Source organism: Novosphingobium sp., from assembly GCF_027486195.1.
Classification (GTDB): domain Bacteria; phylum Pseudomonadota; class Alphaproteobacteria; order Sphingomonadales; family Sphingomonadaceae; genus Novosphingobium.
This window is the reverse complement of the sequence record NZ_JAIXPP010000003.1, coordinates 1-57,671: the sequence shown is the minus strand read 5'-3', so window position 1 is coordinate 57,671 and position 57,671 is coordinate 1. Positions and strand designations below refer to the sequence as shown.

49 protein-coding genes and 1 tRNA gene are annotated in these 57,671 nt (G+C 66.6%); 21 read left to right on the top strand and 29 right to left on the bottom strand.

Going from position 1 to position 57,671, the window contains the following annotated elements:
* The first annotated feature begins 107 nt into the window (after positions 1-107).
* A complete protein-coding gene (locus Q0071_RS00845; protein WP_298164200.1) occupies positions 108-1,151 on the top strand; it encodes an ACP S-malonyltransferase in 1,044 nt (347 codons plus the stop codon).
* Between the two features lie 3 nt (positions 1,152-1,154).
* The gene (locus tag Q0071_RS00840; protein ID WP_298164198.1) at positions 1,155-1,643 is read left to right on the top strand and encodes a low molecular weight protein-tyrosine-phosphatase; all 489 of its coding nucleotides are present in this window, start codon (positions 1,155-1,157) and stop codon (positions 1,641-1,643) included.
* Positions 1,644-1,654: 11 nt separating this feature from the next.
* Here Q0071_RS00840 and Q0071_RS00835 read toward each other — a convergent pair whose 3' ends face one another.
* Both Q0071_RS00835 and putA read right to left on the bottom strand, forming a co-directional pair.
* Entirely contained in the window at positions 1,655-2,773 is a 1,119-nt protein-coding gene (locus Q0071_RS00835) for a bifunctional transcriptional activator/DNA repair enzyme AdaA (protein WP_298164196.1), read from the bottom strand.
* Positions 2,774-2,853: 80 nt separating this feature from the next.
* On the bottom strand, positions 2,854-6,471 hold the full coding sequence (gene putA / locus Q0071_RS00830; RefSeq protein ID WP_298164193.1) for a bifunctional proline dehydrogenase/L-glutamate gamma-semialdehyde dehydrogenase PutA: 3,618 nt from the start codon (positions 6,469-6,471) through the stop codon (positions 2,854-2,856).
* A gap of 95 nt (positions 6,472-6,566) precedes the next feature.
* Here putA and Q0071_RS00825 point away from each other — a divergent pair, with 95 nt between their 5' ends.
* From Q0071_RS00825 to Q0071_RS00815, 3 genes are all read left to right on the top strand, one after another.
* Positions 6,567-7,040, top strand: a complete 474-nt coding sequence (locus Q0071_RS00825) for an Lrp/AsnC family transcriptional regulator (RefSeq protein ID WP_298164191.1) — start codon at positions 6,567-6,569, stop codon at positions 7,038-7,040.
* A 296-nt stretch (positions 7,041-7,336) separates the two neighbouring features.
* Positions 7,337-9,043 (top strand): AAA family ATPase, encoded by a 1,707-nt coding sequence (locus Q0071_RS00820; RefSeq protein ID WP_298164222.1) that lies wholly within the window; start codon positions 7,337-7,339, stop codon positions 9,041-9,043.
* Between the two features lie 165 nt (positions 9,044-9,208).
* Positions 9,209-10,561 (top strand): FAD-binding oxidoreductase, encoded by a 1,353-nt coding sequence (locus Q0071_RS00815; RefSeq protein ID WP_298164189.1) that lies wholly within the window; start codon positions 9,209-9,211, stop codon positions 10,559-10,561.
* 282 nt (positions 10,562-10,843) lie between these two features.
* Here the strand turns inward: Q0071_RS00815 and Q0071_RS00810 are convergent, their stop codons facing one another.
* Genes Q0071_RS00810 through Q0071_RS00800 form a run of 3 tightly spaced genes read right to left on the bottom strand, consistent with a single transcriptional unit; the run spans position 10,844 to position 14,463 of the window.
* A complete protein-coding gene (locus Q0071_RS00810; protein WP_298164188.1) occupies positions 10,844-11,812 on the bottom strand; it encodes a phosphotransferase in 969 nt (322 codons plus the stop codon).
* Positions 11,805-13,097, bottom strand: a complete 1,293-nt coding sequence (locus Q0071_RS00805; RefSeq protein WP_298164186.1) for an aminotransferase class III-fold pyridoxal phosphate-dependent enzyme — start codon at positions 13,095-13,097, stop codon at positions 11,805-11,807. Before Q0071_RS00805 ends, Q0071_RS00810 begins: the two co-directional genes overlap by 8 nt.
* On the bottom strand, positions 13,072-14,463 hold the full coding sequence (locus Q0071_RS00800) for a glutamine synthetase family protein (protein ID WP_298164184.1): 1,392 nt from the start codon (positions 14,461-14,463) through the stop codon (positions 13,072-13,074). Before Q0071_RS00800 ends, Q0071_RS00805 begins: the two co-directional genes overlap by 26 nt.
* Positions 14,464-14,567: 104 nt before the next feature.
* Between Q0071_RS00800 and Q0071_RS00795 the strand changes: the two genes are divergently transcribed.
* The 5 genes from Q0071_RS00795 to Q0071_RS00775 all read left to right on the top strand — a co-directional run bounded on the left by Q0071_RS00795 (position 14,568) and on the right by Q0071_RS00775 (position 19,783).
* On the top strand, positions 14,568-15,302 hold the full coding sequence (locus tag Q0071_RS00795; protein ID WP_298164181.1) for a GntR family transcriptional regulator: 735 nt from the start codon (positions 14,568-14,570) through the stop codon (positions 15,300-15,302).
* A gap of 45 nt (positions 15,303-15,347) precedes the next feature.
* Positions 15,348-16,718, top strand: a complete 1,371-nt coding sequence (locus Q0071_RS00790) for an APC family permease (RefSeq protein ID WP_298164179.1) — start codon at positions 15,348-15,350, stop codon at positions 16,716-16,718.
* 86 nt (positions 16,719-16,804) lie between these two features.
* The gene (locus Q0071_RS00785) at positions 16,805-17,971 is read left to right on the top strand and encodes a GNAT family N-acetyltransferase (RefSeq protein WP_298164177.1); all 1,167 of its coding nucleotides are present in this window, start codon (positions 16,805-16,807) and stop codon (positions 17,969-17,971) included.
* The gene (locus Q0071_RS00780) at positions 17,968-18,816 is read left to right on the top strand and encodes a transcriptional regulator (RefSeq protein WP_298164175.1); all 849 of its coding nucleotides are present in this window, start codon (positions 17,968-17,970) and stop codon (positions 18,814-18,816) included. The genes Q0071_RS00785 and Q0071_RS00780 overlap by 4 nt, the downstream gene beginning before the upstream one ends.
* Positions 18,817-18,865: 49 nt before the next feature.
* Complete coding sequence (locus Q0071_RS00775; RefSeq protein ID WP_298164173.1) at positions 18,866-19,783, top strand: acyl-CoA thioesterase II; 918 nt, start codon at positions 18,866-18,868, stop codon at positions 19,781-19,783.
* A 1-nt stretch (position 19,784) separates the two neighbouring features.
* On the opposite strand, the gene Q0071_RS00770 is transcribed toward Q0071_RS00775, so the two are convergent.
* The 3 genes from Q0071_RS00770 to uvrC form a co-directional block, all read right to left on the bottom strand.
* Positions 19,785-20,567: a hypothetical protein gene (locus Q0071_RS00770; RefSeq protein ID WP_298164171.1), complete on the bottom strand. Its 783-nt coding sequence runs from the start codon at positions 20,565-20,567 to the stop codon at positions 19,785-19,787.
* Positions 20,564-21,739 (bottom strand): hypothetical protein, encoded by a 1,176-nt coding sequence (locus Q0071_RS00765; protein WP_298164170.1) that lies wholly within the window; start codon positions 21,737-21,739, stop codon positions 20,564-20,566. Before Q0071_RS00765 ends, Q0071_RS00770 begins: the two co-directional genes overlap by 4 nt.
* A 186-nt stretch (positions 21,740-21,925) precedes the next feature.
* A complete protein-coding gene (uvrC, locus tag Q0071_RS00760; protein ID WP_298164168.1) occupies positions 21,926-23,905 on the bottom strand; it encodes an excinuclease ABC subunit UvrC in 1,980 nt (659 codons plus the stop codon).
* A gap of 144 nt (positions 23,906-24,049) precedes the next feature.
* On the opposite strand from uvrC, the gene Q0071_RS00755 reads away from it, so the two are divergent.
* Positions 24,050-24,463, top strand: a complete 414-nt coding sequence (locus Q0071_RS00755; RefSeq protein ID WP_298164166.1) for a PilZ domain-containing protein — start codon at positions 24,050-24,052, stop codon at positions 24,461-24,463.
* On the opposite strand, the gene Q0071_RS00750 is transcribed toward Q0071_RS00755, so the two are convergent.
* On the bottom strand, positions 24,464-27,004 hold the full coding sequence (locus tag Q0071_RS00750; RefSeq protein WP_298164164.1) for a TonB-dependent receptor: 2,541 nt from the start codon (positions 27,002-27,004) through the stop codon (positions 24,464-24,466).
* Between the two features lie 246 nt (positions 27,005-27,250).
* Between Q0071_RS00750 and infA the strand changes: the two genes are divergently transcribed.
* The 5 genes from infA to Q0071_RS00725 all read left to right on the top strand — a co-directional run bounded on the left by infA (position 27,251) and on the right by Q0071_RS00725 (position 29,486).
* Positions 27,251-27,496: a translation initiation factor IF-1 gene (infA, locus tag Q0071_RS00745; RefSeq protein ID WP_292940983.1), complete on the top strand. Its 246-nt coding sequence runs from the start codon at positions 27,251-27,253 to the stop codon at positions 27,494-27,496.
* A 40-nt stretch (positions 27,497-27,536) separates the two neighbouring features.
* Positions 27,537-28,136 carry a nucleoside triphosphate pyrophosphatase gene (locus Q0071_RS00740; protein ID WP_298164159.1) on the top strand — a complete coding sequence of 200 codons (600 nt, stop codon included), beginning with the start codon at positions 27,537-27,539 and terminating at the stop codon, positions 28,134-28,136.
* Between the two features lie 16 nt (positions 28,137-28,152).
* Positions 28,153-29,139 (top strand): ribonuclease E/G, encoded by a 987-nt coding sequence (locus Q0071_RS00735; RefSeq protein ID WP_298164157.1) that lies wholly within the window; start codon positions 28,153-28,155, stop codon positions 29,137-29,139.
* Positions 29,136-29,306, top strand: a complete 171-nt coding sequence (yacG, locus tag Q0071_RS00730) for a DNA gyrase inhibitor YacG (RefSeq protein ID WP_298164155.1) — start codon at positions 29,136-29,138, stop codon at positions 29,304-29,306. The genes Q0071_RS00735 and yacG overlap by 4 nt, the downstream gene beginning before the upstream one ends.
* 104 nt (positions 29,307-29,410) lie before the next feature.
* Positions 29,411-29,486: transfer RNA gene (locus Q0071_RS00725), tRNA-Phe, on the top strand.
* Positions 29,487-29,859: 373 nt separating this feature from the next.
* On the opposite strand, the gene Q0071_RS00720 is transcribed toward Q0071_RS00725, so the two are convergent.
* The 12 genes from Q0071_RS00720 to Q0071_RS00665 form a co-directional block, all read right to left on the bottom strand.
* Complete coding sequence (locus Q0071_RS00720) at positions 29,860-31,206, bottom strand: HAMP domain-containing sensor histidine kinase (protein ID WP_298164153.1); 1,347 nt, start codon at positions 31,204-31,206, stop codon at positions 29,860-29,862.
* Positions 31,203-31,931, bottom strand: coding sequence for a response regulator (locus Q0071_RS00715; protein ID WP_298164151.1), 729 nt, complete (start codon positions 31,929-31,931; stop codon positions 31,203-31,205). Before Q0071_RS00715 ends, Q0071_RS00720 begins: the two co-directional genes overlap by 4 nt.
* Positions 31,924-33,135 (bottom strand): ABC transporter permease, encoded by a 1,212-nt coding sequence (locus Q0071_RS00710; RefSeq protein ID WP_298164149.1) that lies wholly within the window; start codon positions 33,133-33,135, stop codon positions 31,924-31,926. The genes Q0071_RS00715 and Q0071_RS00710 overlap by 8 nt, the downstream gene beginning before the upstream one ends.
* The gene (locus Q0071_RS00705) at positions 33,135-33,827 is read right to left on the bottom strand and encodes an ABC transporter ATP-binding protein (RefSeq protein WP_298164147.1); all 693 of its coding nucleotides are present in this window, start codon (positions 33,825-33,827) and stop codon (positions 33,135-33,137) included. The genes Q0071_RS00710 and Q0071_RS00705 overlap by 1 nt, the downstream gene beginning before the upstream one ends.
* Complete coding sequence (locus Q0071_RS00700) at positions 33,820-35,142, bottom strand: efflux RND transporter periplasmic adaptor subunit (protein ID WP_298164145.1); 1,323 nt, start codon at positions 35,140-35,142, stop codon at positions 33,820-33,822. The genes Q0071_RS00705 and Q0071_RS00700 overlap by 8 nt, the downstream gene beginning before the upstream one ends.
* Positions 35,139-36,524 (bottom strand): efflux transporter outer membrane subunit, encoded by a 1,386-nt coding sequence (locus Q0071_RS00695; protein WP_298164143.1) that lies wholly within the window; start codon positions 36,522-36,524, stop codon positions 35,139-35,141. The genes Q0071_RS00700 and Q0071_RS00695 overlap by 4 nt, the downstream gene beginning before the upstream one ends.
* Before the next feature lie 17 nt (positions 36,525-36,541).
* On the bottom strand, positions 36,542-36,967 hold the full coding sequence (locus tag Q0071_RS00690) for a DUF3617 family protein (protein WP_298164141.1): 426 nt from the start codon (positions 36,965-36,967) through the stop codon (positions 36,542-36,544).
* A 261-nt stretch (positions 36,968-37,228) separates the two neighbouring features.
* Positions 37,229-37,915 carry an SDR family NAD(P)-dependent oxidoreductase gene (locus tag Q0071_RS00685; RefSeq protein ID WP_366885843.1) on the bottom strand — a complete coding sequence of 229 codons (687 nt, stop codon included), beginning with the start codon at positions 37,913-37,915 and terminating at the stop codon, positions 37,229-37,231.
* Complete coding sequence (locus Q0071_RS00680) at positions 37,852-38,283, bottom strand: hypothetical protein (RefSeq protein ID WP_298164220.1); 432 nt, start codon at positions 38,281-38,283, stop codon at positions 37,852-37,854. Before Q0071_RS00680 ends, Q0071_RS00685 begins: the two co-directional genes overlap by 64 nt.
* A 46-nt stretch (positions 38,284-38,329) precedes the next feature.
* Entirely contained in the window at positions 38,330-39,028 is a 699-nt protein-coding gene (locus Q0071_RS00675; protein ID WP_298164138.1) for an SDR family NAD(P)-dependent oxidoreductase, read from the bottom strand.
* Positions 39,025-39,618, bottom strand: a complete 594-nt coding sequence (locus Q0071_RS00670; RefSeq protein ID WP_298164136.1) for a 2-hydroxychromene-2-carboxylate isomerase — start codon at positions 39,616-39,618, stop codon at positions 39,025-39,027. Before Q0071_RS00670 ends, Q0071_RS00675 begins: the two co-directional genes overlap by 4 nt.
* A gap of 75 nt (positions 39,619-39,693) precedes the next feature.
* On the bottom strand, positions 39,694-40,284 hold the full coding sequence (locus tag Q0071_RS00665; RefSeq protein ID WP_298164134.1) for a TetR/AcrR family transcriptional regulator: 591 nt from the start codon (positions 40,282-40,284) through the stop codon (positions 39,694-39,696).
* 249 nt (positions 40,285-40,533) lie between these two features.
* Between Q0071_RS00665 and Q0071_RS00660 the strand changes: the two genes are divergently transcribed.
* From Q0071_RS00660 to Q0071_RS00650, 3 genes are all read left to right on the top strand, one after another.
* On the top strand, positions 40,534-41,307 hold the full coding sequence (locus tag Q0071_RS00660; protein ID WP_366885840.1) for an SDR family NAD(P)-dependent oxidoreductase: 774 nt from the start codon (positions 40,534-40,536) through the stop codon (positions 41,305-41,307).
* A gap of 26 nt (positions 41,308-41,333) precedes the next feature.
* Positions 41,334-41,954, top strand: coding sequence for a 2-hydroxychromene-2-carboxylate isomerase (locus tag Q0071_RS00655; protein WP_298164130.1), 621 nt, complete (start codon positions 41,334-41,336; stop codon positions 41,952-41,954).
* Between the two features lie 96 nt (positions 41,955-42,050).
* Positions 42,051-42,935, top strand: coding sequence for a crotonase/enoyl-CoA hydratase family protein (locus Q0071_RS00650; protein ID WP_298164128.1), 885 nt, complete (start codon positions 42,051-42,053; stop codon positions 42,933-42,935).
* Here Q0071_RS00650 and Q0071_RS00645 read toward each other — a convergent pair.
* Both Q0071_RS00645 and Q0071_RS00640 read right to left on the bottom strand, forming a co-directional pair.
* A complete protein-coding gene (locus Q0071_RS00645; protein WP_298164126.1) occupies positions 42,882-46,106 on the bottom strand; it encodes a hypothetical protein in 3,225 nt (1,074 codons plus the stop codon). The genes Q0071_RS00650 and Q0071_RS00645 overlap by 54 nt on opposite strands.
* 160 nt (positions 46,107-46,266) lie before the next feature.
* Complete coding sequence (locus tag Q0071_RS00640) at positions 46,267-47,232, bottom strand: helix-turn-helix domain-containing protein (RefSeq protein ID WP_298164124.1); 966 nt, start codon at positions 47,230-47,232, stop codon at positions 46,267-46,269.
* Positions 47,233-47,911: 679 nt separating this feature from the next.
* On the opposite strand from Q0071_RS00640, the gene Q0071_RS00635 reads away from it, so the two are divergent.
* Positions 47,912-49,027 carry an OmpA family protein gene (locus Q0071_RS00635; protein WP_298164122.1) on the top strand — a complete coding sequence of 372 codons (1,116 nt, stop codon included), beginning with the start codon at positions 47,912-47,914 and terminating at the stop codon, positions 49,025-49,027.
* A 67-nt stretch (positions 49,028-49,094) separates the two neighbouring features.
* Here the strand turns inward: Q0071_RS00635 and Q0071_RS00630 are convergent, their stop codons facing one another.
* From Q0071_RS00630 to bdcA, 5 genes are all read right to left on the bottom strand, one after another.
* Positions 49,095-53,372 carry a chemotaxis protein CheB gene (locus tag Q0071_RS00630; protein WP_298164120.1) on the bottom strand — a complete coding sequence of 1,426 codons (4,278 nt, stop codon included), beginning with the start codon at positions 53,370-53,372 and terminating at the stop codon, positions 49,095-49,097.
* 245 nt (positions 53,373-53,617) lie between these two features.
* The gene (locus tag Q0071_RS00625; protein ID WP_298164118.1) at positions 53,618-53,809 is read right to left on the bottom strand and encodes a Thivi_2564 family membrane protein; all 192 of its coding nucleotides are present in this window, start codon (positions 53,807-53,809) and stop codon (positions 53,618-53,620) included.
* A 152-nt stretch (positions 53,810-53,961) separates the two neighbouring features.
* Positions 53,962-54,702, bottom strand: a complete 741-nt coding sequence (locus Q0071_RS00620; protein WP_298164116.1) for an SH3 domain-containing protein — start codon at positions 54,700-54,702, stop codon at positions 53,962-53,964.
* Positions 54,703-54,765: 63 nt separating this feature from the next.
* Entirely contained in the window at positions 54,766-55,173 is a 408-nt protein-coding gene (locus Q0071_RS00615; protein ID WP_298164114.1) for a glycine zipper 2TM domain-containing protein, read from the bottom strand.
* A 262-nt stretch (positions 55,174-55,435) separates the two neighbouring features.
* Positions 55,436-56,149 carry an SDR family oxidoreductase gene (gene bdcA, locus Q0071_RS00610; RefSeq protein WP_298164112.1) on the bottom strand — a complete coding sequence of 238 codons (714 nt, stop codon included), beginning with the start codon at positions 56,147-56,149 and terminating at the stop codon, positions 55,436-55,438.
* Between the two features lie 140 nt (positions 56,150-56,289).
* Here bdcA and Q0071_RS00605 point away from each other — a divergent pair, with 140 nt between their 5' ends.
* Entirely contained in the window at positions 56,290-57,189 is a 900-nt protein-coding gene (locus Q0071_RS00605) for a LysR family transcriptional regulator (RefSeq protein ID WP_298164110.1), read from the top strand.
* A 59-nt stretch (positions 57,190-57,248) separates the two neighbouring features.
* Here the strand turns inward: Q0071_RS00605 and Q0071_RS00600 are convergent.
* The coding region (locus Q0071_RS00600; protein ID WP_298164108.1) for a sodium/proton-translocating pyrophosphatase at positions 57,249-57,671 on the bottom strand (423 nt) is incomplete at its 5' end.

Below are 57,671 nucleotides of genomic sequence, written 5' to 3'. Positions count from 1 at the left end.
TGCTGAACTTGTTTCAGCCTCCATGGTGCTGCCTTGCGCTGAACCCGCAGGCTCTGCGCTGGCTGAGGGATGGACCCTGAAACAAGTTCAGGGTGACGCGGTTTTGAGTGGAGACCTTGCGCGTGGTTGTTGAGGGTCGGAAGGAAACCGTCGTTGTCGTCTGCCCGGGGCGGGGGACGTATAATGCGCCCGAGCTGGGCTATCTGGCGCGGCATCATGCGGGATCACCGTGGCTGGCGCATTTCGATGCTGTGCGGGACGCGGCGGGCAAGCCTGCGCTGACGGCGCTGGATGGGGCGGCGAAGTTTGATCCCAAGCTGCACCCGCGCGGCGATGTGGCGGCGCCGCTGATCCATGCCTGTGCCTATCTGGATTTCCTGGCGCTCGACCGCGAGCGGTTCGAGGTTCTTGCCGTCACCGGCAATTCGATGGGCTGGTATACCGCGCTGGCCTGCGCGGGCGCGGTATCGTGCGAGCACGGGTTTGCCATTGCCGATGCGATGGGGCTGAATTCGCAGAAGCACGAGAGCGGCGGGCAGGCGGTGATCGTGATGGCGGGCGAGGACTGGCGCGTCGACCCGGCAACCGAGCGCGCGGTCGAGGCGGCCTGCGCGCGTGTGGGCGTGCTGCCTTCGATCCGGTTGGGCGGAATGCTGGTAGTGGCGGGGCCGGAAGCGGCGCTCGATGCGCTGAATGCGCAATTGCCGCCGCTGCCGCGCCCGCCGCTGCGGCTGCCGGGGCATGGGCCGTTTCACACCCCCCTGATGCAGGCGAGCGCCGATGCGGCGCGCGCTTCGCTGCCGGCGGCGTGGTTTGGCGCGCCGCAAGTGCCGCTGATCGACGGGCGCGGTAAGGTGTGGCGGCGCTTCGAGACCGACCCGCAAGAGCTGTGGGACTATACTTTCGGGCACCAGATCCTCGCGCCTTACGATTTTACTGCGGCGATGACGGTGGCGCTGAGGGAGTTCGCGCCCGACCGCGTGGTGCTGCTGGGACCGGGGGAAACGCTGGGTGGCGCCATCGGGCAAACCATGATTGCGCAGCGATGGCTGGACATTGACAGCAAATACGTGTTTTCCCTTAGGCAGGAAGAGGATCCGTTTCTCGTCGCAATGGGCCGGGAAGCCCAGCGGCGGCTCATCACCATCTGAGCTATGGGGCAGCTTGTGAGCCAGCCGTCGGTTCTGTTCGTATGCCTGGGTAATATCTGCCGCTCTCCGCTGGCCGAGGCCGCGCTGCGCGCCGAGGCGGTTGCGGCGGGGCTGGCGATCACCATCGATTCTGCCGGGACCGGCGGATGGCATGCGGGTGAGCCGCCCGACCACGGCGCGATCACCGAAGCGGCGCGCCACGGGATCGACATTACAGGCTACCGCGCGCGGCAGGTGCGCCGCGAGGATTTCCAGCGCTTCGGCTATATCTTTGCGTTGGATCAGCAGAACCTGCGCGATTTGCGGCGGATCGAGCCGGGCGGGCTGCTCGGCCGATCCACGGCGCGGCTGAGCCTGCTGATGGACATGGTGCCGGGGCGCGAGGGGACGGCGGTGATCGATCCCTTCGGCGGGAGCGCCGAAGATTTCGCGCAGACCTGGACCGATGTGCGCGAGGCGGCGCGGTATATCGTGACGCGGCTGGGCGGTTAGGTTCTGGGCGGTTAGGTGCCGGCCCGCTCGCGCCGCTCCGCATCGAGCAGGGCGCGCTTGCGTTCGAGCCCCCAGCGGTAGCCACCGAGGCTGCCGTCCGCGCGCAAGGCGCGGTGGCAGGGGATGAGGAGCGCGATGCGGTTCGCTGCGCAGGCGCTGGCGGCGGCGCGGACGGCACGCGGCCTTTCGGCGCCGGCGGCGACTTCGGAGTAGCTCACCACATCGCCCGGCTTCACCGAGAGGAGGAAGCGCCAGACGCGGATCTGGAAGGCGGTGCCGCGCAGATCGAGCGGGAGATCGGGGCGGGGGGCAGCCTGTTCGAAATGGGCGGCGAGCGCGGCCATCCAGTCATCCAGCGGGGCTGCCGCCGCCAGCGCGGCGGGGAGCAGTGCAGCCTTGGGAAACTCGGCGGCGAGCTGGGCAAGCAGTGCTTCTGCGCTTTCGCCGAACTGGACGAAGCAGACGCCGCGCCGGGTGGCGGCCATCATCAGCGGGCCGAGCATGGTTTCGCGGGTGGCATGGACGATATGCTCGCCCGCGCCGCCCGCGCGGTAGGCGCTCGGGGTCATGCCGAGGCTGCCGTCGGCCATGTCATAGATGCGGCTGGTCGAGCCGAAGCCCGCATCGAGGCCAGCTTCGAGTACCCCTTCGCCTTCGCGCAAGGCCAGCTTGAAGCGGGCGAGGCGGCGGGCGGCCTGATATTCGCGCGGGGAGACGCCGAGCGCGGCCTTGAACGCGCGCTGGAAATGGCTGGGGCTCATCCCGGCCTGATCGGCAAGGTGGGCGAGGGGGAGCGCATCCTCCGCATGATCGGCAATGTAGCGGGCCATGGCCTGCATCAGCGCGGCGGCAGGTTCCTGCGCTGCGGCGGGGTGGCAGCGGCGGCAGGCGCGGAAACCGGCGGCTTCAGCCTCGGCCGGGGCGGCGAAGAAGCGCACGTTCTCGCGCTTGGCGAGGCGCGAAGGGCAGGAGGGGCGGCAATAGACGCCGGTGGTCTTGACGGCATAGACGAAAGTGCCGTCCGCCGCCTTTGCGCGCGCAGTGACATGGTGCCAGCGGGCTTCGTCAAGGGCTTCGGGGCTTGCCACGGGCTGGCCGTAGCGTGCGGGGGAGGGAATTGCCAAGGACATCTGGGGGCTCCTGCCGGGGTTAGCAGCGGGATAGCGGGCAGGGCGTGACGATGCCCTCCGAAGCTTGCGGTGCAATCCCGCTAGGCGAGGGCCATCAGGCTGGCGTTGCCGCCGGCGGCGGTGGTGTTGACCGAGAGGGTGACTTCCTCGAGCAGGAGGTGGAGCGGGGTCCCCCCGGGAGCAGATATGTGCAAGGGGACGATGGCGCCTTCGCGCTGCGCGAGCTGGCGGCTGGCTTCGGCGATGCGCGCGGGCGAGCCTTCGATCAGCATGGCGGCGAGATCCGGGATCTGGCTGAGGTCTGTTTCCTCCCACAGCACACGGGCGGCGAGCGCGGCCGGGAAACCGGCGGGGCGAGTTGCGATCGGGCTGGGGGCGGTGATCACCGCGGTGTTGCCCGTTGCCAGCACGGCGGCGACCTGCTGCCACAGCGCCTCGACGCTGGCGGCGCTGCAGGCGATCCGGCCGCGCGGGGCGAGGCGGTACGCGTTGCGTTCGCCGACCGGGCCGGGAAGTTCTGCGGTGAAGCCGAGGAGCGAGGCCTTGGCGGCGTCCCATGCCGCGCTGGCGGCGGCGGCGAGGCCCTGCGCGGAGGCCCACAGGGCGAAGGCGGCAAGGGCGGTGTCCGGCTCGGCGGGGCGTTCGCCTGCGGGCAGGCTGGGCAAGGCGCCGGGGGCGAAGCGGGTGAGATAGAGCGGGCCGCCCGCCTTGGGGCCGGTGCCCGAAAGGCCGCGTCCGCCGAAGGGCTGCACGCCAACGACCGCGCCGATCATGTTGCGGTTTACGTAGAGGTTGCCCGCGTGGATGCGGTTCGTCACGCACTCGACGGTCTGATCGATGCGAGTGTGGAGACCGAAGGTGAGGCCGTAGCCCGAGGCGTTGATGGCCTCGATGAGGCTGTCCATGTCCTCGGCGCGGAAGCGGACGACGTGGAGGACGGGGCCGAAGACTTCGGCCTTGAGATCGCGCGGACCCGCCAGTTCGATCAGCGTGGGGGCGATGAAGGTGCCTTCTGCCGTTTCGGGGGCGAGGGGCATTTCGGTGATCGGGAAACCGGCGGCGCGCATGGCGGTGACATGTGCGGCGATGCCGGCGCGGGCGCGCTCGGAGATGACCGGGCCGACATCGGTGGCGAGGGCTGCGGGGTTGCCGACCGCGAGTTCGGCCATCGCCGCTTTCAGCATGGTGAGGGTGCGGTCTGCGATATCCTCCTGCAGGCAAAGCAGGCGCAAGGCAGAGCAGCGCTGGCCCGCGCTGTCGAACGCGGAAGCGAGGACATCGGCCACGACTTGTTCGGCGAGGGCGGAGCTATCGACGACCATGGCGTTGAGCCCGCCGGTTTCGGCGATGAACGGGATGGGGGCGCCGTGAGCGGTCAGGCGACCGGCGAGCGATTGCTGGATGGCGCGGGCGGTGGCGGTGGAGCCGGTGAAGACGACGCCTTGCGTTTCCGGCGCGGCAACGAGGGCGGCGCCGACCTCTCCGCCGCCGGGGAGAAAATGGAGCGCATCTGCGGGAATGCCGGCGGCGTGCAGCATGCGGACGGCCTGCGCGGCGACGAGCGGGGTTTCGGGCGCGGGCTTGGCCAGCACCGGATTGCCGGTGGCGAGTGCGGCGGCGATCTGGCCGGTGAAGATCGCCAGCGGGAAGTTCCACGGGCTGATGCAGACGACAGGGCCGAGCGAGTGCGCCTCGGCGGGCAGGCGGCGGGCTTCGGCGGCGTAGTAGCGCAGGAAATCGACTGCTTCGCGCACTTCGGCGAGGGCATTGGCGGCGCTCTTGCCAGCCTCGCGGATAAGGAGCGCGATGAGGGAGAGCGCTGCTGCTTCCATCGCATCGGCGGCGCGTTCGAGCGCGGCGGCGCGGGTTGCGGCGGGGGTGATGGTCCAGCTTGATGCGGCGGCTTGGGCGGCGGCGCGGGCGGCGTCTTCAGGGGTTGCGGAGTGGACGTGGCCGACGATGTCGCGGTGGTCGGCGGGGTTCAGCACGACTTGCGCGGGGCGGGCGGGATCGCCGGCGCGGTGGTTTTGCGCGGCACTGGCGATCAGGGCTTCGGCGAGCGCGGCAAGGGTGGGTTCGTCGGCGAGATCGAGGCCCTTGGCGTTCTGGCGGTCGGCGAAAAGGGCCTGCGGGAGCGCGATGGCACCATGCGGCGCGCCGGGCTGGGGTTCGGCGGCGACCACGGCGGCGGGGTCTTCGATCAGGGCTTCGACGGGCACGTCAGGATCGGCGATGCGGTTGACGAAGGAAGAGTTCGCGCCGTTTTCGAGGAGGCGGCGAACGAGATAGGCGAGCAGCGTCTCGTGCGTGCCGACGGGGGCATAGACGCGGCAGGGGCGGGCGAGCTTTTCGGGGCCGACGACCTCTTCGTAGAGCGGTTCGCCCATGCCGTGGAGGCACTGGAACTCGTAGTCGCCGAGTGTGAAGTCCGGTCCGGCGAGGTGGAGTACGCTGGCGAGCGTTTGCGCGTTGTGCGTGGCGAACTGCGGGAACACGGCATCGCGCGCGGCGAGGAGCTTTTGCGCGCAGGCCTGATAGGCGAGATCGGTGTGGACCTTGCGGGTGTAGACCGGGAACTCGCTGAGGCCGGCTTCCTGCGCGCGCTTGATCTCGGCATCCCAATACGCCCCTTTGACAAGGCGGACCATGATGCGGCGCTGGCTGGCGCGGGCGAGATCGACGATCCAGTCGATCACCATGGGGCAGCGCTTCTGATAAGCTTGGATGACGAAGCCGAGGCCGTTCCAGCCCGCGAGGCTGTCTTCGTGGGCAAGCCCTTCGAGAATGTCGAGCGAGAGCTCGAGACGGTCGGTCTCCTCGGCGTCGATATTGAAGCCGATGTCGTAGTTTTTGGCGAGCTCGGCGAGGGCGAGCACGCGGGGGGCGAGTTCGGCCATGACGCGGTGCGCCTGCGCGCGGGCATAGCGGGGGTGGAGTGCGGAGAGCTTGATCGAGATGCCGGGGCCGGAGAGGATGCCGCGCCCGGCGCTGGCGGCACCGATGGCGTGGATCGCAGCTGTATAGGATTCGAAGTAGCGCGCGGCGTCCTCGGCTGTGGCGGCGGCTTCGCCCAGCATGTCGTAGCTGAAGGCAAAGCCTTGCGCCTCGCGGCGGCGGGCGCGGGTGAGCGCGTCCTCGATTGTTTCGCCCATCACGAACTGTTCGCCCATCATGCGCATGGCGACATCGACGCCGCGGCGGATGACCGGCTCGCCCAGACGGTGGACCATGCGAGTGAGCGCCTGGCCGAGGCCGGTGGCATCGACGCTTGCCGCGAGCTTGCCGGTGATGACGAGGCCCCAGGTGGCGGCGTTGACGAAGAGCGGCTTGTCACCGCCGAGGTGCGCGGCCCAGTTGCCGGTGGCGAGCTTGTCGCGGATCAGCGCGTCGCGGGTGGCATCATCGGGGATGCGCAGCAGCGCTTCGGCGAGGCACATCAGCGCGACGCCTTCGTGGCTGGAGAGCGCGAATTCCTGCACCAGCGCCTGCACCCCGCCGGGGCGGGCCTTGGCGCGAAGGCGTTCGATGAGGGTGCGGGCGGTCTGCGCAATGGCGGCGCGGTCCGCTGCGGGGAGCGTGGCGGCGGCGAGCAGGGGGCGCACCGCATCGGGCTCCGGAATGCGCGTTGCGGCGGTGATCGCGCTGCGCAGCGCGGTTTTGGGCGATAGGCGGGGGGCGAAGAGGGGGAGCGCGTTCATGGGGTGCAGAATACGCGATTCCTTGAAGGCCTTTTTCCCTATTTGAGTTGTGATGGTGCCCACATCGCCCTAAGTTTGCAGATATGGCGGGCGATATGGATACAGATGGAGCGAATGGCGGGCAGTTGGACCGGTTTGACCGCGCCATCCTCGACATTCTGGCGGTGGATGGGCGGCTGCCGATCACGGAGCTGGCGCAGCGCATCGGCCTTTCCAAATCGCCGACTCAGGCGCGGCTCAAGCGGCTGGTGGCGGAGGGCTACATCCGCGGCTTTCGGGCGATCCTCGATCCGCGCAAGCTGGGGATGGACCATGTCGCCTTCACCGAAGTGAAGCTTTCCGACACGCGCGAGGCGGCGCTGGAGGCGTTCCGGCTGGCGGTGCTGCGCATTCCCGAGATCGAGGAATGCCACATGATCGCGTCGAGCTTCGACTATCTGCTCAAGGTGCGCACCGCCGATATCCGCCGTTACCGCGAGGTGCTGGGCGAGAAGATATCGAGCCTGCCGCATGTGGCGAACACCTCAACCTTCGTCGCGATGGAGACAGTGCGCGATCCGCATGATTGAAGTTGCATTTGCAACCGGATGTGCCTATCGGCGCGCACCGGTCGGCGAATCGTGCGACCGAAGGAGACGTGCATTGCTGGAATTTCTAAACCGAGTGGGCACCGCGCCCCGGTTCTTCCAGCCCTTCGCCTAACGCGCTTTCGCGCGCCGCGAGAGGGCCTGAGGGCCTTCGTGCGCGGCAATCCCACTTCGATCTGAAACACTGGGAACGTCCCCGTGGGCGCGCTTGCGTCCGGGGCGCGAAGCGAGACTTTATGGACGAGATTACGATTGCCCGGAGGATGCTCCTGCGGGCCATGCAGGGTGTGACGGCGGCTTCTCCGCCGGGCAAGACGCTGCTGGAATTCGGCCGAAGCAATGCCGATGTACTGCTGGGCTTGCGTCCGGCGGTGGCGAAGAAACTGACCTGGACGGCGCTGAAGCGCGCGGCGGCGGGCAAGGCGTTGCCGCCGCGCGCGCCTTCCGGGGCGGTGCGGCTGGCGGGTGAGGTTGCGGCGCTGTTGCGGCTCGATCCCATCGATGCAGGGATCGTGACGGTGGTCTTCGCGCTGGACCGGGTGCGCATGGTGCGCGATCTCGGCGATATTCTGCGCGGACAAGGCGACAGCCTGCCTGCGATGATCGGCGAGATCGCGGGGGCTGATCCGCAGGATGCCGAGCGGCGCGTGCGGCTGAACCCGCTGTTCCGCATGGGGCTGGCCGTGTTCCGCGCGGACTGGCGCGGCCAGATCGAGCTGGAGACGCGCTGGGCACTCGACAACCTGCTCGACCGCATGCCGGAGAGCGAAGACGGGATCATCGCGCAGCTGGTCGGCCCCCGCCAGACCGGAGCATTGCCGCTGGATGCCTTCGCCCACGTGGCGGAGGCCGATTTCCTGCGGCGGCTGCTCGAAGGCACCAAGGCCGAGCGCGCGGCCGGCATCAACGTGCTTATCCACGGGCCGCCGGGCACGGGCAAGACCGAGTTCGCACGCGCTTTGGCCGAAGCGGCGGGCCTGACGCTGCACAGCGCGGGCGAGGCCGACGACGACGGGCGCGAGCCCGACCGGGCGGATCGGCTCGCCGCGTTCCAGATGGGGCAGCGGCTGCTGGCAGGGCGCGGCGATGCGGCGCTGCTGTTCGATGAGATGGAGGACCTGATCGGCGATGCGACGCCGGTGCAGGGTGACTTCATGCGCGGGCGGCAGGGCAGCAAGGTCTTCGTCAACCGGCTGCTCGAGACCAACCCGGTGCCGGTGATCTGGACGACCAACGCGATTCGCAACATCGATCCGGCGATCCTCAGGCGGATGAGCTTCGTGCTGAAGCTGGGCCATCCCTCGCGCGCGACGGCGCTGCGCATGCTGGAGCATGTGGCGGCCGAGGAGTGCGTGGAACCGGGTGCGGGCTGGGCGGGGTTGGTCGATGCTGCGCCCGAGGCGGCCTCGGTCCTGCGCGTGGCGGCGCGCGGCGGGCGGCTTGCGGGTGAGGCGGATGGCGGGCTGCGCGCGGCGCAGTCGCTGGTCAAGGCGCTGCGCGGGACGAGTGATCTGCCGCAGGGCCACGACGGGACGATCGACTTCGACTTGTTCGAGACCGATCGCCCGCTGCAGCCGCTGTTCGACGAGGTGGACTCGCTGCTGTTTGACCGCACCACGGCGCAGGCGAGCTGGGAAGTGAGCCAGGTCAACGAACTGCTTACCTGGCTGGACCGGCATCCGCTGCCGGTGGTGGCGGCGACCAACCATGTCGGCAAGCTCGATCCGGCGACGATGCGGCGCTTTGTGTTCAAGCTGGAACTGCGCGCGCTTTCGCCGGGGCGGGCGGGGCGGGCGTTCACGCGCTTCTTCGGCATGGCGCCGCCGCCGGGGCTGGCCGATGTGCGGGGGCTGACACCGGGCGACATGGCCGTGGTCAAGCGGCAGCTGCGCTTTGCCGACAAGGCCGATGCGGGAGAGATCCTTGCGCGGCTGAAGGACGAGGTGGCGGCCAAGCCGCAGACCGGGGGGAGGATCGGGTTCTAGGACCCGGTCCTTCCTTCCGGGAGCTGAAGATGATCACAAATCGGCGGTGTATGGAGCATTTTGCAGCTTAACGGCGCCGGAACGTGCAAAAATGTGATCACATTATTGTTGACATTGCGGGGGCGGAAATCTAGGCGAAAAAGGTACTTTTGCGAGCACTTTGCCATGAACGCCACCACGACTGCCCCCTCCTCTGCGCCGAACTCCGATCGCGAGATCGAGACCTTTTCGCCCGCTTCGCCCTATGCCGGCATGCCGACGTACTATGCCGCGAGCGCCAACCCCACGCCGCGGCGGCCGGAGCTGCTGGGTGAAGAGCGCGCGGATATCTGCGTGGTGGGCGCAGGCTTCACCGGCATGGGCGCGGCGCTGGAACTGGCGGAGCGCGGGTACAAGGTGATCGTGGTCGAGGGCGAGCGTGTGGGCTGGGGCGCTTCGGGGCGCAACGGCGGGCAGCTGGTCAATGGCTATAGCCGGCGGATGCAGGAAGTGCGGCAGCACTACGGAGCGGAGGCGGAGAAGGCGTTCGGTGCGATGGCGCTGGAAGGCCAGGGCATCATCCGCGAGCGCGTGGCGAAGTATGGCATCCAGTGCGACTTGCGTGCGGGCAATGCGATCATGGCAATGAGCAAGCCGCAGCTTAAGGTGCTGGCGGAGCGAACCGAGGAATGGCACCGCCACGGCCATACGCAGATGTTCCTGGCGGAAGGCGCGGCGGCGCGCGAGCATATCAATTCGGATCGCTATATCGGCGGCATGTTCGATCCCATCGGCGGGCACATGCATTCGCTGAACTATGTGCTGGGCGAGGCGGCGGCGTTCGAGGGGCTGGGCGGACGGATTTTCGAGAATTCGCGCGTGACCCATGTCGACCGGGGCGCGGAGCCGGTGGTGCACACCGCCAAGGGCAAGGTGCGCGCGAACAAGGTGCTGGTCTGCGGCAATGCCTATCTTGGCGATGCGGCGCCCGATCTTTCGGGGCGCGTGCTGCCGGTTTCGAGCCAGGTGATTGCGACCGAAGTGCTGGGCGATGAGCTGCTCGAGACGCTCTTCCCGACCAACTACTGCATCGAGGATATCCGCTATATCCCGGACTACTATCGGCGCACGGCGGATGGCCGGCTGCTCTATGGCGGCGGCACGATCTATGGCGGGTTCGATCCGGCCTCGATCGAGGGCAAGATCCTGCCGCAGATGTTCCAGACCTTCCCGCAGCTCAAGGGCACCAAGGTCGAGTTCCAATGGAGCGGCAATTTCGCGCTGACGATGACGCGCTATCCGCAGATGGGGCGCGTTTCCGACAGTGTGTACTTCTCGCAAGGCGACAGCGGGCACGGCGTGACCACGACGCAGATGCTGGGGCGCCGTCTGGCCGAGGCCATCGACGGGCAGATGACCAAATTCGACGTGTTTGCCTCGCTGCCGTACATCCCGTTTGTGGGCGGAAAGCTGTTTCGCGTGCCCTATTGCGTGGTGGGCGCGTGGTACTACGGGCTGAGGGATCGCCTTGGAATCTAGGGATGAATCCTGAATCTCAAGTTAGCTTGAGGTGTGATTCCGGTTCCTGATTCCTTTCAATGCTTTGCTGGTTTGTTGGGCGGGTCTTTGCCGGGCCTGCGGGCCTATGCATGTGGCTCTGGATTCCCACCTTCGCGGGAATGACGAGGGGGTGGGAGAACACCTTTCCGTCACCCCGTGCTTGCCACGGGGTTGGGCTTTTCTTCAGGCGCGGCGCTTGAAAAGAAAAGCCAAGGCCCGGATCAAGTCCGGGCCGACGATTACATCTGATGCTTTCTGGTTCTAGCGGTGTCGCTCAAGAGCGGCATTGGCCCTCGCGATCAAATCGGCCTTCCAGTCATCGCGGGCAATGTCCGGGCGGTTCGCGCTCCAGCCGATGAGCATCAGCGAGCGTGTGAGAAGGAACAAGTTGAGCTGCGCGAGCGTATCTTCCGGGAGCGCGCGGCGGCTGATGTAGCCGGTGAGGAAGCGGTCCCGCAGCTGTTCGAATTGCGGCTCGCTGGAGGCGCTCCAAAGGCTGACGGCCATGTCGAAGACAGGCCAGCCCCACGCGCAATCATCGAAATCGATGAGGCCCAGCCGGTCACCGCTGACGAGGACGTTTGCGGGGTGGGCATCAGCGTGGATGAGGATCAGAGGATCGGTGAGGTCAGCGAAGTGGGCGGCGACGAGGCTGCGGGCTTCGGTGAGGAACTGGCGCTCTTCGGCGGTGAGGCAAGGCAGATCCCAGAAGCGGCCCCAGAAGGGGGTTTCGCCGACAAGGCCGTCCGCATCGAGGCGGTGGCGGCTGAAGGCGGAGGGCGGGGACCAGCCTGCGGTGGCGTTGTGCAGATCGGCGAGGAGCGCGCCGGTGCGCTCGAACCAGGACCACGTGGCGGGGCCGCGATCCTTGCCGATCAGGCTTTCGAGCGTCTGGCCGGGGTGCCAGAGCGTCATTCCGGCGAGGCGGGTGCCTTCGGGATCGGGGGTGGCGACTTCGGTATACCATGCGCCATTGCGCGTGCGGCGGCCGGTGGGGACGATCAGCCCTTGCTCTGCGAGGTGCGCGGTGAACTGGCGTTCGGATTCGAGTTCCGCGAGCGCGAGGTAGCCGGGGCGGTGGAGGCGCAGGGCCCATGTCGTGCCGCTGGGATCGGTGGCGCGGAAGACGACGTTTTCGCTTTTGCCGACGGGGTGGGGTTCGGTTTCGGGGAGGCCGAACTGGACGAGCGCTTCGCTGGCGGCGGGGAGGTACGCTTCGATCTCAGGCATGCGTGACGCGGTCGAAGGCTTCGAGGAAGGCCATGGCGTCTTCGCGGGGGAGGACGAGCGGGGGGCGAATCTTGACGCAATTGTTGAAGGCGCCGTCGACTGAGGTGAGGAAGCCTTCGCGGCGGAGCGCACAGACGAGGGCGAAGGCGTGGGCGGTATCGGGTTCGCCTGCGCCGTCGACGAATTCGGCGGCGAGGAAGAGGCCCTTGCCGCGCACATCGAGGAGGCCGGGCGTGTGGCCGAGGCGCTGTTTCAGGGCGGCCTTGAGTTCGGCGCCGAGGGTGCGGGCGTGATCGACGAGGCCTTCCTCCTCGATCACATCGAGCACCGCGAGGCCGACTGCGCCTTGCAGGGGGCTGGCGGCGAACGTGTTGAAATAGCGGGTCTCGGCGCGGAACTGTTCGACCACTTCGCGGCGGGCAGTGGTGGCGGCGAGGGGGAGGCCGGCGCCCATGGGTTTGCCGGTGACGATGATGTCCGGCGTGAGGCCGACGTGATCGTAGCCCCACCATGTGCCGCTGCGGCCGTAGCCGGCCTGCACTTCATCGGCGATGATGAGGCCGCCCTCGGCGCGGACCAGCGCGGCGGCTTTGGCCATGAAGGTGGCGGGGATATCGGGCAGGCCCTCGTTGGCGAGGATCGGGCAGAGAATGAGGGCGGCAAAGCCCTGGCCGGTGGCCTTGAGGTCGTCGATCGCGGCCTTGAGGCAAGCGACGTAGGCGTCTGCCAGCGCTTCTTCGCTGAGTCCGGGGGTGAGAGGGCGTAGCGTTTCGGGGAAGGGGATCGAGCGGACTTCGGGGTGACGGGTATCGCCTGCTGCGAGGTTCGTCAGCGCGCCGACGACGGTGTTGTTGCCGTGGTAGGTGTGGTCGGTGCAGACGATCCCGCGCGCGCCGGTGGCCATGCGGGCCATGCGCAGCGCGATTTCGATGGCTTCGGTGCCGGAGCAGCTGAAAACCGCGCTTTCCGTCACGCGCTGGAGCGCGGTCAGCCGTTCGGCGAGCGCAATCGCGGGTTCGCTGAGGTAGCGGCTGTGGGTGTTGAGCGTGGCCTGCTGGCGCGCCATCGCGTCGACGATGCGCGGGTGCGCGTGGCCGACGCAAGGCACGTTGTTGTACATGTCGACATAGCGGCGGCCGTCCGCGCCGAACAGGCTCGCGCCCTCGCCCCGCACAAGGTGGAGCGGTTCATCGTAGAACAGCTTGGCGCCGCGCCCGAAGGCGCGGTCGCGCCGCTGGAGCAGCGGATCAGGCCCAGAGTCAGGCGTTGCGGAGATACCAGTCATAGTCGAGCGCGGTGACCTCGCTGAAGAAGCGGTCCTGTTCGGTGCGCTTCACCGCGCAGTACATTTCGACGAAGGTATCGCCGAGATAGTCGCGCATGATGGGTGAAGCGTGGAGCGCATCGACGGCGGCGTACCAGTTGCCGGGGACCTGATAGGGGCTGTCCGCCGCGGCCTTGTAGCCATCGCCGACGACCGCCGGGCCGGGATCGATCCGGTTCACCATGCCGTGATGGACGCCCGCAAGCATCGCGGCGAGCGCGAGGTAGGGGTTGGCGTCCGCCCCGGCGAAGCGGTGCTCGACATGGCGCGACGCGGGCGGGCCGGCGGGGACGCGAAGGCTCACCGAGCGGTTGTTGACGCCCCAGATCGGCGCGGTGGGGGCGTAGCTGTTGGCGCGGAAGCGGCGGTAGGAATTGGCATTGGGCGCGAAGATGCCGAAGGCTTGGCTTTGCGTTTCCCTGAGGCCGCCGATGGCGTGGCGCATCTGCTCGGTGCCTTCGGGGTCCTCGCTGGCGAACACGTTCTTGCCGTCTGCGCCCGCCATGCTGAAGTGGAGGTGCATCGAACTGCCGGCGGAATGGCTGAAGGGCTTGGCCATGAAAGTGGCGGCCATGCCCTGCGTCTGCGCGACGCCTTTGGCGAGGCGCTTGTACATCTGCGCTTCGTCTCCGGCGCGCAGGGCATCCGGGCGGTGGTGGAGGGTTAGTTCGACTTGCCCTTGCGCGTATTCGGAAATGACCGCTTCGAGCGGGATTCCCTGTACGTCCGCCAGCCGCCACAGTTCCTTGAAGAAGGGAGCGAAGTCCTGAATGTCGGTGAGGCTGAAGACGTCGATCAGGTGGGGCTGCGCAGCGGTGTGCGGCGAGCGGGCGAGGTGGACTTCGCCGCGCGGGCCGCGCACGGGATCGACGAGGTAGTATTCGATCTCGCAGGCGACGACGGGGGTGAGGCCGAGCGGCTTGAAGCGGTCCACCACGCGGGCGAGGACGTGGCGCGGATCGAGTTCGCAGGGGGTGCCGTCCGCGTAGTACATCGATGTGATCACTTGCGCGACATCATCGCCCAGCCACGGCGCCTTGACCAGCGTGCCGGGAACGGGGCGCAGCATATAGTCCGGATCGCCGTTGCCCCAGACGAGGCCGGTGTCTTCGCAGTCCTGCCCGGTCACGTCTGCCACCAGCATCGAGCTGGGATAGAGGCGGCCGCTTTCGTAGATCGTCATGAGCTCGCTGCGCCGGACGCGCTTGCCGCGCGGGACGCCGGAGAGCGCGGTGAAGATCACTTCGATGAAGGCGATTTCCGGATTGGCGGCGAGGAAATCGCGTGCTTCAGCCGGGTCGGCGATCATGGATTGCGGGGCGGTCATGGGTTGGAACGGTCCTCGGGAGCTTTCGTACCGGGTGGTATGGAGCAGGGCGGGGGGAGTCAATCAGGCTTGGCGCGCCCGCAAAAATGTGATCACATGGCGGCATGATGGCAACAGATCTCGTGGACGAAACGCAAGGCGGCGCGGATGATCCGCGCACGCTGCACCAGCAGGTGCTGGCGCGGCTGCGGCAGTCCATCCTGCTTGGGCGGATCGAGCCGGGGCAGGCGCTGACGATCCGGGGGCTGGCGGCGGACCTTGGCGTGAGCGCGATGCCTGTGCGCGAGGCGCTGCGCCAGCTGGTGGCGGAGCGCGCGCTGGAGCTGATGGACAACCGGCGCGTGCGCATTCCGCCGATGACGATCGAGCGCTTCGACGACCTCATCGCGGCGCGCGTGGTGCTGGAGGCCGAGGCGGCGGCGCGGGCCATGCCCTATGTGACGGAAGGCCTGATCGCGCGGCTGGAGGCCGAGGATGCGGTGATCAACGAGGCCGAGGCGGCGCGCGACTATGACACCTGGATCGGGGCGAACTTTGCTTTCCATGCGATGCTTTACGGGGCGGCGGGGCAATCGGCCTTCCTGCCGCTGATCGAATCGCTGTGGCTGCAGATCGGCCCTTTCCTGCGCCGGGCGATGCGCACGCTTTCGGGCCACTACACCGTGGACCGGCATAGCGAGGCGCTGGCGGCGCTGCGGCGGCGCGATACGATGGCGCTGCGGATCGCGATCGAGGCCGATATCCGCGATGGCATCGCGCATATCGGCAGCACGCTGATCCGGAGCGAGGCCTTGGGGGCGACTGGTGTGCAAGGCACCCTTCGACAAGCTCAGGGTTAGCGGGTGTTGGGGGAAGCATCAAGTTAACGCGGGGGACCATATGGCATGAGCGAGCAGCAGAGCTTGGCAAAAGGCGCATTGTCGGCGCTGGAATCGACGATCATGGGGATCGCGGGGACATCGCCTGCCTTCACCGTCGCGGTTACGACCGGCACGATCTATGCCGCGATCGGGCCGCTTTCGGTGGGGAGCCTGCTCTACAGCGGCGTGATCATGCTGGGCATCATGTTTGCCTTTGCCAAGCTCAACCGGGTAATGCCCGATGCAGGGGCCGCTTTTGCCTGGGTGGGTTCGGTGTTTGGCCCGACCTGGGGCTTCTTTGCCGGGTGGGGGCTGATGGTCGCCTCGGTGGTGTTCATGGTTTCCGCCACTTTGCCCGCCGCGACGGCCACGCTGCTGCTCTTCGCGCCCGATCAGGTGGAGAATACCCCGCTGGTGACGGCGATTGCGGCGGTGTGGCTGACGCTGGTGACCGCCATCGTGCTGCGCGGGATCAAGCATGCCAGCACCGCGCAGGTGATCGTGACGGTGATCGAGGCGGCCATCGTCGTCGCATTGCTGGGCGCGGCGGTGATCTGGTTTGGCGCCACCCCGGCGCACGCGCCTGCGCTTTCGTGGATCGCGCCGGGATCGTTCACGTTCAAGTCGTTCGCCGATGGGGCCATCGTCTCGGTATTTTTCTACTGGGGCTGGGACGTGACGATGAACCTGGGCGAGGAGACCGAGCCGGAGGACGCCTCCAAAGGGGCGTTCTGGGCGATGATCAACCTCATCGTGTTTTTCGTGATCCTGATGACGGTGGTGCTGATCGCGCTTTCCGACAAGGAAATCGCCGCAGCCAATACCAATGTGCTCTATGCGATTTCGGCCAAGATCTTCCCTGCGCCGTGGAGCTACCTCGTCGTGCTGGCGACGGTGCTGAGCACGGTGGGCGCGCTGGAGACGCAGATCCTGCAGTTCAGCCGCAGCATGTATTCGATGGCGCGCGCGGGCGTGTTGCATCCGCGCTATGCCGCCGTGCATCAGGAGTGGCAGACGCCGTGGGCGGCGACGCTGGTGATCTGGGCGCTCGGCCTCGTGCTGCTGTTTGCGGCGTCCTACATGCCCTCGGTCGCGGCGATCCTTGAGAGTTCGATCGAGGCGATCGGGCTGCAGATCTGCTTCTACATGGGGCTGACGGGCTATGCCTCGGCCTGGCATTTCCGGGGGCTGCTGCGGACGGACATGCGCGAGGCGTTCACCCATGTGGTGATGCCGCTGATCGGCGCGCTGTTCATGACCCTCGTGGCGGCCTGGGTGATCCCGACCTTCAGCCCGATTGTGCTGACGGTGGGTATCGGCGGGCTGGCGCTAGGCTTCATCCCGCTTTCCATCGGCTGGTGGCGCAATGCGCGGGGCGGCGCTTTGCCGGCGTAAACCTGCGCGAAATGTAACGGAATATGCCTAGTCGTTAACCGCCTGTTCGGTCCGGACTGCTAGCCCTTGAGGCTGGAGGCCCGATTTTGAACGACGCATCCTTTACCATACGGCCGGGGAAGGCACGCCTTCCCGGAGCGGGCGAGGCTGATGCCAGCTTTGCCGTGCTGCCATGGCGCGCATGGGATTCGCCGGATGCGCGCGCTGGATGGGATGCGCTGGCGGCGCGGGTGGGCACGCCCAATCCGTTTTTCGAGCCATGGTACCTGCTGCCTGGCCTTGCGCGGTTCGATCCGCAGGAGCGCATCCACATCGCCGCGCTGATGCGGGGGGATGCCCCGCAGGCACTGCTGCCCTTGCAGCGCGCGCGGCGCTATGGCCAGCACCCGCTGCCGCATCTGGCGGTGTGGCTCCATGCCAATGCCTTCCTCGGTGCGCCGCTGGTGGCGCAAGGGGCCGAGGAAGCGTTCTGGGAAGCGCTGCTCGACTGGGCGGACCGCAACGCCGGGCTGGCGGCCTTCCTCCACGCGGCCTCGCTGCCGCTAGAGACGGCGCTGGCCGAGGCGCTGCTGGCGGTGGGCGCGCGGCAGCGCCGGCAGATCGTGCTGGTCCACCGCGAAGAGCGCGCGATGCTGGCTTCACCGCTGGGGCCGTCGGCCTATCTGGAGCATGCGCTGCCGGGCAAGAAGCGCAAGGAATTGCGCCGCCAGCAAGCGCGGCTGGCCGAGCAGGGCACGCTTGCCGCCTTGCGCCGCACCGATGGCGAAGGCATCGCGCTGTGGATCGAGCAGTTTCTCGCGCTGGAGGCGCGGGGCTGGAAGGGCAGCGCGGGCAGCGCGCTGGCCTGCGCGGGCGAGACGGCGGGGCTGTTTCGCGAGAGCATGACGGCGGCGGCGGAGCGCGGCTGCCTCGAGCGGCTGAGCCTTGAACTGGACGGCGAGCCGATCGCCATGCTGGCGACGCTGATCACGCCGCCGGGGGCCTTCTCCTACAAGACCGCGTTCGACGAGCGCTTTTCGCGCTTTTCGCCGGGCGTGCTGCTGCAGCTGGAAAATCTGGCGTTGCTGGAGCGCGCGGGCGTCCGCTGGGCCGATAGCTGCGCGGTGCCCGACCATCCGATGATCGATTCGCTATGGCGCGAACGCCGCGCGATCGGACGCTTTTCCATCGCCATCGGCGGCCCGGCGCGGCGCGCGCTGTTTAGCTGCATCGTTTCCTTCGAACTGTCTCGCAATCCGCAGGGCCTGAAATGAGCTGTACCGTGTTCGAAGCAGAGGCGCGCGCCGCTTTTGCCGCTGCCTATCCCGAAGTGCCGCACCGCCTGCGGCATGAGCTGCGCGGCCATCCGCTGTTGACGCTGGATGCGCTGGCGGACCTGGCCGAGGCGCTGCCGGAGCAATCCCGCGAATACAACCGCGCCGACTTGCCGGTGGGGCTCAACGGCATCGTGCCGCCGGGCAATGGCCTTGGCATCGGCGAGACGATCCGGCGCATCAACGAAACGGGCAGCTGGGCCGCGCTCAAGAACATCGAGCAGGTGCCGGTCTACCGCGAGCTGCTGCTGGCGCTGCTGGAGGAGCTGCGCCCGGCGATCGAGGCGCGCACGGGGGCGATGCTGCGGCCGCAGGGCTTCGTGTTCATCACCAGCCCGAACGGGGTGACGCCGTATCACTTTGATCCGGAGCACAATATCCTGCTGCATCTGGCGGGCGTGAAGGCGATGACGCTGTTTCCGCAAGGGAACCCGAACTACGCGCCGGATGAGACGCATGAGGCCTATCACACCGGCGGAGGGCGGGAGCTTTATTGGCGGGATGAGCTGGATCGCGGCGGCACCGAGTGGAAGCTGCGGCCGGGCGAGGCGCTCTACGTGCCGGTGATGGCACCGCATTACGTGCGCAACGGACCGGCGAGCGCGATTTCGCTTTCGATCACGTGGCGTTCGGAATGGAGCTTTGCGGAAGCCGATGCGCGGGCATTCAATGCGGTGCTCCGGCGCATGGGGCTTTCGCCGCGCGCGCCGGGGCGCTGGCCTGCGGACAACCGGGCCAAAGCAGCCGGCTGGCGCATGCTGCGGCGGCTGCCGGGCTTTGGCTGAAGGCAGCTTACCGTTGACGCAAACGTCAGGTTGGGCAATGCCGCCTGCCATGAGCGAAACACCCGAAAATTCCGATCCGGCTGATCTCGTTGCCGGCTTGCTGCGCCTGCTCGATGTTACTGATGGCGGAAATGACCACTTTGCCGGGGCGCGCAAGCCGGGCGGGGTAGGGCGCGTGTTTGGCGGGCAGGTGATCGGGCAGGCGCTGGCGAGCGCCGAGCGCACCGTGCCTGCGGACCGGCCGGTCCATTCGCTCCACGCCTATTTCCTGCGCAGCGGGAATGAGGACTACGGCATCGATTTCGAGGTGATGCGCGATCTCGATGGCGGGAGCTTCGCCAATCGCCGCGTGGTCGCGAGCCAGCAAGGCGAGGATGGCAAAGTGAGGCCGATCCTGAGCATGGTCGCCTCGTTCCACAAGCGCGAGCCGGGGGTGGAGCACGCCGAGGACATGCCGGTGGTGGCCGAGCCCGAGAGCTTGCGCAGCGAGGCGGACTTGCGCGCCGAATATGCCGACCGCGTGCCCGAGCGGCAGCGCCACATGATGCTGCAACCGCGCCCGATCGAGCTGCGCCCGGTGGAATCGCGGCACTGGATGGGCGGCCCCCCGCGCGAGCCCTTGTCGCACACCTGGATGCGCGCAGTGGCGCCGTTGCCCGATGATCCCAAGATCCACCGCGCGGTGCTCGCCTATGCCAGCGATATGACGCTGCTCGGCACCGCCACGCTGCCGCACGAGATCAGCTGGGCCAAGGGCAACATGATGGGCGCCAGCCTTGATCATGCGATCTGGTTTCACGACGATTTCCGCGCCGACGAATGGATGCTCTACGTGTGCGACAGCCCGTGGGCAGGCCGCGCGCGCGGGTTCAACCGGGGGCGGATCTTCACGCGCGAGGGCAAGCTGATCGCCAATGTGGCGCAGGAAGGTCTGATCCGGCCGCTGACGAAGAAAAGCGAAGGCTGACCTATTTCTTGCCCGGCGGGCAGTTCACGATGGCTTCGAGCAGGGTGACCTGCACCAGCGACGTGGACACCATGGTGAGCAGGCGGTCGGTGTTGGTCTTGTCGGCCAGCGAGAGCACGATGGCATCGAAGGCCTTGCAGCGCTGCAGCGTGGTGATGCCGCCGCCATACTGATTTCCGATCATCGTCAGGTAGCGGTCATAAGGATCGGTGCGGCGCGAGATTTTTGCGGCGGGCTTCGCGGCAAGTGGGGGCGCGGCGGCGGGGTTGGGCAATGCCTTGCGCGCTGTGCCCGGGGCCGATTTTGCCGCGATGGAGGTCGATGCCAGCGTGCGCCTGCCGGGTGCTGCCTTGCCGGGCGCTGCCTTGCCGGGTGCTGACTTGCCAGCGGCCAGCTTGGCCGGGGCCGTCTTCACAGGTGCGGGCTTCGCCGGGGCGGCTGGCGCCGGGGGGCTGGCAGCCGCGACCTGCCGGGCTGCGCCGGGCGCGGGCTTGACGGGGAGGCTGCGCAGGAAGCTGGCGACGCGGTCGTTCGCTTCGGCAAACATGGTGCGGCGCGAACTGTTCATGCCGTCCAGATGATCGCTGATCGGCACGCCGACATGGCGGCAGCGCACCCCGACGCCCATCATCATCGTCTGGAACTCGACAAGGCGGGCAGCCTGCACTGTCGCGGCATCGGGGCAGACCGCAGCGGTTTCGGCGGCCTGTGCGGTGACCGGCGCGAGCACGAGCGCGAGGGCACCGGCAAGCCCTGCACCGCGCGGAAAGCGCGCCGGGGTCACGGCTGCTTCGCAGTCTCGCACGCCCGGATCGGCACTGCCATCAGCGTGTTGAACGCGCTGACCAGCGCCGATTGGGCGGTGAAGGCGGCTGCGGCGACCGGGCCATAGGCGCGGGCCTCGGCGGCGACCGCGTTCATCGGATTGATATCGCCGCTGAGCTGGTTGGTATCGTAGAGATCCTGAAGCTGATGCATGTAGGCGATCGTCGCATCGTTGTTGCGCTTCGCCGCTTCGACGGCCGTGATATAAGTCTGATCGTGGAAGGCATTGCGCGCCTCGGCCGAGCAGAAGCTGGCGGGGAAAGCGAGCGGCGGGATTGCTGCGAGCTGCGGGCGTGGCGGCAGGACGAAGCCGGTGGGCAGCGGGCCGACCGCGATCGGGCGCGGATCCCCCGCCGGTGCCGCGCTGGCCGAGAGTGCTGCTGCATCGGGCACGGCAACCGGCGGTCCGGCAACTTCGACAAGGCGGGACGGGGCCGCTGCGGGAACCGCCAGCGGAGCGGCGGCGGGGGCGAGCGGGGCGGAGTCTTGCGCGGGGCCTACTTCGGCCACCTCGACAATCGGGGTGGGCGAGGGCGCGCCGAGGCGCTGGCTATCCCCCAGCGCGCCGAGCAGACGGCGCAGCGCGGCGCTGTCGCTGCTTTCGGGTTCGGGATCGGCCGGCTCGGCGGCGGTGACATAGGGCGCGGATTCGGCTCCGGACCTGGTGGCCACGATGGGCGCGAATGGCGGCGCCGAGCGCGCGGCTTTTGCGGCGGCAAGCTGCTTCGGAGCGGGTGCCGGTGCCGGTGCCGGTGCCGGCGTTGGCGTTGGTGCCGGTGGTGCTGCCTTCGCCGTCACGACTGGGGGCGCGGGCTGCGGTGTGGGCACGACCTGCGCGGGTGCTGGTACGGGTGCGGGTGCAGGTACGGGTGCGGGTGCAGGGGCGGCGAGTGGGCGCAGTTTTACCAGCTTGACCCGCGCCACCGCAGCAAACGTGCCGTTCGGATACTGCGCGAGGTAAGCTTCGTAGAGCGCCGGATCGTTGCCGCTTTCGACCGATTGCCAGTAGGTCAGCTCGAACTGGGAGCCGACGCCGGTGGTGGCCTGTCCTTGCGCCGAGATCGGCACGGCCAGCGCAAATGCCAGCGCGGCGAGCGCGACGACGAGCATCCGTGCCGGCGATTGCCGCACGGGCGCGCCTGCGCTGTATGATGCCCCTCTGTCCACCGTGCCCCTCGGATCGCCTGCCACCTGCCTGCGATAGGCAGATGTCACTATCACACGATAGTAAAGATTCGGAGTCGATATGGATTGATCTGGTCATGCGCCCCTTTCCTTATAGGGCAGGGGCAACACAGGTGCGCAGCGGAACCGGCTTCAGGCGCCCGGATGGTAGAAATCGTAGACTGCCTGCGCGACCGTGGCGCTTACCCCTGGCGCGCGCTGAAGGTCTTCGAGGCTGGCGGCGCGGACCTTGCCGGCGGTGCCGAAGTGCAGCAGCAGCGCGCGCTTGCGCGCCGGGCCGATGCCGGGGACTTCATCCAGCGGGCTCGCGGTGATCGCCCGGCTGCGCTTGGCGCGGTGCGCGCCGATGGCGAAGCGGTGCACTTCATCACGCAGGCGCTGGAGGTGGAACAGGACGGGTGAATTGACGGGTAGCATCTTCTCGCGCCCGTCCATGAAGTGAAAAACCTCGCGCCCATCGCGCCCGTGGTGCGGGCCTTTGGCGATGCCGATGAGGTTGACATCCTCGATCCCCATGGCCTCCAGCGTCTCGCGCGCGGCGTTGAGCTGCCCCTTGCCGCCGTCGATGAGGACGAGATCGGGCCACATGCCAGCCTCGCGGTCTGGATCGTCGTCCTGAGCTTTTGCAAAGCGGCGCTGGAAGACTTCGCGCATCATGCCGAAATCGTCGTTGGTCTGCGCGGTCTTGATGTTCCACTTGCGGTATTGGCCGGTGAGGAAACCTTCCGGCCCCGCGACGATCATCGCGCCGAGTGCATGCGCGCCCTGCACGTGGGAGTTGTCGTAGACTTCGACGCGCTGGGGCGCTTCGCCGAGTTCGAGGAATTCGGCCATTTCGCGCCAGGTGCGGGCCTTGGTGCCGCTTTCCGCAAGGCGGCGTTCGAGCGCTTCGACCGCGTTGCGCTGCGCCTGTTCCATCAGGCGGCGGCGATCGCCGCGCTGGGGGACCGAGACTTCGACCTTGCCGCCCGCCGCGCCGTGGAGCGCTTCGGCGAGAAGGTCGGCTTCGGGCAGCTCGCGGTCGACGAGGATCAGGCGCGGCGGGGGGACTTCCTCGTAGAACTGGGCGAGGAAGCTGGTCATGACCTCGTGCTCCTCCAGCCCCTCGGTATGGCCGGGGAAGAAGGCGCGGTGGCCCCAGTTCTGGCCGCCCCGGATAAAGAACGCCTGGATGCTGATCTGGCCGCCCTTGCTCGCGATCGCGAACACGTCCGCATCGCCGACGCCTTCGGCGTTCACCGCCTGGCTGCCCTGGATGAAGGTCGCGGCGCGCAGACGATCCCGCAACATGGCCGCGCGCTCATAATCCAGCGCTTCGGCGGCCGCGCTCATCTGCGTTTCGATTTCCTTCTGCACCGCGCCCGATTTGCCGCCGAGGAAGTCCTTCGCCTGCCGCACGAGCTCGGCGTAGTCCGCCTCGCTGATGCGGTCGACGCAGGGGGCCGAGCAGCGCTTGATCTGATAGAGCAGGCAGGGGCGATCGCGGCGCGACATGTAGCCATCGTTGCAGCTGCGCAGCAGGAACAGCTTCTGCAGCGCGTTGATCGTGGTGTTGACCGAACCGGCGCTGGCGAAGGGGCCGTAGTAGTTGCCCTTGGCGCGCCGCGCGCCGCGATGTTTGCTGATGCGCGGGAAGGCATGATCGGCGCGCAGGAGGATGAAGGGGAACGATTTATCGTCGCGCAGCAGCACGTTGTAGGGCGGGCGGTAGCGCTTGATCAGCTGCGCTTCGAGCAGCAGTGCCTCGGCCTCGGAATTGGTGGTGACGATGGTCATCGAGCGGGTCTGGCTGACCATGCGCTTGAGCCGCTGGGGCAGGCGATCGACCTGGGTGTAGTTCGCCACACGGTTCTTCAGCGCACGCGCCTTGCCGACATAGAGCACATCGCCGCGCGCATCGTGCATGCGGTAGACGCCGGGCTTGGGCTTCAGCGTGGCGACAACCTCGCGGATCGCGGCGACACCGCGCTCGATATCCGGCTGGTCCGAACCGCGCACGGTGTAGGTCGCCTTGTCCTCGTTGAACCGCTCCGAGGCCTGCGGGAGCAGGGGCTCCGGCACTTGCGGCCCGGAGTGGTTTTCGGACGGGGAAGGGGGTGTGCGGCGCGCCATGGCGGGTTCGAGATAGTCGTTCGGGCGCGGCTTGGGGAGGGGCGGCAGGCAGATATCCCCGCGCAGAGACCTGCCATTAGGGGAATCCTGCTAGGCCCCTCGCGATGGTCGCTTAAAGAATTCGGGCGCAGACCGACGCGCATCATGAGTGCACGTTCCTCCCCGCCGAACATGGCGATGCCCCGCACCACCGGACGCCGTGCGATGCCACGGGTGCGGCTCTATGTTCCGGCCAAGGTGCTGCTGCTCCAGGGGCACAAGAACTGCCTGCTGGACGACCTTTCCCAGTCCGGCGCGCGGGTGACGATCGCGGCCAAGCTGCCGATGCCCGGCGCGGGCGTGGTGCTGACTGCGCAGGGACTTGATGTATTCGGCAGCGTGGTGTGGTCGCAGGGCGCGCGCTTCGGCATCGTGTTCGAGGAGCCACTGCCGCTGCACGAGGTGGTGGGCGTGCGCCACCTGGCCGATGCCCGCGGCGATCACGAAAGGGCGCAGACGCGGCGCCAAGAGCGCGGTTTTCCGCAGGGGCGGCCGGGACTGCGCGCCTATTCTGCTTGATCAGAACTGCTTGCGCAATTCGATGCTGAACACGCGGCCTTCCGGATTGAGGTAGCCGCGCTGGTAACGCAGCGGGGTCGCGCCGGTCTGGTCGGTGACTTTCTGGACCGCATCGAACAGGTTGTTGACCCCCAGCGCGATGCGCGTGCCCTTGAAGAACGGCGCGCGGCTGACAAGCTTTGGCATGCGGCCGAGATCAATGAAGCCGCGCAAGTTGAACGTGGCGAGATCGCCGAAATCGAGGCGTGATGCGCCCGGAACGCCCGCGCTACTCGCTTGGGCGCCATCTACATGCGTGCCGCTGGCGTATGTGCCTGAAATGCGCAGGCCGAAGCCGCGATAGAAGCCGCCGCCTTCCAGCGTGGCGCTGCGCCGTGAAATGCCTGCGCCCGAAAGCGCATCGCCGTTCAGCAGATCGAGCACGCGCCCGCCGGGGACGATCCGCGCGGTCTCATCGAGTTCCTGCGTATAGGCGAGGCTGAGGTTCCAGTGGCCGCGTCCGTCGCCGCCGGGTCCGCCGCGCCCTCCGCCGCCGCCGCCGCCTGCAGGGCGAGCGCCGCCGGGGCCGCCGCTGCCTGGTCGACGCGTGCCGGCAAATGCACCGCGCCGGGCGCCCGGATCGGGCTTTCCGAAGGGGCCGCCGAAATTGAGGCTGGCGCGCAGGCGCGATCCGGTGGTTTCGGCAAATGTCACCGCGCGCTGGTCCACGCTGACGATCCGCCCGGAGCTATCGCGCAAGACGCGGCCGGGGAAGGCGGCTTCGACATCGGGCGTGAGCAGCGGGAAGGCGTTGGTCGTACCCTGCGAGCGGTTGCGGAAGTATTCGACCAGCAGCGCGGATTCCTTGCCGATCGGCAGATCCCAGTTGGCTGAAAGCTTGATATCGCGCTGGCGCTCCTTGGTCAGCGCGGGATTGCCGCCGGTGATGACGGTGGCGAGCACGCTCTCCCCGCGCGTGAAATCATAGAGCGCGACGCCGGTGGTGACGGTGACCGGCGCACCGAGATCGGCGAGGCCCGGCGCCTTTTCGCTGGCGATGTAGTTGGCAGCGAAGGTCAGCTTGGGCGTGGCGCCCCAGGTGAGGCCGGCGCCCCACGCGGTGAGCCCGCCGAAATCGGAGACGGTGTGCGCCTCGGCGTTCACGTTCAGCGAGATATCGCCCAGCTTGCCGCCGAAGCCTTCGCGGCGGCTGGTGATGGGCAGATCGAGGCTGAAACCGGCCTGCCCATCGCCGCGCTTGAGATTTGCGGGCGCTCCCAGCTGGCGCGAATCGGCAGAGCGGAGGCCGGAATAGGCGAACCCCGCCTTGAGCGTGAGCGCGGTCTGTCCGCCGGGCAGGCGCAGCGGGGAGCCGGTGACGGTGGCCAGCGTGGTCGCGGTATCCGATTTGCTGCGCGCAACGCCTTGCGGCGCGGGCAGGACCGCGTCGGCGGGGAGGGCGCCGAAGGGGGAAAACGTGCCCTGATCGACCATGGTCTGCAGCCCGGAGAGGTCTGCGCGCGCATCGATCGTGGTGGTGGTGGCGACATGGCTGCCGTCCGATGTCCAGGCGAGCTGCCATGGGCCGAGCGGCACGTTGAGCGTCGCCCCGGCTGAAACGGTATCGGACACGGTGCGGCTCGCCAGCGGGGCGGGCAGCAGCGTGGTGCGCTGGGTGAGGCTGCCATCGGGCGCGGTGAGGACAATCGTGTTGAGCCCGTTGAGGCTGCGATTGTCGTTGCGCTGGACAAGGCCGTTGAGGGTGATCGAAGCCCCGGTGCCGAGCGATTTCGCCCAGGTGCCATTGAGCACGGCGCTGCGTGCATCGGCCAGCAGCGGGCGGTAATCGCCCTGCTTCGGATCGGTGGAGACAGTCGCCGCGCCGCTGGCGGCGGGCTGGACGATGCCGCGCTCCGCCTCGGTCAGGGGCGAACGGCGTTCGAGCGTGCCGGTAAGGTTGATCCGGCTCGCCTTCTCGATGCGGGTGAGCGTCGCTTCCTCGCTGAGATCGCTGAAGCCGCCCGCGCCGGGAAGCTTGACCTCGGTCTCGCTGCCGAAACTGCGGAACTTGTCCTTGAGGATGAAATTGACCACGCGCTGGTCGGGCCGGAACCCGTATTTGAGCGCGACTTCCTCGGGCAGGACTTCGACCCGGCGGATCGCCTCGGGCGGGATCGAACGGATCTCGCGGAAGCTGGCGATGCGCAGGCCATTGAGCAGGACCGAAGGCGTGCCATCTCCGCGCCCCCGCCCGGTTCCCGTCTGCGGGGCGAGCGCGGTGAGCAGCGCTTGGAGCGAGCCTGCGCCATAGGCGGCGATATCGTCTTCGCTGAGCGTGATGATGGGCGGGACGGCAGTTTCCACCTCGCCGCGCACGCGGGTCGCGACAACGACGATGTCGCCGTCCGCATCGGTTGTGCCGGTTTCGGGCTCTGGCGCGGGTGCAGCGGCGGGCTCCTGCTCCTGTTCCTGCTGGACCGATGTGGCGGCGGGAGCGGCTGCGGCTGGAAGCGGTGTCAGCGCGAGCAGCGCCATGGCTGCGGCGCGATCTGGCAGTACCATCGGTCTGTATCCCGTTGTCGGACCGGGCAATCCGGCCCGGTGCGAGGTTGCTGCCCCCTTGGGCCGCTCGTAGGGCGGTGTACCGCTGCCGGACAATGACCCTTTCGTATCAATTTGTCGCAGCGCAGCATTCGCCTTCGCGCTTTTCTTTTTGTGTCGAGATCGCTATGCGCCGCGCGCGTGGGTGTTTTTACGCGCCCGCAATGCGTGCAACCTTCACCCACGAAAAGGCAATCGACCCCGCCTATGGCGAAAGAAGAGCTCCTCGAGATGCGCGGCCAGGTGGTCGAACTCCTGCCCAACGCGATGTTCCGCGTGAAGCTTGAGAACGAACACGAGATCCTGGGCCACACCGCCGGCAAGATGCGCAAGAACCGCATCCGCGTGCTGGTGGGCGACGAGGTTCTGGTCGAGCTGACGCCCTATGATCTGACCAAGGGCCGCATCACCTACCGCTTCATGCCCGGTCGTTCGGGGCCCGGCCAGTTCTAAGCGGCCCGGCAATGATGGCTGTCATGATGGCTGCGGCTTGATGGCCGTGCCATCGGCATCCGGGACTCGCGAGCTCGTGCTGGCTTCCGCCAGCCCGCGCCGCCGCGAATTGCTGGCCCGGCTCGGCATACCTGCACCGCGCGTCCTCGCTACCGATATCGACGAGACCCCGCTGCCCCGCGAACAGCCGCGCGAGCATGCGGTGCGCCTTGCGGCGGGCAAGGCGCGCGCAGCAGCGGCACTGGCGCCAGACGCGGTGATCCTTGCCGGTGACACCGTGGTCGGCGTGGGGCGCCGCATCCTGCCCAAGGCCGAGGACGAGAGAACGGCGCGCCGCTGCCTCGCGCTGCTATCCGGCCGCCGCCACCGCGTGTTTTCCGCGATCGCCGTGCTGACGCCCGATGGCACTCTGCGCGAGGCGCTGAGCGAGACGGTGGTGCGGTTCAAGCGGCTCGAGCCCGCCGAGATCGAGGCCTATATCGCCGGGGGCGAATGGCACGGGAAGGCGGGCGGTTATGCCATTCAGGGCAGCGCCGAGGGGTTTTGCGTCTGGCTCGCCGGTAGCCATTCGGGCGTTGTCGGCCTGCCGCTCTACGAAACGCGCCGGCTGCTGCGCGCGGCGGGGCTGGCGATTGCCTGAGCGGCAGCCAGAGTGGTTGATCGAGCAGGGCATCGGCGAGGAGCGGGCAATCCTTGTCGAGCAGGGTGAAATCGTCGCCGCGCGGGTGGTGTGGGATGAGCCGTGGCGTGCGGGGGCAGTGGTGGAAGCGCGGCTCGGTGCGCGCATTCCCGGTACTCGCCGCGCCGTGGTGCGCCTGCCCGATGGCAGCGAGGCGCTGGGCGAGGGATTCGATCCCAGGCTGACCGAGGGGCAGGCGGTGCTTGTGCGCTTGACGCGTTCTGCCATCGCCGAAAAAGGCCGCGCCAAGCTGCCGCAAGTCCGCCCCGCCGCGGCAGAAGATGGGCTCCGGACTGCACCCTCGCTGCTGGAAGAGCTTTCCGACGGTCCGCATCGGGTGCGCAGCGTGCCGGTGCACGGGCGCGATTTTGCCGAGGCGGGTTGGGATGATCTCGTCGCCGAAGCGCTCAACGGCGAGGTGGCGTTTGCCGGGGGCAGCCTTGTGATCAGCCCGACGCCCGCGATGACCGTGATCGATATCGACGGCCCGCCGCCGCTCACCGCGCTGGCATTGGCTGCCGTGCCCGCGATCGCCGCTGCGCTGCGGCGCTTGGACATCGGCGGGTCGGTGGGGATCGATTTCCCCTCGCTCGCCGAAAAGGCACAGCGCCGCGCGGTGGACGAGGCGCTGGCCGAGGCGCTTGCCGCCGCAGGCTGGCAGGGCGAGCGCACGGGGATGAACGGGTTCGGCTTTATCCAGCTCGTTTCGCGGCTGGAGCGGCCATCGCTGATCGCCCGCTTTGCGCGCGCGCCTGCCGCCGCTGCCGCCCGCCGCTTGCTGCGCATGGCCGAGCGGGTGGTGGAGCCGGGCACGCTGCTTCTCACTGCCCACCCCGCCGTGCGCCGCGCGATGCGCAGCGAATGGGAAGCCGAACTCGCACGCCGCACTGGCCGAAACATCCAGTGGCACGAGGACGCAGGGCTTGCGCCAGCCGCCACCTTCGCGCAGGCGATTGCAGCATGACCACACCCGCTGCGCCCATTCGCCGCTGCCCCATCTGCCGCAAGCCGCGCGTGGCCGAATACGCGCCGTTCTGCTCCTCGCGCTGCCGAGACCGCGATCTCGTGAACTGGCTGGAGGAGGGCTATACCCTGCCCGGGCCGGTGGTGGACCCGGAAGCCGACATCTAGGCCGCCAGTTTTCGGCAACTGGGGACTGGACAAGGGCTCAAGCCTTCGCCATAGGCGCGCTTCCAACGCGCGGACGAGCCATGTCGGCCCCCCGCGACGGCGATGCCCGGGTAGCTCAGTTGGTAGAGCACGTGACTGAAAATCACGGTGTCGGCGGTTCGACTCCGTCCCCGGGCACCATCGCCTCCTTTTCAAGCCTCCACAGAGCGACATAGCCGTCCGGAAAATGGCAGAATCGCGCTATTTTTCCGTGCCGGACTCCGCTGTGTGCCAGAGCCATCCAGTTGCAGCCGGACGATCTGATGATACGTTTGATGGTATGAGCCAACTAGCCGCATCGTGATACCATCACGCCCCTTACCGCAACCGCAATTAATGCAGCAAAACCAAAAGCTAAACCATACAAGTTGCCCGCCGCTCACAAACGAATGCCACAACTTGCTTCCTGCTATTGCCGAGGAACCCCGATCGAGAAAACGCAGACCGGGTCCTGCAGGACTTATTTGTCAGGGCTGTGCACCGCTCGCCAAATCCGCGCCACAATGCACTGAGATCAGCGGCAAATCGGCAAACGGACAGTGGCCCGCAGTCCTCCATTTGCTCCGTTCTCCAGCGATATGCGGCCGTGATGCAATTCGACCAGCGTCTGGACGATCGACAGGCCAAGCCCGATCCCGCCGGTTGCACGGTTGCGAGACGTTTCTTCGCGAAAGAAGGGTTCGAAGGCGCGCTCCAGCCCTGCCTTTGTCATGCCCGGCCCACCATCGGTGACCGTCACGACGGCATGGCCATCCACCTCAATGAGCCTTATCTCAGCACGCGTGCCATATTTGATCGCGTTCCCGAGGAGATTGGCAAAGAGGCGGCCCAGCAGGACAGTATCGCCCAGCACGACGAGAGGAGGTGCTGGATCGTCCATCCGGACATCATGGCCGAGATCGCGTAAGTCCTGCACAGCGATCTGCAGCACGGCACCGAGATCAACCTTGCTGAAATCAGGCTGCTGGGTTTTGCTCTGCACGAAATCCATCGTCACCGCGATCATGTGTTCCATGCCCGCGATTTCGGCCTCGAACCGGGCGCGTTCCGCATCGCCCAGCCGCGCAGCAAGAAACCGCATCCGCGCCAGCGGCGTGCGAAGATCATGCGCGATGGCCCCGACCACCGCGGTACGTTCACGGATCAGCGCTTCGATGCGCCGCTGCATGTCATTGATGGCAGCTGCCGCCTGGCGGATCTCGGTCGGCCCAGCGACCGGCACTTCCTCGTAGACGCCGCGCCCGACCCTGTCGGCACTCATCGCAAAGGCGTGGATCGGTCGCGCCAGCAGACGGCTGACCAGCCAGGCCAGCGGCACGATCCCGATCACGGCGAGCGCAATCAGCTTGAAGATGCCGACCTGCCACTGCGGCCCCGGACCGTGTCCTGCAGTGCTCACAACCCGCCAGCGCCCATCGGGCAACCGGAGCGCCGCATCGAACGGCCCGATGATCATCGCACCGAAGCGGGGGTCACTGCCGAACAGCCGTTCGCTCTCGACAATATTGCGCGCGTAGTTGCCGTTGATCCCGGTGCTGGGCAGCAGGGCATCGTTGGCCATGGCAAACCGCAGCTGCTTCGCATCTACACGGAGGCTGTGCGCAATGGCGCGCTTCATGGTATGTTCGACCGGCGTAAGCCCATCGGCAAAACCCGGCGCTGCGCGCAATTCGACTGTGCGCGGCACGACGTTGGCTCCGGATATGGGCTGGTTCGCAAGCAGGCGGCTCACTTCCAGCGTCGAGATTGGCAGCTGGATCGGCACCGAGGTGAAGAGGATCATGATCGCGATCGCCAGCGCCGTCGCCAGTGCCCCGCCCATCCCCAGCAGAACGCTGTATGTAAATATCGAGCGGCTCACCGCACGTCGACCTTGGCGGCAAAGATATAGCCCTCGTTGCGCACGGTCTGGATCAGTTCCACCTCCGAGCGGAGCGCAAGCTTGCGGCGCAGGCGGCTGACCTGCGAATCGATCGCACGGTCGAACGCGTCGCTCTCGTCGCCGCGCGTGATCTCGAGCAGGTAGTCTCGGCCCAGCACGCGCTGCGGCCGCTCCAGAAAGGCGCGCAGCAGGGTGAATTCGCCGACCGAAAGCGGGGTCACCACTTCCGCCGGGTCGCGCAGGATGCGGCGGTGCATGTCGCAAGTCCAGCCGGCGAAGTGGAAGAAGCGGCCCTTCTCGCGCTCATTGCCGCCGCCCGTGCGCCTTCGCCGCAGCAGCGCGCGGATGCGGGCCACCAGTTCGCGCGGGCTGACCGGCTTGGGCAGGTAATCATCTGCACCCACTTCGAGCCCAACGATGCGGTCGGTTTCTTGCCCCAGCGCAGAGACCATGATCACCCCGACCTCGCTCGAAAGCGCCAGTTCGCGCGCGAGAGCAAGGCCATCGTCCCCCGGCATCATCACATCGAGCACGACCACATCGACCGGGCGCCGCTTCAGCAGCGCGCGCATTTCGACCCCGCCGCTCGCTTCGTGGACCTCGAAACCGTGCCCCTCCAGAAACTCGCGCACAAGCACGCGCAGTGCGTCGTCATCATCAACGACGAGAATGCGGAACGGGCTATCGGTTTCGGGATCAATCATAGCGCAGCGCCTCGATCGGGTTGAGGGCCGCCGCGCGGCGCGCCGGAAAGTATCCGAAGACGACGCCGATGAGCGCGGAAAATGCAAAGCTCAGGACATTGATCGAAGGATCGAACAGGAACGGCAGCCCCATCAGCGGCGCGACGATCAGGCACGTGACCAGCGCCAGCACGATGCCGATGAGGCCGCCAAGGCACGAGAGTACCACGGCTTCAACAAGGAACTGCAGCAGCACTTCATGCCCCAGCGCGCCGATGGCCAGCCGCACCCCGATCTCGCGCGTGCGCTCGGTCACGCTCACCAGCATGATGTTCATGATCCCGATCCCGCCCACCAGCAGGCTGATCCCGGCAACGGCGCCGACCAGCACGGTCAGGAGCCCGACCGTGCTGGCGATCGTATCCGAAATCTGGCGCGAATCGAGCACGCTGAAATCGTCCGCCTCGGTGGAGGTGAGCCGACGCCGCTCGCGCATCAGTGCCACCAGCGAGGCCTTGATCGCGCTGCTGTCGAAGGCGGGATCGACCCCGACAATGATGGCGCGGACATCGTGGTTGCCGGTCATCCGCCGCTGCACCGCCTTGATCGGCATGACCACGGTATCGTCCTGATCCCCGGCAAAGCCGCTTTGTCCGCGCTCGGCGAGAACGCCGACGACTTCGCAGCTGATTGTCCGGACTCGCATGGCCTGTCCCACCGGATCGACGCCCTGGAACAGGTTGCGCGCGATGGTCGAGCCGATCACGCAGACGCTGCGGCCGGACTGCTCCTCGGCCGGGGTGAAAGGGCGGCCGGCGCTGAACGCCAGCTTCTGTGCCACAAAAAAGTCGTTGCTCGAGCCGGTCACGCTGGTCGACCAGTTCTGTGCATTGCGCACTGCAGTCGCCGCCACTTGCGCCTGCCCGGCCACCGCGACCACCCCGGCAATCTGGCTGCGGATTGCTGCAATGTCCTCAAGCTTGAACGGCGCGACCGCCGTGCCGCTCCCGCCGCCGGGGCCGGTGCTCTGTCCCGGACGGACCTGCAGCATGTCAGACCCCAGCGCGCTGATCGATTGCCGCACTGAAGCGGTCGCGCCATTGCCTAGCGTGACCATCGTGATCACCGAGAACACGCCGATCACCACACCCAGCACCGTGAGGAACGAGCGCATGAGGTGACGGCGGATTTCCCGGAAGGCGAGGAGAATGGTGGTGCCGAGCATCAGCCCTGCACCTCGATGCGCTCGACCAACCCGTCTCGGAAGCGCACCACGGTGCGGGCATGGGCCGCCATATCCGGCTCATGCGTCACCATCAGCACGGTGATCCCGGCCTCGCGGTTGAGCTCGGTGAGCAGCGCCATGATCTCCAGCGACCGCTCGCTGTCGAGATTGCCGGTCGGCTCGTCCGCCAGCAGCACCGCCGGCGAAGTGACAATCGCGCGGGCAATCGCAACGCGCTGCTGCTGCCCGCCGGAAAGTTCGTTCGGCGCATGATGTGCCCAGGCTACGAGCCCCACCTTGTCGAGCGCGGCCATCGCCAGCGCCCGCCGCCGCGCGCCGCTTTCGCCGCGATAGAGCAGCGGCAATTCGACATTCTCCAGCGCAGACGTGCGCGCCAGCAGATTGAATCCCTGAAACACGAAGCCGAGGTAGCGCCGCCTGAGCAGCGCGCGCTGATCCCGGTCCAGTGCCTGCACTTCGACGCCCTTGAACACGAAGCGCCCGCTGGTTGGCGTGTCGAGGCAGCCGAGGATGTTCATCGTGGTCGATTTGCCTGAACCGCTCGCACCCATGATCGCCACGAAATCGCCTTCAGCCACATCGAGGTCCACCCCGCGCAGCGCCCGGAAAGCGGCGGGCCCTTCACCGAAGGTCTTGGTGATGCCCGATAGCCGGATCAGCGGTTCAGCCACCCGTGCCTCCCTTCGCCGCCGACTTCACTCCGGTGACAACGATCATGCCCGCCCGCAGGCCTTCGCCGGTGATAGCGGTACGCCGACCGTCGCTGCGCCCGGTGACCACCTCGACCATGTGCAGGCTGCCATCCTTTTCCAGCACATAGATCGGCAGGCGGCTACCTGCGCCGACTTCGCGCTGCTGGCGCACGGTCGAGCCGCGCTGGTCGGGCGGACCTAAGCGCAAGCCCGAAGCCTTGACCGCCGAAGCCGGCGGTGCAAAGCGCAGCGCCGCATTGGGCACGAGCAATGCATCCCTGATCCCCGATGTCTCGATCACCGCCGTCGCTGTCATGCCCGGGCGCAGCACGAGATCGGCATTCCTCAGCACCAGCGTAGCGATATAGGACACGACATCGGAACTCGACGTGGTGGTACCCGAACTTGCCGCGAGGTTCTTCGCGCCAAGGTCTATTCGGATCAGCCGCGCGGGGAATGTGCGCGTCGGAAAGGCATCGACGGTGAAGCTTGCCGGCTGCCCCTCGCGCACCTGGCCCACATCGGCTTCATCGACGGCAACCTCCAGCTTCATCTGCGTGAGGTCCTCGGCAATGATGAACAGCTGCGGAGTGTTGAACGCGGCCTGCACCGTCTGCCCGGGATCGATCAGCCGCTTGAGCACCACGCCCGTCACCGGCGAGCGGATCACCGCCCGATCGACCTGCGTGCGGTTCGATGAAAGCGCCGCTGCCGCCGCCGCGACATTTGCCTCGGCCGCCGCAAGCGAGGCGCGCGCCCGCGCGACTGCCGCCACTTGCGCCGCCATCTCGACATCGGCTGGCACGCGCCCGTCCGAAAGCCGCCGCACTTCCTGCAAGCGGCCAAGCTGGAGCCGCGCCTCGTCAAGCGTCGCGCGGGCCTGCGCCACGCTTGCCGTATTGGCCGCGAGCTGCGCCTGGCTCTGGTTCACCTGATCGGTGAGCCGCGCGGTGTCGATCACCGCAAGCACCTGTCCCTTGGTCACCCGATCATTGGCCTCGACCCGAACATCGCGCACGATGCCTGAGATTTCGGAGCCGACATCGATCTGGTTGGTCGGCGCGAGATTGCCCGTTGCCGTTACTGTTACCGAGAGATCGCCGCGCGCAACCTCGGCTGTCACATACTCCGTCTTCGATCCGCCGCTCATCAGCCGCAGCACGACCAGCCCCAGCAACACCACGCCGAGCAGGGCCGCGGCCCACTTCCCCCAGCGGCTCCACCAGCCCTTTGGCGGGCGCGCGAGGAAGGTATCGAGATCGGTCCCGCCCACGGCGAGCGCGTCTGCGTTCATGGCCTTTTCTTTCCTGAAAAATCGAGGTCCTGCGGCCAATCTCCCCCAAGGGCGAGATAGAGCTGGATCGCCGCCTTCGTGCGGTCACCACGCGCGCTGGCCTCCCCATCGCGCGCGCTCAGCAAGGTGCGTTCGGCATCGAGCAGCGTGCGAAAATCGGTAAGTCCCGCGCGGTAGTTGCTGCGCGCCAGCCGCGCTGCGGCATCGGCGGCAGCGACCTGCTGGCCCAGTTCGACCAGCCTTGTATCGCTCGTTTCACGCGTCACCAGCGCGTTCTCGACATCCTCCAGCGCGCCGAGCACGCGGCCGTGATAATCGGCGAGGCTTTCCTCGGCCTCGGCCCGGCGCTGGCGGACCACGCTGCGCAGCCGCCCACCGTCGAAGATGGTCGCGGAAAGCGAGGCGAAGATTTGCCCGGTCACCACATCGGTCAGCGTGCGGATCGAGTTCGACGTCGTGCCCAGGTTGCCGGTCAAGACAAGCGCGGGATAGAGCTGCGCCTTGGCCACCCCGATCCGCGCCGATGCCGCGGCAAGCCGGCGTTCGGCGGCGCGCAAGTCCGGGCGGCGCCGCAAGAGGTCAAGCGGCGCCCCCACCACAAGGCGTGGCGCAGCAGGAACCTTGCTTGAAGTGCCCAGCAGCGGATTGATCGCCTCGGGCGCCATCCCCGCCAGCACCGCAACCCGATTGCGCGCCGCCGCCTCGGTCCGCACCAGCAGGGGAATGCTCGCCGCCGTCGCCGCGCGCTGCGACCGCGCCTGTTCCTCATCGAGCGCGGAAACCAGTCCGGCGCGCACCCGGAAGCCGGCGATCACCAGATTGTCGTCCTGCGTCCGCAGCGTATCGCGCGCGATATCGAGCCGTAGCGCGGTGGTGCGCGTATCGACCAGATTGCGCGCCAGCTCGGCCAGGATGGCACGCTGCACATCCGCTAGCGAATAGCGCGCCGCCTCAAGCGAGGCCGCCGATGCCTGCCGCCCGCGACCCAGTCCGCCGAACAGATCGGCGGTCCAGCGCGCGTCGAGGCTCTGTGAAAAGCTGTCGCTGTCTGGCGCAGCGCTGTTGAACAGCCGTCCGGCGTTCCCGCTGCTGCTGATCGTTGGCGCGAACTGCGCCTTGGCCTGGCGCAGTCCCTCGCGTGCCTGTTGCAACCGCGCGGTCGCCGAAGCGATATCCGTGTTCCCCGCCAGCGCGCGCGCGATCAGCGGGGGCAGGGCGGGATCGTCGAAGCGCTTCCACCAATCGGCCTCGCCCGCCATGTCAGCATGCGCTTCCGCGCTGTGCAAGTAGGCCGCGGGCACGGAGAGTTCCGCTGATGACTGCGGATGATAGTCCGGCCCTGCCCGGCACCCACCGAGCACAACAAGCGAGGCCAGGCACATGGCCGTCCAGCGCCGCCTCACGGTTTGCAGGCACCCAGCCAGCGGCCGCTGTAGGTAGCGTTCAGGTTCATGAACATGGCCTTCATCCGCCCGGTCATGGCAAACCGGCCCGCCTCGTGCGTGCCGGACCACAGGCCGCGAATTCGGCCCATCGGCCCCTTGCATAAAGTCGAATAGCTCGCCGTGCCACCCGCGACCTTGAGATCGGTAATCACGCACTGCGGCGCACTGCTGTCGGCCTTGGGCGGCCTGATGCGGATCGGAGCAGCCGGATCGTGTACCAGCGTGGCGGCATCGAAGCAGACTTCTTCGGCGCCGCCGCGCGCATTGCCTTCCGGCCCTGCGCGCATCGAGCGAGTCACGGACCAGAGGCCTGGCTTGAACGCAAAGGCGGAAGGCTGCGGCACCTGGGCCTTGGCGCCCACCACCAGCACCGATGCCATCAGCACAAATCCCGCCGCGCTGGATGCAAGTTGGAGGGCTGTCTGGCGATTCATCGTCAATCCTGTGCGCAAATAGGGCAGCAGGCAGCGGGCAGCGCGGAGCAGAGGTGTGATCTTCATGCCACCGAACTGGGCCAGACCTGTCACGCTGCATTGCCGCAGCTGACAAAAAGCTGACACAAACGGGGGCGGGTCTTGCCCGCCCCGCATTCGTAACGGGTTCAGAAATGGACGCCGAAACCGGTCAGCACCAGAGTGCCGTCAGAAGGCGGCTCGGTAGCGCGCAGCCGGCTGGGTCTCGCTGAACGGCAGCATGATCTGACGTGCGGACTGGAATGCTTCCCATTGCGCGGCATCTTGCAGCGGAGGAATGGTCACATTCTCGCGCCGGTCGAACCCCACCAGCGCGGCATCGACCAGATCATTCACGTCCATCATTGCCGGAAGTGCACTGACGTCTGCGCCGGCCCGCTCCCAGATCTCGGTCCTGGTTGCTGCAGGCAGGACCGCCTGCACATAGACCCCCTTGGGAGCCAGTTCGAGCGCAAGGCTTTGGGAGAGGAACAGGATGAAAGCCTTGGTGGCGCCGTAAACCGTCATGCCGAATTCGGGAGCCAGCCCGACGACCGAGCCGATGTTGATGATCGCGCCTTCACCGGCTGCTGCCAAGCGCGGCGCGACGGCACTGGCGAGCCTGAGCGGCGCGGTTGTGTTGAGGGCGACAAGCCGGGCAACGTCATCGATCGGCTGTTCGATGAAGCTTCCGCCGACGCTGGCTCCGGCGTTGTTGACCAGCACGCCGATGCGGTTGTCGTCCCGCAGCCGCGCTTCGACCTGAGCAAGCTCGTCGGCATCGGTCAGGTCGGCCTTGAGAACATCGATCTTCACGCCGAACGCATCGCGCAGCTTTGCCGCCAGCGTTTCCATGCGCGCCTGGTCTCGCGCCACGAGAACCAGATCGTGTCCGCGTGATGCGAAGCGGTTAGCGTAGGTGGCACACCGCCCATCACGCTGCCGTGCCCGCCGCCGCCATAATAGCCCAAGGTCTGCGCCCCGCATGTTTCGCGCACCACATTCAGCTTGCCCGCGATCTCTGCAATCGCGACGTCCCAGGTGATCTCGTCGAACCCGCCAGCAGCATTGCGGCGCAGCGGACTGGTCAGCCGCAGCGCGCGATCATTGGCGTAGAACGGCAGCCGCCCGGCCTTCTGGCAGATGTAGCCAAGCGACTTGGGATTGTCCTTGTCCCCGCGCACGCGCTTCATCAGGCCATCTTCAACCTCGACCTCGATGCCGCAGTTCACATAGCAGAGGATACAGGCCTACTTGCGCGTCACGGTTTCAGGCATGGCCCGCTGCTTCCTACCAGTTCTCTCGGTATGGCCTCACTTCGGCAAGGAACGACCAGGCCGACCGGTCCTGATGCACCAGATGGAAGACCTCGTCAGCAATCGCTGAAGGCTTGATGAAGAAGTCGTCCTCGGCGGTGGAATAGAGCTTCCGGGCCCAGGGGACGTCGATCACGGCATCGATGATCAGATAGGCGACATGGACGCCTTTGGGCCCCAGATCGCGCGCGATGGATTCGGCCAGAATGCGCTGGGCGGCCTTGGTGGGGGCAAACCCGGCAAACTTGGGGCGGCCGCGCTGCGCCGAGGTGTTGCCTGTGACGATGATCGCGCCTTTGCCTTGCTCGATCATCAGCGGCGCAGCCCACCGCGCCAGATGCAGCAGCGCCATCACGTTGACATCGAAATTGGCCTGCAGCGTTTCCGGCGCCACTTCCTGAAAATCGGCAAACGCGCCGCCGACCGCATTGTGGACGACGACCTCGGGCGCTCCTGCACGCGCGCGGATGCCTTCGAGCGCTGCGTGGAGGGCCGCTGTGTCGGTGACGTCGCACGGCACCGCGAAGGCATCGGGCAATTCGGCAACCAGCGCATCAAGCCGCGCCGCGTTGCGGGCGATCATGGCGACCTGATACCCGCCGGCAATGAACCGCCGGACCAGCGAACTGCCAGTGCCGGGGCCGACTCCGGTGACGACCGCGAGGGGCTTCATGCCGCCACCGCCCCGGCTTCTGCCAGAGCTTCGCGCAGGAACTCGAGCCGGTCATTGCCGAAGAACATCGTATCGCCGAGGAAAAAGCTGGGCGACCCGAACACGCCTTTTTCAGCGGCGACGGCGTTCGCGGCTTCGAGCAGGGCTTCCAGATCGTCGCCATCCATCCGGTCGGCCAGATCCGCGCTTCCCGCAACGCCAGCCGAGGAGAGCAAAGCCGCGATCTCTTCGGGCGAGCCAAGTGGTGCAGGCTCTCCCCACATCGCCTTGAATAGCGCTTCGGCGGCCTTGCGGCGTTCGGGGCCATCGGGAACGGCGAGCGTCGCGCGCAGCAACCGCCGTCCTTCAATCTCGCGCATCTTGGGATTGGGGTTCAGCGGTACGCCGTAGCGGCCAGCCCAGCGGCCAAGGTCGGCGTTCGCGTATTGGCCTTTGACCTTGCAGGTGATCGTGGTCGGCGTGTTGCCCACGCGCTTCATCACATCGATCACATCAAAGGGGTGCAGCGTCAGATCAAGGTCGCCGATCTGCGTCATCGCCAGATAGGAATAGGGGCTGCGATAATCGAAATGGAAAGCCACTGCCGCCACGACTCATCTCCTCGATGCCAGACCGGAAAATGAGTATGATGAGCATCATGCAAAATCAAGCCGGATATCCAGCCGTCAGGACTTGCGCCCACCGTGCAGATCCGCAAGCTCCAGAATGGACTTGCGCGCATGCGCCAGCACGCGATCGGCCAGCGGATCACCAGCCATCACGCGCGAGATCATCATCGCGCCGATCATCATCGACCAGGCGGAAGCCGCAAACTGCTCCGTATCCTGATCTGCCTCGCCCACGGCTTCACCCATGAGTCGGAATCCCTTGGCAAGTTGCTGCGCCATGATGGCGCGCACTTCCGGATCGGCCCGCCCAACCTCTCCGGCAAGCGTGGGAATGGCGCAGCCGCTGCTGGGGTGATCGCGGTGCGCGGGGCTGAGATAGCTGTTGACGATGGATTTGACCGTGGCGCCGCGCTCGCCGACGTGGGCTGCAACAGCCTGGTCGCCGTCGGCAAGCGCCTGCTCGAGCGCAGCCGCGATCAGCTGGGCGCGTGATTCAAAGTGCCCGTAGAACCCGCCATGCGTGAGGTTTACTGACTTCATCAGTTCGCCAACGCTGATCCCGTCAAGCCCGGCTTCGCGGATACGCGTGGCGGCAGCGGCCAGAATGCGCTTTCGGCTTTGTGCCTTCTCGGCCCTAGAATGCCCCAATTGCGGCCTCCATCTGCATCGGCTTTCCTTCTCACCATGATTTTCATCATGCTGAATACTCAGCGCTCGGTACAGCGCGGTGGCAAAGAATGCCAGCCATTCCTGCCCGATTGAGCGCCAATCTAGCGCGAGTTACGCGCCTCCGGTGGGGAGGAGAGCAACTCGCTTGACCATCTGAATGATAATTATCATACAGATGGTCAAGCGTGGGCCAGCCAAGCCGGAATTTGGCTGAAGCGAAACCGCCCGATGCAGGAGAGGCAGATGGAACAAGCCGAGCAACTTCAACCAGCCCGCAAGGACGTATGTCTGGTAATTGGCGCAGGCGACGGTGTCGGCGGGGCGATCGCTCGGGCTTTCGCAGGCGAAGGCATGGCGGTCTGCATGACCCGGCGGGCCCGCAATCTGAGCCAGCTCGAAGCGCTTGCCGAGACGATCCGTGGTGCGGGGGGCGAGGCCCATGCCTTTGGCGTCGATGCGCGGTCCGAGGCGGAAACCACCGACCTGTTTGCAACCATCGAACGGGACATCGGGCCGATTGCCGTGGTCGTGTTCAACATCGGCGCAAACGTCCAGTTCGGCATTCGTGAGACCACGACGCGGGTCTTTACCAAGGTCTGGGAAATGGCCTGTCTGGCGGGTTTTCTCGCCGGGCGGGAAGCGGCCAACGTCATGGTCCCCCGGCAGCGGGGCACGATCATCTTCACCGGGGCGACCGCCAGCATTCGTGGGCGCGAGCGGCTGGCCGCCTTTGCCGCCGCCAAGAACGGCCTGCGCGCCGTGGCCCAGTCCATGGCGCGCGAACTGGGCCCGCTTGGCATTCATGTCGCGCATGTGATTTGTGACGGGGCAATCGACGGAGTCTTCACGCGCTCGCGCTTTGATGACGTGACGCCGCTGCTGGAGGAAGACCTTATCCTCAAGCCCGACGAAATCGCCCGGAACTACGTCATGCTGCACCGCCAGCAGCGGTCGGCCTGGACGCACGAGCTCGATCTGCGCCCGTGGCGCGAGCAATGGTAAATCTGAACGGGTCAGGGAGAACACCAGTGAGCAAACCGGCCATCGAGTTCATCTTCGACTTCGGCAGCCCCAATGCCTACCTCGTGCTGAAAGTCCTGCCGGGAATCGCGAAGTGGCATGGCGCTGAGATCAAGCTCATCCCTTGCCTGCTCGGCGGCATCTTCAAGGCGACGGGCAATCAGGCGCCCTTCAATGCCTTTGCCGGCATCAAGGGCAAGCTGGAGTACGACCGGCTCGAAATGCAACGCTTTGCCACCCGGCATGGTCTGACCGCGTTCCGGATGAACCCGCATTTTCCGATGAACACTCTGGCGCTCATGCGCGGCATGGTGGCCGCGCAGTATCTCGGCGTGGCGGAGACCTATGTAAGCGCCGTGCTCGCCGGGATGTGGGAGCACGGCGAGAAGATGGACGACCCCGAAGTCGTTCTGGCCATATTGAACCGCAGCGGGCTGGATGGTGCGCGCCTGCTGGAACTGTCGACCAGCCCCGAGGTCAAGGCCGAACTGGTGGCCAACACTGAAGCCGCAGTTGCGCGCGGCGTGTTCGGCATTCCGACCTTCTTGGTTGGCGAGGAGATGTTCTTCGGCAAGGAGCGCCTTGGCCAGATCGAGGAACTGCTGAGCGCGCTCCCGTCTGGGGCGTGAACATCTGCATTTCAGAAATCATCCAGATTTGAGGCCAAAGTTGGCGCTGAAGCGCGCGCAGTACGCGATCCATTCGAACACCCCGGGAGCACAGCAATGTCTGATACGTCTGCAGGCCGCGTCACCACCGAACGGCACGATCGCATTCTGAAGATCGTGATCGACAATGTGGCGAAGAAGAACGCCTTCAGCCCGGAGATGATGGCCCAGCTTTCAGATGCGCTGACCGTGCTCGAAAACGATGATGCCTTATGGGTCGGTGTCCTTTGCGCCGAGGGCGGCTCGTTCACCGCTGGCCTCGACATGCCCAAATTCTTCGGACCCACGGCGACGGTAAAGCCCGATCCCGAATGCAATATCGATCCCTTTGGCCTTGCCAATCAATGCACCAAGCCGATCGTCACGGCTGTGCAGGGCATCTGCTACACCATCGGTATCGAACTGATGCTCTCTGGCGATATTGTCGTCGCGGCGAGCGATGCGCGCTTTTGCCAGATGGAAGCCAAGCGCGGGATTGCGCCCTTGGGCGGTGCGCATTTCCGCTACACAGCGCGCGCAGGGTGGGGCAACGCGATGTACCACCTGCTACTCTGCGACGAATTCAATGCGGCAGAGGCCTATCGCATCGGTCTGGTTCAAGAGGTTGTCGAACCAGGTGAACAGATCGACCGCGCGATGGAGCTCGCCCGCATCATCGCCGCGAATGCGCCCCTCGGCATCCGCGTGACCAAGACGGCAGGGCGCAAGTTCATCGAAGCGGGCGAACAGGCTGCGATCGGCGCCATCCCCGCACCATTGCCGCTATTCATCCATTTAAACTGTCAGTGTTTTCTGGATGGTTGGAGGCTTGCCCGCCTCCATGTTGGAAAGCGCACGGCCGACGAGGAGGCGGATGACGGCCTTGTGCGATCAAGGCCTAGGCCGCGCCTACCAGGCGAAGGTCATACCGACCCGTCCTCCGCTCGAACCTTTGACTGTTGATCCGGCCACGCCCGCATTGAAATAAACGTGGTCGCTGGCCTTGACCACGGCGGAACCCGAAAAGCCCTGCTGGCCCCGGTAGGTGGCGAGGTTGAATGAAACGGCGAACCTGGCATCGGCGGGCATCAGCGTGCCGCCCATCGCCATCGCCGCAGCGATGCCGCCATTGGCGTCGCGGCGATTCGTCTCGACCTGATTGCCCAGCCGGCCGAGCCCGGATTCGAGCGCGGTCAGGCGTGCGCCTTGGGCTGCGGTAACTGCCTCGATTGCGGTCGCCCGCGCGTCTTGCGCTGCATCCCTGGCCTGGATTGCGGCGATCTGGGTCGAGTGGACGGTACTGGCGGCTTCCACGCTGGCGATCTTGGCATCCTGCACGACGTTTTGCGCCAGCGCGGTGTTGGCATCGGCGGCGGCAGCATCGGCGCTCGCCTTCGCCGCGGCCGCGTTTGTCAGCGCGGTGTTTGCTGTGGTTTGCGCGGCAGCAGTCGCGGCCGCGTTGCCAGTGGCCGCCACAGCCTTGAGCTGCGCGAAATTGACCGCGTCGGTGTCTTGTGTGCCCGCAGCAACATTGGTGATCTGGCGCTGCAATGCAGCACTGCCGACCGAGACGGAGTTGGCGCGATCCGCGCTTGAGCCATAGCCTATCGCGACAGAATCGGCGGCGCTGGCGGTGGCCGTTGCGCCCAGCGCGAGGCTGCGGTCGCCGCTGGCAGCGCTCGATTGGCCAATGGCGATGTTGCCCGCTTTGCTGGCATTGGCCTGATCGCCGATCGCAAGGGCGGAATCGCCATCGGCAATGCTCAGGTTGCCCAGCGCCACGGCGGCGGCTCCGGTGGCCGTATTGTCGGCACCGATGGCGACCGCGCCGGTGCCAGTGGCGATATTGGGATCGCCGATCGCCACCGCACCATTGCCCTTCGCCTGATTGAGGTAGCCAAGCGAGACGGATTTGCCTGTGGCCAAGGCCCCTACGCCGAGGGCCAGACCTTGGCCATTTGGCTGATCGCTGGCCGAGTCCAGCTGGAGTGCAAATTTGACCTGATCGATACTTTTGATCACGTCGGTCAATTGCCCATAGTTTACGGCCTCGTATTGCGAGAGGCCGTTGGCGACATGGGTCAATGTTCGATTGTAGGTGCCATAGCCAAACGAGACGGAATCGGCCTTGTCGGCATTGGAATTCTGGCCGATTGCAACACTGTTCATGGCTGGCGCGTAGGCGCTGAAGCCAATGGCCGTACTGTTCTTGCCGAGGGCTTTTGCGTATGCGCCGATAGCGAGGCTGGCATCGCCGCTGGCAATGGCATGTGCGCCGCCGGCCATGCTGAGCTCTCCGCTGGCCTCGGTAAACGCGCCCAGCGCGACATTTTCGAACGAACTCGCCGTGCTCGCGCGGCCGATTGCGATGGACTCCTGAGCCGTTGCCTGCGCAGCCCAACCCATGGAGATGGCCGAGACATCAAGCGCCTTTGACTCCAGGCCGAGGGCGATGGAACCTGTTGAAACCGCCTCGTTGCTTTCACCGATGGCGACCGTGCCTGTCCCGTTGACCGCATTGAGCCGGCCAATCGCGACGCCCTTGAAGCTGGCATTGGTATCCCCAATCACCACCCCGATGTTCTGATTGCTGAGCGTGTTGCCGACGCCGGCCGAAACAGCGGAACCGACCGTCACCTTGCCGCCATTGCTGGATGCGACCCGGGCATCGAGCTGGCCAAGGTTGACCGCATCGGTTGCCGAAGTGCCGGCGGCAACGTTCACCAGCGCACGTTCCGCGCCGCTCGTGCCGACTGAGACGACATTGTTGCGGCCCGTCGTCGATCCATTGCCGAGCGCAATGCTGTTCGTGCCTGAGACGATGGTACCATTGCCAAGCGCCATGCTGTTGGCGCTGTTGGCAGCGGCATTCACGCCCAGCGCCAGCGCATTGTTGCCCGCTCCCTTGGCGCCAGCGCCAATCGCGGTTGAAAGCAGGCCCGAAGCCTTTGCGGAGGCCCCAAGTGCGAGCGCCTTGTCCTGAGTGGTTTCGCTGCCGTCGCCGATGGCGATGCTCGCTTCTCCAGTGGCGACAGCGCCCGTACCGACCGCGACCGCCTTCTTGCTGGTGGCCGCGCTGAAAGCACCGACTGCTACCGCGTCGTCGGCCATAGCATCGGCATCCGTGCCGAGCGCCGTGCTGTAGGCCCCCGTCGCGCGGCTGTTGTTGCCAAGGCTGGCGGCCCCTTCCGCGCTTGAAAAAGCGGCATTGCCGACGGCCGTGCTGATCAGGCCGGAGGCCGTGCTGGCCGCACCGAAGGCGGATGCGCCATTTGCTGTCGCCCGGCTGTCCACGCCATAGGCGCTCGAGGAAGCGCTGCTGGCGGTGCTGCCCTGACCGGTGGAAGTCGCGCTTTCGCCCGCTACTGCGCCTTGCCCCAGCGCCGTGCTGCGATAGCCGTTGGCCGCTGCGGCCTGGCCGACAGCGGTCGAAAGTCCAGCGGTTTCCGAGGGCCCGCCATCGCTCTTGGCAACCGCGCCCTCGCCGATAGCGGTGCTGTTTTCGCCCAGCGCCTGCGCGCCTTTGCCAACGGCGGTGGACTTGACCTCGCGCGCCTTGCTGAACGCGCCAAATGCGCTGCTATCTGTGGCTTCCGCGACGCTTTCCGCGCCCGTGGTCGTGCTGTTCAGCCCATTTGCCGCGCTGAACGCGCCGATGGAAGTCGAATAGTCCTGCGCGGCGTTGCCATAGGCGCCCAGCGCCGTCGCCTCAGTGCCCGAGGCGCTGCCATTGACGCCCACCACAGTGGCCAGCCCGCTGGACGCCGCAGCGCCGGAGCCGACCGCAATCGTCTGATTTCCGGTGGCGCTCGCACCGCTGCCCAGCGCTGACGACTCCGTGCCGGTCGCCTCGCTGTTGGCGCCGATGGCCGTGGTGTCTGCGTTGAAGGCGTGGGCGGCGTGGCCGAGCGCGGTGGCCTGCGTGGGCACAGGTGCGGGCGGCGTTGTGCTGACGCTTGCGCCAGAACCGCAGACGAGGGTCTGGAGATCCGCATTGGCTGCGCAGACTCCGCTTGCCGGCGGCGGCGATGTGCCCACGGCCTGGCCTTGCGCCGCGCCGGCCACGCCAAGGATCGCGGCCATGCTCGCGCTCGACAGCAGAAGGGTTCGCGAAAAACGATTGGTGCGGTTCATGACACAAGATCCCCCGGTTCTTGGCCGCCGCGCCTTGTTGTCTTCAGCCGGGGCCGGTGCTCATCACTTCCGGGGACAGTCTATCGCTGGCCAAGGGGAGTTCTCCTCAGCCCGCGCCAATCATTGCTCATTCTCCGCCATGGGCATTTTTCGGAAGGGATCAGCCTTCGCCCTGTCGCCATTCGCGCGGGGTCAGGCCGAAGGCCTGCTGGAACTGGCGGTTGAAGGTCGCCAGCGAATCGAACCCGTTGGCGTAGGCGATGGTCGAGATCAGCTGTCCCGCCGCCGCCGGATCGCGCAGGGCGCGCTTGCATTTGTCGAGCCGGATGCGGCGCAGGCACAAGGTGAAGCTGTCCCCATGCACTTCAAACGCGCGCTGCAGTGTCCGCTCGGACAAGCGCATGTTCTCTGCCACTATGGCTGCCGACAACGCTGGATTGCTCGAATGGCGATCGATCAGCTTGCGCGCCAGATTGAGCCGCCCCCGTTCGACAGCGGTCGAGATCGGCTCACCATTCCCGTCCACCGCGCCATAGGCGGCAGCGACCAGCCCGTAGAAGGCATTGAGCGCCATGTCGGCGGCAAAGCTGTCCAGCCCGGGCAATTCGCTTGCCAGTGTTCCGAGATAGGCTGTGAGCAGGCGCGCCGCGCCGCCTTCTCCGGAGACTTTCCGTGTGGGCACATAATCGGGCAGTTTCCCGCCGATACTGGCGAGATGGCGCTTGTGAAAACGGTACAGCCGCGTGCGTGAGGGTATTTGATCGAGCGGTTTCAGCCGGGAGGGCAGCACCGGATGATAGATATACATGTCACCCGGTGAGAGGTGAACGTCGTCAACCGTGTCGAACAGCGCGACTTCGCGCGATTCCAGTTGCTGATAGACCCACAGGTAGTTGTCATCGACGTGGCTGACAAAATTCTTGCTCTGGATCGTTTCGTGCGCAGTCGATCTGCTCTCGACAATTTCGAAATCGCCATAGTGACGCATGACCATCGAGCCGGAAAAGCGCAGCCGGTCATCCCGTTCCAGACTAAGATCAGCCTCCTGGAAGTTGTTGCCGACCAGATCCCGCCAGAAAGGATACCGGTCCTGCGGCCGCAATACGTCGGTAGAAAACTCGATCACACGCTGTTCGGTTGCCCGCCCCAATCCCCGATTCCGAAGATATCAAGCGCCCCCATGAGTGTCAATCATTGCGGAAAGTTACCATGAATCATTGACTTAACTTTGTTCTCTAAAAGGCTGGCGGCACTTGATGTCCTCGCGCCTCTTTAGAAAATTTATGAGAAATTTGGGAATGAATAGACAAAACAATTAGTAATTTAATTACATAGGCAATGCAATTTTTACAGAAGTTCGTTCGAAGCTCCATAACATTCTTTACGACGATACTGCTATCCTGTTCTCCGCCGTCGAACAATTCGGGGCATGCTCTAGCCCTTGACTGCATTCGCGGTACTCACCGATGCCAAAGCACCGAGTACGATCGTGCGCTGTTTGCCATCCCTTGACCACTTGTAGCCAGAGGCTTCCGCCTGACCCTCGTCCGCAGGGCTGGCTGCCCCACCATGGGTATATTCCGAAGCTGTGCCCGGCCGCGCTGGCGGGCTACCCACCGTTCGACGTTGGCGATGGCCCGCGTCCCTAACCCTAGAAGACCCGATCGCCACGGCCAGGTTATTCGAGCCGCCCCGCCTCTGCCGGGCTGCCGGACCTGTTCGGCGTCAGGCCGCCGCCGATCCTGCTCCCCCCTCTTACCTCGTGGCCGCATCTTGCGGCTTCACCAAAAAAGAACGGATACTTCATGAGGAAAATTCTCGTCGGCCTGATGCTGGCCACCAGTGCGCTAGGCACTAGCGCCTATGCCTCCGATGCCGGGCCCTACATCACCCTGGAAGGTGGCGCGGTAAAGCAGCAGCGCTCGGATGTCAGTGGCCCAGGCGGCTATGAGCACACGGATCGGTTCAAGACCGGCTGGGAAGCCGGCGGCGCGATCGGTTATGACTTCGGCCATTTCCGGCTTGAGGCGGAAGGGTTTTATGCCCGTTCGAAACTGCGCACCCAGACGCGCCCGGTCGGAACCCCGCTGCCGAATGGTGAATTCACCTCGAATGGCAATCTCTCCGGCGAGACCAGCACTTGGGCCGGCATGGCCAACGCGCTCGTCGGTCTCGGCCATTGGGGCGGGATCAAGGCCTATGCCGGCGGCGGTGTCGGCTATGCCCGGACGCGGCTCGCGGAGAACCTGCCCGGCGCGGTATCGCTCAACGATCGCGCGCATGGCTTTGCTTGGCAGGCGCTCGCCGGGCTGACGGTGCCGCTCGGCCGCAATGTCGATTTCGGCGTGAAGTACCGCTACTTCCGCCCCGACGGTGCCGACACGTTCCTCGCCGCCGATGGCTTCTCGCGCAAGGCCGACTTGCGTTCGCATTCGCTGCTGGCAACGCTGACGTTCAGCTTCGGCGGCCCCGCCGTCGAACCGGAACCCGAGGCTGCTCCGCCGCCGCCCCCGCCGCCGATGATGGCGCCGCCTCCTCCGCCCCCGCCGCCCCCGCCGCCGGTGGTTACCTGCAACCGCGGCCCGTTCATCGTGTTCTTCGATTGGGACATGTCGGACATCTCGCCCGAAGCGGCCAGCGTGCTGGACAACGCGGTGCAGGCGTACGGCAACTGCTCCAACGTCGCCATCATGCTCGCCGGCCACACCGACAGTTCGGGCTCCTCGAAGTACAACCTCGGCCTCTCGTCACGCCGCGACAGCGCCGTGCAGAGCTACCTGACCGGGCACGGCATCGCTGCCAGCGCGATCACCAGCCAGGCGTTTGGCGAGACCAACCAGCGGGTGCCCACGGCAGACGGTGTGCGCGAAGTGCAGAACCGCCGCGTGGAGATCAGCTACGGTCCGGGTTCGGGCTTCTGATCGCACAGGTTGCGGACATGGGGCCGGCAGCAATGCCGGCCCCATTGGCCGTTCCGCCGGGCGGGGATCAGCTTTCGATCATCAGGACCTTGCGGGCGAGTTCGGGCAGCGAACGCACGCCCATGCGGTGCATGATTTCGGCGCGGTGGTTCTCGACCGTGCGCTGGCTGATGCCGAGGTCCGCCGCGATATTCTTGCTGGGCTCGCCCGCAAGGACCATTTCCATCACTTCCTTCTGCCGCGTGGTGAGCGCGGCATAGCACGCTGCCGCTTCGGCCTGCGCGACATCGGCGATGCGGATCGTGTGCGATTGCTCTGCCGCGCGGTCGATGCTCTCCATCAGCGCATCGCGCCCAACGGGCTTGGTGATGAAATCGCACGCACCGGCGCGCATCGCCGCCACCGCAAGGCCGATGTCGCCATCGCCGGTGATGAGGATGACTGGCAAGTGATCGCCCCGCGCGCGCAATTCGCCCAGCAGGCCGATGCCGCTCAGCCCCGGAAGATGCGCATCGACCAGCAGGCACCCCGGGCGCCCCGCGCGGTAGACAGCGAGGAAGTCCTCGGCATTGGCGAAGTCCTGCACTTCGCGGCCATGCGCGGTGAGCAGATTGCGGATCGCTTCGCAGACGTGCGGTTCGTCGTCGATCACATAGGTCACCGGCACGACTTGCGTGGTGTGGCCCGGCGGAAAGGCGATGACCGGGGGCGGCGCCGGCGGACACAGCGATTCCACTGCGCGCAGCAGCGCGGCCGGGTTCACCGGTTTCTTGAGATGGATGCAGTCCGCCTCGGCAATGCTTTCGCGCGCGGCGGTAGAGATATCGCCGGTGAGCACGATCGCGGGGAGCGGGCGGTTCAGCCGCGATCTGAGCGCCATGAGCAGGTCCACTCCGCTCTGGCCTGAAGGCAGGTTGTAGTCGGTCAGCAGGATATCGGGGCGGATCGCGCCGCCCGCGATCAGCCGCAAGGCTTCTGCCGCATCGCGCGCACAGCTCACCATATGGCCGTTATCCCGCAGCAACTGCGCGACGAGTTCGAGCAGATCGGGGTCATCCTCCACAACCATGACAGCCGAGGGACGCGCAATCGGATCGGACTTCGGATCGGGCAGCGGATCGCGCGGAGGGGGCGGTGGCAGGTGCGCCGCACCCTTGCGCAGCGGCACGGTGATCGCGAAGACCGAGCCGCGCCCCGGCACGGAACGGACATCGACCGGATGGCGCAGCAGCCGGCCCAGCCTGCGCACGATCGAAAGGCCAAGCCCCAGCCCAAGACCGCTCTCGCGCGCGGGATTATCGACCTGGTGGAACTCCTCGAAGATGCTTTCGAGCTGCGAGGCCTCAATGCCGATGCCGGTATCCCACACCTCGATGCGCAAGGTTTCGCCGCGCCGCCGGCAGCCCAGCAGGATGCGTCCGGTGCGCGTGTACTTGACCGCATTGCCAAGGAGATTGCGCACCATTTGCTCGAGCAGGCGCGGATCGCTTTCGATCCAGGCCGCGCTCGGCATGAAGCGCAGCGAGAGATCGCGCGCTTCGGTGACCGCGAGGAACTCGCCGTGCAGGCGGCCCAGCATCTCGCCCGCCGGGAACACCGCGGTTTCGGGCTGCACCGCGCCCGCCTCGATCTGGCTGATGTTGAGCAGCACGTCGAGCATGCCGGAAAGCGCGCCCAGCGTCTTGTCGAAGCGCGCCATGAGTTCGGCAGCGCGTTCGCCGGTGACGTTGGGAGCGAGGAAGTCCTTGAGCAACGCAAGCGCCTGCAGCGGCTGGCGCAGATCGTGGCTTGCGGCGGCGAGGAAGCGCGATTTGGCGGCGTTGGCGCGCTCGGCCTCTAGCTTGGCTTCCTCCAGCGCCGAGGTGACGTGCTTGCGATCGGTGATATCGGCAAAAGTGATCACCACGCCTTCGATGCGGCTGTCGTGCGCCCGGTAAGGGAAGATGCGGCGCACGTACCAGGTATCGCCGGGGGCGCGCACTTCGCGCTCGATCGTCGCCTCGTTGTCGAGCACGCGCTGTGCGTCGCCGAGCAGTTCGGGGTCGTCGGCAATCGGCCTGAGGTCTGCCAGAGGGCGCCCCACATCGCTGGCGATCACGTTGTAGAGCGGACTGATCGCCGGGGTGAACAAGCGGATGCACAAGGCCGCATCGAGGAACATCGTGCCGACATTGGTGCTGAACAGCACGTTCTGGAGATCGTCCGACGCGAGCCGCTGGCGGTCGAGCGTTTCCTGCAGCTGGCTGTTGAGCGCGGTCAGCTCCTCGTTGAGCGATTGCAGCTCCTCCTTCGAGGTGAGCAGTTCCTCGTTGGTCGACTGGAACTCCTCGTTGACCGAGAGCGCCTCCTCGTTGATCGCCTTCTGCTCCTGATTGGCGATCTCGCGGTCGTGGATCGAGGCCTGCAGTTCGGCGTGCGCTTCGACCAGCTCGCGTTCGAGTTCGGCGATGCGGCTGGCCTGCTCCGGGGCGAGGTCTGCCTGCGAAGCACCGCTGCTTGCCGGCTGTTCGGAAAAGCAGACGAGGATGAGCTCTTCCGCCGTCTCGACGAGGAGCTCGGCCGAGATGGCGAGATCGATCTGCGCGCCATCGATCGTCAGTCGCGCGGTGCCGCCATTGACGCGCGGCTCATCGCGGCTGACACGCCGGATCGCCTGCCGCAGCCGTGTTCTCAGGGTTGGAGAGGCCATGCTGAGCAGATCCTGCGTGGGATACCCGGGCGTCACCTGAAGAAACCGGTGCGTCGGCCCCATCGAGAAGAGGCATTCGTGTCGCTGGTTGACGAGCACCGCAGCAGGCGCGTGATTGGCGAGCACGGCCCGGCTGCAGATATCCGCGAGGCTGCGGCGCACGGCCGCTGATTCGTTTCCGGCGCCGGCCAGCATGGGCAGCTTGCCATCAAAGCTCAGGGGAAAACCCGGCTCGCCCGGGCGGGTCCGCGCGACGTGGCGGTAGCAGCATTCGGCGCGGGCCACCGGCGCGAAGCGGGGGTCGGGCTTGGCGATCGTCTCCGCTGTGCCGAGCAGCAGGAAGCCGCCTTCCTTGAGCGCGAAATGGAACAGTGAAACAATGCGGCCCTGCGCTGCCGCATCAAGGTAGATCAGCAGGTTGCGGCAGGAGATGAGATCGAGCCGCGAGAACGGCGGATCGCTGAGCACATCTTGCACCGAAAACACGACATGGTGGCGCAGCGCCGGGACGACACGGTAGCCAGTATCCTCCTCGGTGAAGTAGCGCGCCAGCCGCTCGGGCGGGACGACCGCCGCGATATCGTGCGAATAGAGCCCCTCGCGCGCGGCGGCGATGGCGTCGGGGTCGAGGTCGGAGGCGAAGATCTGCAGCTTGAGATCGCGCCGCACGCCCGCCAGCGCATCGTGGCAGACCATCGCGATCGAATAGGCTTCCTCGCCAGTGCTGCAGCCCGCCACCCAGATGCGCAGCGCCTGCCCCGGCTCCAGCCGTTCGATCAGTTCGGGCAGGATCTCGCTCTCGAGGCTTTCGAAGACGTTGGGATCGCGGAAGAAGCTGGTCACGTTGATGAGCAGGTCGCTCGCCAGCATCGCGCATTCCTCCGCGTCGCCGCGCAGCCGCTCGGCATAGGTGGCCATGTCGCCTGCGGTCATCGATAGCAGCGCCATGCGCCGCGCGATCCGCCGGGTTATCGTTCCGGGCTTGTAGTGGCTGAAGTCCTGCCCGGTCGTGTGCTTGAGGGCGGCGAGGATCGCGGCAATGCCGGCGGAGGTATCGATTTGAGGCTGCACGCTGGCGATGAAGCCGGGGCGGGTGACGCGCGCGGCAAAGGCGATCAGCACTTCGGGCATGGCCGCCAGCGGCAGCACGGCATCGACGAGCGCGGTATCGATTGCGGCTTGCGGCATGCCCGGATGTTCGGCTTCAGCCGGGGTCTGGGCCAGAATCATTCCGCCCGCCGCATGCAGCGCGGGGATGCTGTGGCTGCCATCGCCGCCGGTGCCGGACAGGATGATGGCCGCGCTCTGGCGCCCGCACGAGGCGGCAAGCGAGCGGATCAGCGAATCGAAGGGAAGGCGCACGCCGTGCCCTGCCTCGGGCGCGGAAAGCCGCAAGGTTCCCGCGCGCACCGAAAGGTAGCGGCCCGGGGGGATGACATAGACATGATCGGGCACGAGCGGCCGGCCATGCACGGCTTCCACCACCGGCATCGCGGTATGCTCGGCCAGCAGTTCGACCATCAGGCTCTTGTGATGCGGATCGAGGTGCTGGACGACGATGAAGGCCATGCCGGTCGCCGCCGGGAGCGCATCGAACAGGCGCGAGGTTGCCTCAAGCCCACCTGCCGAAGCCGCGATCGCGACGATCGGGAGCACCGCCCGTGGCGGCAGGTCTTTCCTCTGTGGTGGTCGGGCTGGATCGCGCGGCGGGGTTACCACCGAAGGAACGAGGCGGCATGCCCCGTGCATCGGGGGCGCTTGCCGTGTGGTCTCTTCGTCATGTTCTACCCCTCGTGATGACAGCGCCTAACACACCTTGTCACCACTCACCCTATTGCAAATGCCGCGAGCCACCGGCCGACAGGCCGATGGCTCGCTTCTTCAGTCAGCAATGGCAGCGTTCAGCCGCCGACGTGGATCGAATTGAGCGAGGTGAGCAGCCCGAATACCTGAAGCAGCCACAGGACCACCGCAATCACCACGACCGCGTTGAGGATGGATTTGATCTTGCGGTCCATCGGCAGATAATTGTTGATCAGCCAGAGAATGACCCCGACCACGATCAGAACGACGATGAGATTGATCAGCGACATGACGTGAACCTCTTGCTGGGGGCCCTGCATTCAGGGCCCGTGGTATCTTGCAAGAGCGTGCCGAAACCTTGCCGCAGCATAGGTCCCGGCACGCTCCCGTGAGTCTTGGCCCGATCTTGCGGGAGGGGAGGCACTATCGAGCCGAGACGCAGTCAGTGTTGTGGCCGCCTGGCAGCTTCAGCGGAGGTGGGGGGCTGGTTAGGGGCCTGGGCGGTACCGGCGCTGGGCCCCATCTGGCGATCAGGCTGCGGTGTGGTGCCGCCGTGATCGGGGAACTGGTAGGGCTCTGCGCTGTAGCGGGACATGTCCGGAGCGCCGCGCCGGTCGTCAGCCTCGCGGGTGCGGCGCTGTTGTTCCTCGATCTGCCGGTTGTCGCTGTGAAGATCCCGGCCATGCTGGCCATCGGTCCGCCGCCGATCGTGGCTTCGTCCGCGATTGCGATCGGAGTCCCAGTCCCGGTGCTGTTCGCGTTCACCCCATTCCGGGCGATAGGCATTGTCGTATTGCGACTGCCACCGCTGGCGCTGGCCGTAGAACTGGCGGCCGCGATAGTGGTTGTCCCAATAGGAGCCGAACGCAAACGTGGTTACGCCCACGCCCATGTTGGCCCCGATGCCGCGGCGGCGGCCATTATGCTGGACGCGCAGGGCTTCGCCTGAGATCCATCCGCGGTTACCCCGGTAGGTGACATCGCACCAGGTCCAGTCGCGCAGGCAGCCATAGACATTGACCAGCGTACCGCGGCGGACTGTACGCACGGTGGGATAATCGCGCAGCGGGCCGGAATAGAGCCGGGTCGATGTGGCGGTGTAGCCGCGCATGGTCTGCGCCGTGGCGCTGGACAGCGGCACAGCGGCAGCAAACAGCGCTGCCAGAATCAGGATTGAGCGCATCAATTGGGCTCCCTTCAAAGTGTATGGGCGGCAGGAGGCAGCGCGCGTTGCGCTGCGGGCCGATCAGCGGCAGCGGACATTGCGCCCACGGTCGATCTGGCGACCGGCAACGCCGCCGACAACAGCGCCAAGCACGGTGCCAAGGGCTTCGGACCCGCCGGGTGCGATCACGTTGCCCAGCACGCCGCCGCCAATCGCGCCGATCACAAGGCCGGTGGTTCCATCGGAGCGGCGGCAATAATAGCGTCCGTCGTTTCCGCGATAGATCCGCTCATTGTTGTCCATCCGCCGCTCGCGATAGCGGCCGGAATCCTTGCGGTAGTAGCGATCGGCCTCATAGCCGCCGTAGCTCGGGTCGGGGCGGTTGTAGTCGTAGTTGCTCCACTGCGAGTTCATGGGTTCGGGGCCGCCATACTGGGCGCATCCGGCGAGGAGGCCGGAGGCGGCGACGGCCATCAGGATTGTACGCATGGGCTGTGCTTCCTTGTGCAGCGAGCCGGACGGAGCGGGATGCACCGACCGGACGTCACATGGGACACGTTGATCTTACGATCCTCCCGCCAGCGCGACAGGATCGGAAACTACCCACGCGGCGCTTCGCAAGCGCCGCTGCAAGCCATTCGCCCGCACGTACATTCCGCAATCGAAGCGTGAGGTTCCATGCGGCGCGCCATGCGAAAACGGGGCACCATTGCAGGCACCCCGTTCGTGACATGGCATGATGATCGTCCGTTCAGGCGCCGAAGCCGCCGTCGATGGTCTGCAGCGATCCGGTGATCATCGCGCCGTGGGGGCCGGCAAGATAGGCAGTCAGCTCGGCAATCTCGTCGGGCCGGGCGTGGCGCTTGATCGCCATGAAGCTGTGCATCGTCGCGGCCATCGGCCCTTCAGCCGGGTTCATGTCGCTGTCGGTCGGCCCCGGCTGGATGCTGTTGACGGTGATGCCGCGATCCCCGAAATCACGCGCGAGGCCGCGCACCATGCCCTGCACGGCAGACTTGGTCATGGCATAGGCCGCGCCGCCCGCGAAGGGCATCCGGTCGCCATTGACCGAGCCGATCACGATGATGCGCCCGTTGTTGTTCATGCGCCGCGCAGCCTCCACAGCGGCGTGGTAGGGCGCGCGGATGTTGACGTCGATCATGTGGTCGATGGCGTCCGGATCAAGCGTCAGCGGATCACCCATCACGAGGGTGCCGGCGTTGATCACCAGCACATCGAGCGGCCCACGGCTGGCGATCGTGGCGGCCAGCGCATCGCGGTCGGCGCTATTGGCCTGGATCGCCTCGGTACCGGTTTCGGCGGCCAGCGCTTCGGCGGCATCGCGCGATCCGGCATAGGTAAAGGCGGTGGCGGCACCGCTCGCGGCGAAGCGGCGCACAATCGCGGCGCCGATGCCCCGGCTGCCGCCGAGGATGAGGGCGGTCTTTGCGGCAAGATCAGTCATGGTCAGTCTCCTTGTTGTGGGGGGGCGGAGCGATCGGACATCCGGTCTGCGTGGCCCCTCTGCTGGACCTGAAGATGCCGATGATGCATCGTTCGCACTAGCCGCCCGATCCGGGTTCTTGCTGACGGAATAGCCGAACGATGATGAAGCTCGATGGCGTTGCCGCGTTCGTCACCACGGTCGATGCAGGCTCGATCAGCGCGGCGGCGCGGCGGCTGGGCCTCGCCAAGTCGGTGGTCAGTGAGCGGCTGGCCGAACTGGAGCGAACGCTGGGCGCGACGCTGATCCAGCGCTCGACGCGCCGCCTTGCGCTCACCAACAGCGGCGAGACCTTTCTGCCCCGCGCCCAGCGCATCCTGCGCGAGTTGGAAGCCGCCGCCTCGGAACTCGATGCGACAAGCGGCAAGCTCGCCGGGCCGCTGCGGCTTTCCGCGCCGGTCGGTTTCGGCACGCTACACCTGGGGCCGGCGCTGGCCCGCTTTCTTCAGGACCACCCCGATATCGAGCTCTCGCTGGAGCTTGACGATGCCTTTGTCGATGCGGCGACGGGTGGGTTCGATGCTGTGCTGCGCCATGGTGCGATTGGCGACGGACGGCTGATCGCGCGGCGGCTGGCCTCTAGCCGCCGCCTGCTGGTGGCCGCGCCGGACTATCTGGCAGAGCATGGCGTGCCCGCAAGCCTCACCGATCTCGAGGCGCATCGCGGCATCCTCTACGCCAACCGCACCGGCGACTGGCGCTTTGCCACGGGGCACGGCTGGACGGTGGTCCGCCCGCGTCCGGCGCTCAGGGTCAACAACGGGTTGGTGATGCGCGATGCCGCGCTTGCCGGTCTGGGCCTTGCCCTGCTGCCCACTTTCTTCGTCCACGAGGAACTGCGGCGCGGCGCGCTGGTTGAAGTGAACCCTGGCTGGCCGGCGGAAGGGGCCGAATTGTTCCTCACTTATCCGCGCGATCACGGCGCTTCAGCCAAGATCCGCGCGCTGGGCGATTGCCTGCGCCGCACTTTCGGCGATCCGCCCTATTGGGAAGCGACTTGAAACAAAAAAAGCCCCTCCGGTGAGGGAGGGGCTTCGAGGCTTTTCAGATCAGTGTTGGCTCAATGGCCAGCGTGCGTTGCCAGCGCTGCGAGCAGCAGCAGGGCGACGATGTTGGTGATCTTGATCATAGGGTTCACGGCGGGGCCCGCGGTGTCCTTGTAGGGATCGCCCACTGTGTCACCGGTGACGGCAGCCTTGTGGGCTTCACTGCCCTTGCCGCCGTGGTTGCCGTCTTCGATGTACTTCTTGGCGTTGTCCCATGCGCCGCCGCCCGAGGTCATCGAGATGGCGACGAAGAGACCGGAGACGATCACGCCGAGGAGCAGGGCGCCCAGCGCCGCGAAGCCGTTGGCCGGGCCTGCGACGGCGGCGATCACGAAGTACACCACGATCGGTGCGAGCACCGGCAGCAGCGACGGGATGATCATTTCCTTGATCGCGGCCTTGGTCACGAGATCGACGGTCCGCGCGTAGTCCGGCTT

Coding starts and splice junctions, on each gene's coding strand:
- Q0071_RS00840 (WP_298164198.1), top strand. CDS start 1,155: ATGGGGCAGCTTGTGAGCCAGCCGTCGGTTCTGTTCGTATGCCTGGGT.
- Q0071_RS00835 (WP_298164196.1), bottom strand. CDS start 2,773: ATGTCCTTGGCAATTCCCTCCCCCGCACGCTACGGCCAGCCCGTGGCA.
- putA (WP_298164193.1), bottom strand. CDS start 6,471: ATGAACGCGCTCCCCCTCTTCGCCCCCCGCCTATCGCCCAAAACCGCG.
- Q0071_RS00825 (WP_298164191.1), top strand. CDS start 6,567: ATGGATACAGATGGAGCGAATGGCGGGCAGTTGGACCGGTTTGACCGC.
- Q0071_RS00820 (WP_298164222.1), top strand. CDS start 7,337: ATGCAGGGTGTGACGGCGGCTTCTCCGCCGGGCAAGACGCTGCTGGAA.
- Q0071_RS00815 (WP_298164189.1), top strand. CDS start 9,209: ATGAACGCCACCACGACTGCCCCCTCCTCTGCGCCGAACTCCGATCGC.
- Q0071_RS00810 (WP_298164188.1), bottom strand. CDS start 11,812: ATGCCTGAGATCGAAGCGTACCTCCCCGCCGCCAGCGAAGCGCTCGTC.
- Q0071_RS00805 (WP_298164186.1), bottom strand. CDS start 13,097: ATGACTGGTATCTCCGCAACGCCTGACTCTGGGCCTGATCCGCTGCTC.
- Q0071_RS00800 (WP_298164184.1), bottom strand. CDS start 14,463: ATGACCGCCCCGCAATCCATGATCGCCGACCCGGCTGAAGCACGCGAT.
- Q0071_RS00795 (WP_298164181.1), top strand. CDS start 14,568: ATGATGGCAACAGATCTCGTGGACGAAACGCAAGGCGGCGCGGATGAT.
- Q0071_RS00790 (WP_298164179.1), top strand. CDS start 15,348: ATGAGCGAGCAGCAGAGCTTGGCAAAAGGCGCATTGTCGGCGCTGGAA.
- Q0071_RS00780 (WP_298164175.1), top strand. CDS start 17,968: ATGAGCTGTACCGTGTTCGAAGCAGAGGCGCGCGCCGCTTTTGCCGCT.
- Q0071_RS00775 (WP_298164173.1), top strand. CDS start 18,866: ATGAGCGAAACACCCGAAAATTCCGATCCGGCTGATCTCGTTGCCGGC.
- uvrC (WP_298164168.1), bottom strand. CDS start 23,905: ATGGCGCGCCGCACACCCCCTTCCCCGTCCGAAAACCACTCCGGGCCG.
- Q0071_RS00755 (WP_298164166.1), top strand. CDS start 24,050: ATGAGTGCACGTTCCTCCCCGCCGAACATGGCGATGCCCCGCACCACC.
- Q0071_RS00750 (WP_298164164.1), bottom strand. CDS start 27,004: ATGGTACTGCCAGATCGCGCCGCAGCCATGGCGCTGCTCGCGCTGACA.
- infA (WP_292940983.1), top strand. CDS start 27,251: ATGGCGAAAGAAGAGCTCCTCGAGATGCGCGGCCAGGTGGTCGAACTC.
- Q0071_RS00740 (WP_298164159.1), top strand. CDS start 27,537: ATGGCCGTGCCATCGGCATCCGGGACTCGCGAGCTCGTGCTGGCTTCC.
- yacG (WP_298164155.1), top strand. CDS start 29,136: ATGACCACACCCGCTGCGCCCATTCGCCGCTGCCCCATCTGCCGCAAG.
- Q0071_RS00715 (WP_298164151.1), bottom strand. CDS start 31,931: ATGATTGATCCCGAAACCGATAGCCCGTTCCGCATTCTCGTCGTTGAT.
- Q0071_RS00710 (WP_298164149.1), bottom strand. CDS start 33,135: ATGCTCGGCACCACCATTCTCCTCGCCTTCCGGGAAATCCGCCGTCAC.
- Q0071_RS00700 (WP_298164145.1), bottom strand. CDS start 35,142: ATGAACGCAGACGCGCTCGCCGTGGGCGGGACCGATCTCGATACCTTC.
- Q0071_RS00695 (WP_298164143.1), bottom strand. CDS start 36,524: ATGTGCCTGGCCTCGCTTGTTGTGCTCGGTGGGTGCCGGGCAGGGCCG.
- Q0071_RS00690 (WP_298164141.1), bottom strand. CDS start 36,967: ATGGCATCGGTGCTGGTGGTGGGCGCCAAGGCCCAGGTGCCGCAGCCT.
- Q0071_RS00675 (WP_298164138.1), bottom strand. CDS start 39,028: ATGAAGCCCCTCGCGGTCGTCACCGGAGTCGGCCCCGGCACTGGCAGT.
- Q0071_RS00660 (WP_366885840.1), top strand. CDS start 40,534: ATGCAGGAGAGGCAGATGGAACAAGCCGAGCAACTTCAACCAGCCCGC.
- Q0071_RS00650 (WP_298164128.1), top strand. CDS start 42,051: ATGTCTGATACGTCTGCAGGCCGCGTCACCACCGAACGGCACGATCGC.
- Q0071_RS00645 (WP_298164126.1), bottom strand. CDS start 46,106: ATGAACCGCACCAATCGTTTTTCGCGAACCCTTCTGCTGTCGAGCGCG.
- Q0071_RS00635 (WP_298164122.1), top strand. CDS start 47,912: ATGAGGAAAATTCTCGTCGGCCTGATGCTGGCCACCAGTGCGCTAGGC.
- Q0071_RS00625 (WP_298164118.1), bottom strand. CDS start 53,809: ATGTCGCTGATCAATCTCATCGTCGTTCTGATCGTGGTCGGGGTCATT.
- Q0071_RS00620 (WP_298164116.1), bottom strand. CDS start 54,702: ATGCGCTCAATCCTGATTCTGGCAGCGCTGTTTGCTGCCGCTGTGCCG.
- Q0071_RS00615 (WP_298164114.1), bottom strand. CDS start 55,173: ATGCGTACAATCCTGATGGCCGTCGCCGCCTCCGGCCTCCTCGCCGGA.
- bdcA (WP_298164112.1), bottom strand. CDS start 56,149: ATGACTGATCTTGCCGCAAAGACCGCCCTCATCCTCGGCGGCAGCCGG.
- Q0071_RS00605 (WP_298164110.1), top strand. CDS start 56,290: ATGATGAAGCTCGATGGCGTTGCCGCGTTCGTCACCACGGTCGATGCA.